Here is a 40,914-nt window from a genome sequence, read left to right on the forward strand (position 1 = left end):
GCCGATGGGGCTGGATTCGTGGTTGTCGGCGGTGTGCGTCTCTTCGAGGTTGGCACGGATGTACAGGCCCACCGGCGCGATCAGCAGCCCGAGCAGAAACGGCAGCCGCCAGCCCCAGCTTTCGAGCGAGGCCTGCGGCAGCGCGGCGTACAGCGCGGCACCGGTGAGCGCACCCAGCAGCGCCGAGATGCCCTGGCTCGCCAGTTGCCAGCTCACGCGAAAGCCACGGCCCTTGATGCCGCCGGCCTCCATCAGCATCGAGGTGGCGGCGCCCACTTCGCCGCCGAGCGAAAAGCCCTGCAGCAGCCGGCCGGCCACGATCATCAGCGAGCCGAACACGCCGGCCGATGCATAGCTGGGCGCCAGCGCAATGCACAGCGTGCCGAGCACCATGAGGCCGATGGTCAAGGTCATCGCGGCCTTGCGCCCCTTGCGGTCGGCGTAGTTGCCGATGATCACGCCGCCCAGTGGCCGCATCACGAAACCGATGCCAAAGGTGGCCACCGCGAGCAGCAGCGAGCCGTAGGGGCTGTCGGAGGGAAAGAACAGCTTGCCGATCAGCAGCGCGAAGAAGCTGTAGACGGTGAAGTCGTACATCTCCAGCGCATTGCCCAGCGAGCAGGCGGCAATCAGGCGGAACTGGCTCTGCTTGCCCTTGCCGTGCGAGGCATCGGAAGAAGGTGCGGCAGTCGCCGAAGAAGGGCCCAGGATCGGGCTTGCGGGCAAGGCGGCTTCGCTCATTTAATGTCTCCACGAACGGGGTTGCGAGGGCGGCGGGTCGGGCCCTTCGCGGCGGAGTATTCAGGCAAAGCGCGCCGGCGCAGAATCACAAATTTTCATGCTGATAACCAAATGGAATCCCCGACAGAAGAGGCCTTGCGCGGCTATCGGGGCAACTACCGAGATGCCCCATTTCTGAGAGAACGGCACCACGATGAAGCTGCAACAGTTGCGCGTCCTGCTGGCGGTGGCACAGCACGGCAGCATCCACGAGGCCTCGCGCAGCCTGCACACCACGCAACCGGCGCTGTCCAAGACCATCTCCGAACTGGAGCGCGAACTCGGCGTGACGCTGATGCTGCGCTCCACGCGCGGCGTGAGCCTCACGGCCTATGGCGTGGCGCTGGTCAAGCGCGCCAGCCTGGTCGAGCAGGAGCTGCGGCATGCGCTCGAAGACATCGAGGCCATCCGTGGGCATGACGAGGCGCAGCTGAACATCGGCTTCACGGCGGTGGCGTCGAGCGGACCGCTGCCCGATGCGATGGCGTCGTTTCGCCAGCGCTTTCCGAACGTGGCGCTGTGCGGCTTCGAGCTGCGGCCGCAGCAGATCCTGGAGGGCCTGCGCGAAGGCCGGCTCGACCTGGGCCTGATCTCCACCTGCAATGGACCGGGCGCCGGCGGCTTCCAGTGGGAGCCGCTGTTTTCAGTGGCAATGCACCTGTCGGTGCGCGCCGGCCATCCGCTGCGGCGCGTGCGCAAGCTGCGGACATTGATCGACGCCGACTGGCTGGTGCTCGACCCGATCGACGACGCCGGCAGCCCGCTGGTGAGCACGATGCACCTGCACGGGCTGGAGATGCCCAAACGCATGGTGCAGAGCGCGTCGAACCTGCTGGGCCTGCAACTGGCCACGCAGACCGACCTGATCAGCATGTGGTCGGATTTCGTGTTCCACGGCGCGGGGCCGCTGCGGCTGCAGCCCGGCCTGCTCGAGCGCCTGCCGATCACCGACGAGGTGCCGGACTTCGGCGTGTTCCTGGTCTACCGTTCGGCCGACCTGATGACGCACATGTGCGCCGAGTTCGTGAAAGAGGCGCGCCACCACGCCAGGGCGAATCCGCCGTGGCGCCAGCCGCGCCGCAAGGCGGGCGCGGGCTGATGCGCGGTCAGCTCGCGGGGGTGTTGTCTTCTTCGGGCGGCGTGTCGGGCCGCGTCATTTCCCAGCTTTGCAGCTTGCCGCCGTTGAACACCGCATCGACATACGAGCCGCCGCCGTCGGTCCAGCGGTACAGCTCGGGCTGCTCGTCCTTCGGCGAACGCAGCTCGCCGAGCGCGCGCGTCATCGCGATGACGTGCATCAGCGTCACGCCCTGCTTGAGCTTGGCATTGAGCATCACGGCGCTGCCGACATAGCCCACCGGCCGTTCGGCCGCCCGCTTGAGCACCTGCATCGCGCGGTTGAAGTGCAGCAGCAAGAACATCACGATCGCGCCGCCGGCCAGTGCGACGCCACCCCAGCCACCGGTGCGCCAGGCCAGGCCAAGAAGGAGGATGGCGCCCACGGGCACCAGCAATTTCTGAAAATTCATGGCGCGCATTGTCGCCGCCCGCCGCACGGGCCCCGCAGGCCGATGCAGTTTCCCCACGGGTCGCGCACCTGGCACATGCGCTCTTCGCCCTCCAATTGCATCGGGCCGCGGTACAGCGTCGCGCCCAACGACTGGAGATGGGCCAGCGCGGCATCGAAGTCCTCGACCCGCCAGTACACGACCGAACCGAAGGCGCCGGAGCCGACTTTTTCGTCCGCCGGCACGATCTCCAGCAGCACGCCGAAGAGCGACAGGCACTCGAACGCCGGCGTGCCGATCGACACCCGCTCGGCCTCGGGAAATGCGCTCGCGTACCAGCCAAGCGCCGCCTCGACATCGGCAACGTGGACCATGACTGCGGCCATCGGGGGAGAAGTCGATTTCATTCGGGGCCTGTGGGCCTGTGAAGAAGGGAGCGCGATTCTGCCGCCCGGCCACGCATGCCGCAGTAGCCGCCGTGGCTACTTCCGGGCGCGCGCGGCGGTACTCAGCGCGAAAAGCGCTGGGCGCAAGCGCCGCAGCCGGCACATTTCGCCGCACGGGCATCAGCCCGGGCCACTGAAAAGCATATGACCACTTCGCGCTCTGCCGCCTTCGTCCGTCTCACCCTTGCCGCCACGCTCACGGCCGCCGCACTCAGCGGTTGCTACGTGGTGCCGCTGGGGCAGCCCGCACCCAACATGCCGTCGTCGCAAAGCTATGCGGTGGCACCGGTGCCGGTGGCGCAGACCTTCAGCGCACGGCTCTATCCGTCCAATGCGGAAGCGGCGCGCTACGGAACGATCGGCGGCACGGTGACCAGCGACATGAACGGCCGCGGCCACTTCAATGCGCAGATCGGTGGAGAACAGTTTCAGGGAGAGGCAACCCGGGTCGCCGGCTCGCGGGGGACCGGCGTGGCGAATGCCACCGGCAGCCGCGGCGGCAACCTGAGTTGCCAGTACACGATGAACTCGGCCACGTTGGGCAGCGGCCAATGCGTGCTCAACAGCGGCCCGGCGTTCACGATGCACATCGGGGGATAGGAGAGGAGATAGGGGGGCTGCCCGGCGCGCCACTGGTGCGCCGGGCTTTTTTAAGCTAACCGTTCACGAGCTGCCGCATCTTGCGTCGCAGCTCGCGTTCGCGTTTCTGCTCCGCGTTCCAGTCGTCGCGGATGGCCAGCGTGACCGACAGCGCCATCAGCAGGATCACGAACGCGAACGGCAAGGCGAACACGATGGTCGCCGTCTGTATCGCCTTGATGCCGCCCGCGAACAGCAGGCTCAGCGCGATCGCCGCCACCAGCACGCCCCAGGTGATCTTGACGCGGGCCGGCGGGTTCGGGTTGCCCTTGGTGCTCATGATGCCCAGCACCAGCGTGGCGGAATCGCCCGAGGTCACGAAGAACACGAACACCAGCAGCGTTGCGACCATCGACAGCAGCATGCCCATGGGCATGGCCTTGAACATCACGAACATGGTGGTCGACACATCGGCCTTGACCGCCTCGACCAGCGGCACGCCCTGGAAGATCTGGAAGTTGAGCGCCGCGCCGCCGAACACCGAGAACCATGCGAAGCCCACCAGCGTGGGCGCGATCACGGTGCCCAGGATGAACTGGCGGATCGTGCGGCCGCGCGACACGCGCGCGATGAACAGGCCCACGAACGGCGACCATGCCAGCCACCAGGCCCAGTAGAAGAGCGTCCAGTCGCCGACCCACGAGCTGTTGCGGAACGGGTTCATGCGCAGGCTCATGCGAACGAACTCGGCAAGGTACGAGCCCAGCGTGTTGGTGAAGGTCTCGACGATGGCAATGGTCGGCCCCACGACCAGCACCACGAGCGCCAGCAGCGCCGCCAGCACCAGGTTGCCCATCGACAGCCACTTCACGCCGCGCTCGACGCCGGTGACCGCCGAGGTGATGAACAGCACCGTCGTCACCACGATGATCGCCGCCTGCGTCCCCTGCCCGATCGCCATGCCGAAGGCCGCATGCAGGCCGCTGTTGATCTGCGTCGCACCCATGCCGAGCGAGGCCGCGACGCCGAAAGCCGTGGCCACCACCGCCAGCACGTTGAAGGCCGGCGACAGCCGCTGCACGAAGCGCCACGGCAAGGCCTCGGTGGCCGAACTCACCAGCGGCAGTGCCTTGCGGCGGAAGCTGAAGAAGGCGATCGACAAACCGACGATGCCGTAGATGGCCCACGGGTGCAGGCCCCAATGGAAGAACGCGTAGCGCATGGCCACGCCGGCGGCATCGGGCGTGCCCGCGATCACGCCCGGCGGCGGGTTCGTGTAGTGCGAGATCGGCTCGGCCACGCCCCAGAACACCAGCCCGATGCCCATGCCGGCCGCGAACAGCATCGCGAACCATGCGGCGAGCGAGAACTCGGGCTCGTCGTCTTCATCGCCCAGCTTCAAATCGCCGAAGCGGCTGAAGGCCAGGAAGAACGCCAGCACCACCAACCCCAGCACCACCCACAGGTAGAACCAGCCGAAGTTGCGCGTGATGCCGGCCAGCGCGGTGCTGAACACGCTGTCGAGCGTGACCGGCGAAACCAGCCCCCACAGGACGACCGCCGCGATCAGGCTGGCGGAAACGATGAGTTGCATGGTGAAGGTCCTCCGAAGGTGTGAACGGCTGCGCCACCGCCCGCAGGGTAACCCGCGGGGCGGCCGGCGGCACGAACCTGCTGTCGATCAGTCGAGGCGGCGCACCACGTCCATCGCTTCTTCGATGCGCTCGACGGGGTGGATGGTCAGGCCTTCGATTTCCTTGGTGCCCTTGCGCGGCGCATTGGCCTTGGGCACCACGGCCACGCTGAAGCCCAGCTTGGCGGCTTCGCGCAGACGCTCCTGCCCGCGCGGCGCGGGGCGCACTTCGCCGGCCAGGCCCACTTCGCCAAAGGCGATGAAGCCCTTGGGCAGCGGCTTGCCGCGCAGGCTGGAGGTAATGGCCAGCATCACGGCCAGGTCGGCCGCGGGTTCGCTGATGCGCACACCCCCCACCGCGTTGACGAACACGTCCTGGTCCATGCACGCCACGCCGGCATGGCGATGCAGCACCGCCAGCAGCATCGCGAGGCGGTCGCGGTCCAGGCCCACCGACAGGCGGCGCGGGCTCGGCCCGCCGTTGTCGACCAGCGCCTGGATTTCCACCAGCATCGGCCGCGTGCCTTCGAGCGTGACCAGCACCACGCTGCCGGGCACCGGCTCGGCATGCTGGCTCAGGAAGATGGCGCTCGGGTTGGTCACGCCCTTCAGGCCGCGCTCGGTCATGGCGAACACGCCGATCTCGTTCACAGCGCCGAAGCGGTTCTTGATGGCGCGCACGAGGCGAAAGCTCGAATGCGTGTCACCCTCGAAGTACAGCACCGTGTCGACCATGTGTTCGAGCACGCGCGGGCCGGCCAGTGCGCCTTCCTTGGTGACGTGGCCCACCAGCACCACGGCCGTGCCGCTGGTCTTGGCGAAGCGCGTGAGGTGTGCCGCGCATTCGCGCACCTGCGCCACCGAACCGGGTGCGGAGGTGAGCTGGTCGGAATACACCGTCTGGATCGAGTCGATCACCGCAATGGCCGGGCGCGTGGCGTCGAGCGTTGCGATGATTTTTTCAAGCTGGATCTCGGCCAGCACCTGCACCTGCGAATGGTCGAGCCCGAGGCGGCGCGAGCGCAGCGCCACCTGCGAGCCGCTTTCCTCACCGGTGACATACAGCGCGTTCTGCCCCGCGTGCTGCAGCGCATCGACCGCCTGCAGCAGCAGCGTCGATTTACCAATGCCCGGGTCGCCGCCGATCAGCGTGACGCCACCCGAGACGATGCCGCCGCCCAGCACGCGGTCGAGTTCGTCGATGCCGGTGGGCGTGCGCGCGATGTCGGTGGCCTCGATCTCGGACAGCGTGGCGAGTTCGGACACGCCCGCCAGCGGAGAAAACTGCGTGCTGAAGCGGTTGTTGGCCGGTGCGTTGCTGCCGGCCACCTGTTCGATCAATGTGTTCCAGGCGCCGCAGCTCGGGCATTTGCCGAGCCATTTGGGGCTGGTGCCGCCGCATTCACTGCAGACGAAAGTTGTTTTGTCCTTGGCCATCCGCAGAGTTTAGGTGTCCGCACAAACCCTGATGGCCGGCGCCTTGGAAAGAAAGGGCGATTCATTTAACATGTTAACTAATTTCGAGAGGCACAGCTTTTGAGCACCACCTTCACGCACCGCAATTTGCCGCGCCTGCTGCTGCAGGCCCGCGAAGCCGTGATGGCCCACACGCGGCCCAGCCTGCGCGAGCACGCGCTGTCCGACCAGCAATGGCGCGTTCTGCGCGTGCTGGGCGAGCACGGCGCGGTCGACACCGGCCGCGTCGCGCGCGAGGCCTTCATCCTCGGCCCCAGCCTCACCGGCGTGCTCGCGCGCATGGAGCGCGACAACCTCATCACCCGCAGCCGCGACCCGGCCGACCAGCGCCGTACCGTGGTCGAGGCCACGCCGCACGGCATGAAGCTGGTGAAGCGGCTGTCGACCAGCATCGAGTCGCACTACGAGTGGATGGAAAAGTCCATGGGCAAGGCCAAGCTCACGCAGCTCTACGGGCTGCTCGACGAACTCATCGCACTGGAACAACCCTCATGAGCCACAACGCTCCTTTCATGCCCACCGGCACGGTGTACGGCACCCTGCTGAACTTCCGCGCCGAGGTCGAGGCGCTCGCGCCGCAGATGACGCAGCCGCCCTACAAGGCACCGCCGAAGGCGCCCGTGCTCTATGTGAAGACCGCCAACACCTGGAGCCCGCACGGCGGCGCCATCACGGTGCCCGCCGGCGTGCCCGAGGTGGAAGTCGGCGCCAGCATCGGCATGGTGATCGGCGCCGAGGGCGACGTCGAAGGCTTCGTGCTGATGAACGACCTGTCGATTCCGCACGCCAGCTTCTTCCGCCCGCCGGTCAAGTTCAAGTGCGTCGATGCTTTCCTGGGCATCGGCCCGGTGCTGCGCGACGCACAGGACGTGGCCGACCCCGCGAACTTTCGCGCCGAGGTGCGCATCAACGGCGCGCTGAAGCAGTCGATCGACTTCTCGCAGCTCGTGCGTCCGGCGCAACAACTGCTCGCCGAGGTCGGCGACTTCATGACGCTCGCGCACGGCGACGTGCTGATGCTGGGCTGCGACGCCGGCCGGCCGCTGGCACGCGCGGGCGACCGCATCGACATTTCCGCGCCGGGCTTCGAGACCCTCACCAACACACTGGTCGACACGCTGGTGAAGGAAGCCGCATGAAGCACGCACGCGTCATCCACGAAGGCCGCGAACACACCGGCACCGCCCACGAATTCAACGGCCGGCAAGACGCCGCCGTGCGCCTGGAAGACGGCCGCATCGTGCCGCAGGAGCAGCTCACCTGGCTGCCCCCGCTCGCGCCTACGGCACGCCCGCGCACCATCCTCGCGCTCGGCCTGAACTACGCCGACCACGCCAAGGAACTCGAATTCAAGGCGCCCGAAGAGCCGCTGGTGTTCGTCAAGGGCCAGAGCGCGTTGATCGGCCACCGCCAGCTCACGCACCGCCCGGCCGATGTGCAGTTCATGCACTACGAGTGCGAACTCGCCATCGTCATCGGCAAGACCGCGAAGAACGTGAAGCGCGACGACGCCTACGACTTCATCGGCGGCTACACCGTGGCCAACGACTACGCCATCCGCGACTACCTGGAGAACTGGTACCGCCCCAACCTGCGCGTGAAGAACCGCGACACCTGCACGCCGCTGGGTCCGTGGTTCGTCGATGCGGCGGACGTACCCGACCCCATGGCGCTCGCGCTGCGCACCACCGTCAACGGCACCGTCACGCAGCAGGGCAACACGCGCGACATGATCTTCGACGCGCCCTTCCTCATCGAGTACTTCAGCCGCTTCATGACCTTGTCGCCGGGCGACCTGATCCTCACGGGCACGCCCGACGGCGTGGTCGATTGCAAGCCGGGCGACGTCATCGTCACCGAGATCGAGCGCATCGGCGCGCTCATGAACACCATCGAGACCATCCAAGGAAAAGCATGAGAGTCGATCACCTGATCAACGGCAAAGCGGTTGCCGGCACCGATTACTTCGAGACCGTCAACCCCGCCACGCAGGAAGTGCTGGCCGAAGTCGCCTCGGGCGGCGAAGCCGAAGTCAACGCGGCCGTGGCCGCCGCCAAGGCCGCCTTTCCCAAGTGGGCCGGCATGCCCGCGCCCGAGCGCGCGAAGCTGATCCGCAAGCTCGGCGACCTGATCGCCGCGCACGTGCCCGAGATCGCGCAGACCGAAACCAACGACTGCGGCCAGGTGATCGCGCAGACCGGCAAGCAGCTCATTCCGCGCGCGGCCGACAACTTCTATTACTTCGCCGAGATGTGCACGCGCGTCGACGGCCACACCTACCCCACGCCCACGCACCTGAACTACACGCTGTTCCACCCGGTGGGCGTGTGCGCGCTCATCAGCCCGTGGAACGTGCCCTTCATGACGGCCACCTGGAAGGTCGCGCCCTGCCTGGCCTTCGGCAACACGGCCGTGCTGAAGATGAGCGAGCTGTCGCCGCTGACGGCCGCGCGCCTGGGCGAACTGGCGCTCGAAGCCGGCATTCCGCCCGGCGTGCTGAACCTGGTGCACGGCTACGGCAAGGAAGCCGGCGAGCCGCTGGTGGGCCACCCCGACGTGCGCGCCATTTCTTTCACCGGCTCCACCGCCACGGGCAACCGCATCGTGAAGAGCGCGGGCCTGAAGAAGTTCAGCATGGAGCTGGGCGGCAAGAGCCCCTTCGTGATCTTCGACGACGCCGACCTCGACCGCGCGCTCGACGCGGCCGTGTTCATGATCTTCAGCAACAACGGCGAGCGCTGCACGGCCGGCTCGCGGATCCTGGTGCAGCAGTCGATCTATGCCGACTTCGCCGCGAAGTTCGCGGAGCGCGCCAAACGCATCACCGTGGGCGACCCGCTGGACGAGAAGACCATCGTCGGCCCGATGATCTCGCAGGCCCATCTGGCCAAGGTGCGCAGCTACATCGAGCTGGGCCCGAAGGAAGGCGCGACGCTGCTGTGCGGCGGGCTCGAAGGTCCGGCCAATCTTCCCGATCGCGTGAAGAAGGGCAACTACGTCATGCCCACCGTGTTCGCCGATGTCGACAACCGCATGAAGATCGCGCAGGACGAAATCTTCGGCCCGGTCGCCTGCCTGATCCCGTTCAAGGACGAGGCCGACGCGATCCGCCTGGCCAACGACATCCAGTACGGCCTCTCCAGCTACGTGTGGACCGAGAACATCGGCAAGGCGCACCGCGTGGCTGCCGCCGTCGAGGCCGGCATGTGCTTCGTCAACAGCCAGAACGTGCGTGACCTGCGCCAGCCCTTCGGCGGCACCAAGGCCTCGGGCACGGGCCGTGAAGGCGGCACCTGGAGCTATGAAGTGTTCTGCGAACCGAAGAACATCGCGGTGTCGATGGGCTCGCATCACATTCCGCACTGGGGCGTGGCGTGAGCATGCAACGTCGCACGCTACTGCAAGGTGCAGCGGCCCTTGCGGCCCTGCCCTCGCTGGCGCGCGCGCAAGCTACATGGCCCAACAAGCCGGTCCGCGTGATCGTGCCCTTCACGCCCGGCGGCACCACCGACTTCGTGGCACGCCTCGTCGGCGTGGAACTGTCGAAGGCGCTGGGCCAGCCCGTCATCATCGACAACAAGCCCGGCGCGGGCACGGTGATCGGCGTCGATGCCGCTGCCAAGGCGGCACCCGACGGCTACACCTTCGTCTGCGTGGCCAACAGCTTCACGGCCAACCAGACGCTGATCCGCAAGCTGCCCTACGACACGCAGAAAGACCTGCGCCCGGTCGCGCTCATGGGCATGTCCGAGCACGTGCTCGCCACGCACCCGAACAGCGGCCTGAAGACGCTGGCCGACCTGCGCAACGCAGCCAAGGCCAAGCCGGGCACGTTGAGCTTTGCCTCCTTCGGCAACGGCACCTCGGCGCACCTGTCGGGCGAAATGCTCAAGCAGCAGATGGGCCTGGACATCGTGCACGTGCCTTACAAGGGACAAGGACCGGCGCTGACCGACCTGCTCGGCGGCCAGGTGACGATGATGTTCGGCAACTGGCCCGAGTTCCGCAGCCACGTGCAGAACGGCAAGCTCGTTGCGCTGGGCATGGCGACCGCGCAGCGCTCGCAGTACGCGCCCGCCATACCCACACTGGCCGAACAGGGCGTGGCCATCGAGTCCAATTCATGGAACGGCCTGCTGGCGCCCAGCGGCACGCCCGATGCCATCGTGCAGCGCATGAACGCCGAGGTGAACCGCGCGCTCGCGGGGCCGGTGGTGAGCGATGCCTTCCACAAGGGCGGCATCGCGTCGCTGTCGGGCACGCCGGAGCGCTTTGCGGCGTTCATCCAGAGCGAGATCGCGAAGTACGGCGACGTGATCCGCAAGGCCAACATCCAGATCGAGGGCTGACCGATGAGCCTCTATGCGATGCAGAAATTCTTGTTCGCGCTCAACCGCGAGGCGGAGGTGCAGCGCCGCTATGCGGAAGGCGGCGACACGCGCACGGCGCTGCTTGCCGGCTACGACCTCAATGAGGAAGAGCGCGAAGCCATCGGCACCGGCGACGTCGGCAAGCTCTACGTGCTCGGCTGCAACGGCCAGTTGCTGATGCACTTCGCACCGCTGCTCGGCATTGCATGGGCCGACTACCTCGAAGCCATGCGCGAAGGCGTGCGCAAGTACGGCCCGGTGCGCGCCGGCATTTATGCAATGACAACCGGAACCGACGAGAAAGTGGCAGGCGTATGAGCTTGGTTTTTGCAGGCGTGTGCAGCCACGCCCCCGGCATCACGGGCCGCGCCCATCTGGCCGACCCTGCCGTGAAGGACGAATTCCACGCGCAGTTCCATCGCTTCGGCGAAGCGATGCGCGCCACGAAGCCCGACGCGGTGATCGTCATCGCGGCCGAGCATTTCGCGAACTTCTTCATGAACAACATGCCGGCCTACGCCATCGGCATGGCCGACAGTTACGAAGGCCCGATCGAAGACCCGAAGTGGCTGGGCATCGAGAAGCACATCATTCCGGGCGATGCCGCGTTGTCGCAGCGCCTGATCCGCGAAGTGATGCAGACGGTGGACGTGGCCTACGCGGAAGAGTGGAAGTTCGACCACGGCATCATGGTGCCGCTGAACTTTCTCACGCCGAAGTTCGACACCAAGATCATTCCCGTCAACATCAACTGCCAGGGCCCGCCGCTCACGCCGCTGCACCGCGCCTGGGCCTTCGGCGAGGCATTGCGCCGCGCCTGCGACAAGGCGCCCGAGCGCATCGCGCTGGTGGGAACGGGCGGCATCTCGCACTGGCCGGCCACGCCCGATTCGGGCAAGGTCAATGCCGAGTGGGACGCCGAGTTCATGCGCCGCTGGTGCGCCAATGACCGCGAGGCGCTGCTTTCGCAGGCCGACTACAACGACGAAGCCACCTACCGCGAAGCGGGCCAGGGCGGCTTCGAGATCCGCACCTTCCTGAGCGTGGCCGCGGCCGCGCGCGGCAAGGGCGAGATCTTCCACATGAAGGCCATTCCGATCTTCGCGGTGACCTGCACGGCCGCCGTGATGTCGGTGGCATGAAGAAGAACAACGGAGCCACGACATGCCCCACCTGGTGATCCTGTACACGCCCAACATCGAAGCCGAGACCGACATGTCGGCCCTGTGCCGCACGCTGGCCGACACCATGCTCCAGCAGCGCGACGAAGCAGACAAGCCGGTGTTTCCCATCGGCGGCACGCGCGTGCTGGCCTACCCCGCCGCGCACTACGCGGTGGCCGACGGCAAGGCCGACTACGCCTTCGTGTACCTCAACATCCGCATGGCGGCAGGCCGCTCGGAGGCGGTGAAGAAGAAGGCCGGCGACGAACTGCTGGCCGACGTGCGCGCGCATTTCGCGCCCCTCTTCGACAAGCGCCACATCGGCATCACGCTGCAGATCGACGAAAGCCCCGGGCAGGTGTACGACGGCAAGCACAGCAACCTGCATCCCCTGTTCAACAAGTCATAAGAAGCGAGTCGCCATGCTGTCCAAAGCCACCATCGCCCAACTGGCCGCCGAACTGCACGAAAGCGAAAAGTCGCGCGTGCAGGTCGAGCATTTCTCCAAGCGCTTTCCCGAGATGACCATCGAAGATGGCTACGCCATCTCGCGCGAGTGGGTGAAGAACAAGATCGCCGAAGGCCGCATCGTCAAGGGCCACAAGATCGGCCTCACGTCGCGCGCCATGCAGCAGTCCAGCCAGATCGACGAACCCGACTACGGCACGCTGCTGGACGACATGTTCTTCGATCAGGGCGGCGACATTCCGTTCAAGCGCTTCATCGCGCCGCGCGTCGAAGTCGAGCTGGCCTTCATCCTCGGCAAGAAGCTGCAGGGCCCGAACGTGACCATCTTCGACGTGCTGGCCGCCACCGACTACGTGGTGCCCGCCATCGAGATCATCGACGCGCGCATCGAGCAGTTCGACCGCCACACCAAGGCGCCGCGCAAGGTGTTCGACACCATCGCCGACAACGCGGCCAATGCGGGCATCGTGCTCGGCGGCCGGCCGGTGAAGCCCGATGCGGTCGACCTGCGCTGGGTGAGCGCGCTGCTCTACAAGAACGGCGTGATCGAGGAGTCGGGCGTGGCCGCCGCCGTGCTCAATCACCCCGCCACCGGCGTGGCATGGCTTGCGAACAAGCTCGCGCCGTGGGAAGAATGCCTGGAAGCCGGCGAAGTGGTGCTGGGCGGCTCGTTCACGCGGCCCACCACCGCCGTGCCCGGCGACACCTTCCATGCCGACTACGGCCCCTTGGGCGCCATCTCCTTTCGCTTCGTCTGAAAGCCATCTTCATGCAAACACCCATCAACACCTTCAAGCAGGCCCTGCAGGCCGGCAAGCCCCAGATCGGCCTCTGGGTCGGCCTGGCCGACGGCTACGCGGCCGAGATCCTGGCCGGCACCGGCTACGACTGGCTGCTGGTCGACGGCGAGCACGCGCCGAACGACGTGCGCTCGGTGCTCGCGCAGTTGCAGGGCATCTCCAGCGCATGGTCGGCGCAGCCCGAAGCCGAGCGTTCGCACCCGATCGTGCGCGTTCCGACCGGTGACACCACGCTCATCAAGCAGTACCTGGACATCGGCGCGCAGACGCTGCTGGTGCCGATGGTCGACACGGCCGAGCAGGCGGCGCGGATGGTGCAGGGCATGCGCTATCCGCCCGAAGGCATTCGCGGCATGGGCAGCGCACTGGCGCGTGCCTCGCGCTGGCAGGCCTACCCCGACTACCTGCACGAAGCCAACGCGCAGACCTGCCTGCTGGTGCAGGCCGAGACGGTGGAGGCGATGAAGAACCTCGACGCCATCGCGGCCACGCCGGGCGTGGACGGCGTGTTCATCGGGCCGGCCGACCTGTCGGCCTCGATGGGCTTCGTGGGCCAGCCCAACCACCCCGAGGTGCAGGCCGTGATCGCCGATGCCATCGCGCGCATCCTGAAGGCCGGCAAGGCGCCGGGCATCCTGTCGACCACCGAAGAGCAGGCGCGCAAGTGGCTCGCGGCCGGCGCGTTGTTCGTGGCGGTGGGCGTGGACACCATCGTGCTCGCGGCGGCGGCCAAACAACTGCTGGCGAAGTACAGGAACTCGGCGAAGACCGACGCTGTCAACGGCTACTGATCTTTTCAACCAAGGGAGTTCATCCATGCAACGCATCACCTGGGCCGCCATCGCCGCCACAGCCACCCTGTTCCTCGCGGCCTGCGCCCCCATGGGCGGGGCCACGCAAGGCGCCACCTCGCAACAGGAAGCGAATCGCCAGACCGTGCTGGCCTTCTACGAGAAGGGCCTGAACCAGAAGGACGCCGACGCGGCCCTGCAGTACGTGGGCAACCGCTACGTGCAGCACAACCCCACGGCGGCCGACGGCCCCGAGGGCTTTCGCAAGTTCGTCGCCTTCCTGCGCGAGAAGTTTCCGAAGTCGCACAGCGACATCAAGCGCAGCTTTGTCGATGGCGACTACGTGATCCTGCATGTGAACGCGGTGCGCGAGCCGGGCACGCGCGGCAGCGCCATCGTCGACATCTTCAAGCTGGAGAACGGCAAGATCGTCGAGCACTGGGATGTGGTGCAACCCGTTCCCGAGACCGCCGCCAACAAGAACGGCATGTTCTGACCGCCCGAAACCCAGCCAGCCAACGCCAGCCGAACCGATGACCACGCCAACAGATCCGACGCCCAAGCGCTTTCGCTCCGCCACCATCCGCGAAGGCACGATCCGCGCGACCACGCGCAGCTTCCTGCATGCGCTGGGGCAGGACGACGAGGACATCGCGCGTCCGCACATCGGCGTGTTCCACACCGGCGGCGAGATGAGCCCGTGCAACCTCAACCTGCGCGAGCAGGCGCAGCATGCCAAGACCGGCATCTATGCCGGTGGCGGCACGCCGCACGAGTGCCCGGTGGTGTCGATCAGCGACGGGCTGACGATGGCGCATTCGGGCATGCGCTTCTCGCTGGTCTCGCGCGAGCTGATCGCCGACAGCGTGGAAGCCTCCACGCGCGGCCACCAGTGGGACGGCATCTTCGCCATCGGCGCCTGCGACAAGAACCTGCCGGGCCTGATGATGGGCATGGTGCGCTGCAATGTGCCCAGCGTGTTCGTGCACGGCGGCTCGGCGCTGCCGGGGCAGATGCCGGGGCCGGACGGCCGCGACCTGAACGTGGTCGACACCTACGAGACCATCGGCAAGGTGCTGGCCGGCACCGCCACGCACGACGAGCTCGACGCCATGAGCCGCGCCTGCCTGCCCACGGCCGGCGCGTGCGCGGGGCAGTTCACGGCCAACACGATGGGCATGGTGTCCGAGGCGCTGGGCCTGGCGCCCATCGGCTCGAGCATGGTGCCTGCCGTGTTCAGCGAACGCGCGCCGCTGATGCGCCGCGCCGCGAAGAACCTCATGAAGGCGGTGATGGGCGACAGCCCGCTGCCGCGCGACATCGTCACGCGCAAGGCGTTGGAAAACGCCTGTGCGGTGGTGTCGGCCACGGGCGGCTCGACCAACGCCGCGCTGCACCTGCCGGCGATCGCGCACGAAGCGGGCATCAAGTTTCATCTGGACGACGTGGCCGAGGTCTTCGCGCGCACGCCGCTCATCGCCGACCTGCGCCCGGGCGGCCAGTACCTGGCGCGCGACGTGTTCTACATCGGCGGTGCGGGCGTCATCCTGCGCACGCTGCTGGAGCAGGGCTTCCTGCACGGCGATGTGCTCACCTTCACCGGCCGCACGATGGCCGAGGAACTGGCTGGCGCGCTCGCGCCCGATGGCCGCGTCGTGCGCGAGGCCGGCAACCCGATCACGCGCGACGGCGGCCTCGCGGTGCTCAAGGGCAACCTCTGCCCCGACGGCGCGCTGCTCAAGACGGCGGGCCTCAAGGGCCTGGTGTTTCGCGGCCCGGCGCGTGTCTTCAACTCGGAAGAAGAAGCGCAGACCGCCGTGCAGAACCGCCGCTACGAAGCCGGCGACGTGATCGTGATCCGCAACGAAGGCCCCAAGGGCAGCCCCGGCATGCGCGAGATGCTGGGCATCACCGCCCTGCTCTACGGCCAGGGCATGGGCGACAAGGTCGCGCTGCTGACCGACGGACGCTTCTCGGGCGCCACGCGCGGCCTGTGCATCGGCTATGCGGGGCCCGAAGCGGCCGACGGCGGGCCGATCGCGGCGCTGCGCGACGGCGACATCATCGCCATCGACGCGCGGGCCGAGGCACGTTCGATCTCGGTCGAACTGGGCGCCGAAGAAATCGCCGCGCGGCTGGCCGGTCGCGCAATCCACGCAGGCATCGCCCGAGGCGGCGTGCTCGAAAAATATGCACTCACCGTGCGCCCGGCCCACCAGGGCGCCGTGACCCATTCGGGCGCGGTCACGTGGCTGCGCGACGAGTCCTGAAGTTCTGCAGCACGACAACAAACCGGAGACAACCGACCATGCCGATTTCACGCCGCCAGCTTCTTCAGACCACGAGCGCATCCGCGCTGCTTGCCAGCATCGGCCAACAGGCCTTTGCACAAGCCCATCCGCCGCAACTGGACACCGCGCGCATCATCACGGGCTTCTCGGCCGGCGGCACGTCCGACGTGACCTGCCGGCGCGTCGCCACCAAGCTCAGCCCCGGCTACGCCACGAGCTCGGTGGTGGTCGAGAACCGCACCGGCGCGGGCGGGCAGATCGCCATCTCGTTCGTGAAGGGCCAGCCTGCCGATGGTTCGACCATGCTGCAGACGCCGACCTCGATGCTCACGATCTACCCGCACATCTACAAGAAGCTGCCGTACGACCCGGTGGCCGACCTGGCGCCGGTCTCTCTGGCCTGCGTGTTCGACTTCGGCTTCGCGGTCGGCCCGGCCGTGCCGGCCAGCGTGAAGACGGTGCCCGAGTTCCTGGCCTGGGCCAAGGCGAATCCGGCGGGCGCCAACTTCGGCTCGCCGGCCGCGGGCTCCACGCCGCACTTCATCGGCGCGCTGCTCGCCAAGAACGCTGACATCACGCTGCAGCACGTGGCTTATCGCGGCACGCAGCCGGCCATGCTCGACCTGCTGGGCGGCAGCGTGTCGGCCGTGTCCGGCCCCATCGGCGACATCACGCAGCACCTGGCCAGCGGCAAGGTGCGCATCCTCGGCACCTCGGGCACCAAGCGCAGCCGCTTCGCGCCCGACGTGCCGACGCTGGTCGAACAGGGCCTGAAAGACATGGCCTTCAGCGAATGGTTCGGCTTCTTCCTGCCCGCCAAGGCCTCGCCCGAAGTGGTGGCACGGCTGAACGCCGCCATGAAGCAGGCCATCGCATCGAAGGAAGTGGTCGACGGGCTCGCCGGCATCGGCCTGGAAGCCATGTCGTCCTCGCCCGCCGAGCTGGCCGAACTGCTCAAGAAAGACACCGCGATGTGGGCGCCGATCGTCAAGAAGATCGGCTTCACCGCAGACGCCTGACAACCCCGAAAGGAACCGCAAATGAACCCCGCCACCGCCGCGCCAGCCGCATCCTCGCTGGTCCATCCCAACCTGCATCCGGACGAGCGCGCCGCGCGCGAAGAGCTTGCGGCCTGCTACCGCGTGTTCGCGATGCTCGGCTGGGTCGAGATGATCTACAACCACATCACGGTGCGGCTGCCCGACAGCGTGACGGGTGGCGAGAAGCAGTTCCTCATCAACCCCTTCGGCCTGCACTACAGCGAGGTCACGGCCAGCAACCTCGTGAAGATCGACCTGCACGGCAATGTGCTCGACGGGTCCACGCACAAGGTGAACCCGGCCGGCTTCGTGGTGCATGCGGCCATCCATGATGGCCTGGCCGGCGCGCACTGCGTGATGCACACGCACACCACGGCCGGCGTGGCCGTGGCCTGCCTGAAAGAAGGCCTGCAGCAGACCAACTTCTACACCGCGCAGCTGCACGACATGGTGGCGTACCACGACTTCGAGGGCATCACGATCCATGCCGACGAAGGTCCGCGCCTGCTCAAGAGCATCGGCAACCGCAACGCGGTGATCCTGCGCAACCACGGCCTGCTGGCCTGGGGCCAGACACTGCCGCAGACCTTCGCGATTCTCTGGACGCTGCAGCGCGCCTGCGAGATCCAGATGGCAACCTTCTCGATGGGCGCGGCCGTGCTGCCGGTGAGCGAGGACATCGCGCGCCGCTGCACGCGCGATGCGCTGCAGTTCAGCCCCGAGCACGGCGCCGGACAGGACGTGTTCAATGCGCTGGTGCGGCAGGTGGACCGTATCGACCCGAGCTACAGAAACTGAGGCGAGCTTTTCCATGAAGATTTGTATTTACGGCGCAGGCGCCATCGGCGGCTGGATCGGCGTGGGCCTGGCGCAAGCAGGCCAGCGGCTCAATGTGGTGGCGCGCGGCGCCACGCTCGACGCGCTGCAACGCGACGGCCTCTCGCTGATGCGCGGCGACATTCGCACGCGCGTGCCGGTCAACGCGGTGGCCGACCCCGAAGCGCTCGGCGTGCAAGACCTGGTGGTGATCGCCGTGAAGGCGCCCGCGCTGGCCGGCGTGGCCGAACGCATCGGACCGCTGATCGGGCCCGACACCCTCGTGCTGGTTGCGATGAACGGCGTGCCGTGGTGGTTTCTCGAAGGCGGCTTCGGTGGCGAGATCACCGGACACCGGCTCGCGGCGGTCGACCCCGAAGGCGCGATTGCCAAGGCCATTCCGGCGCACAACGTCATCGGCTGCGTGGTGCACGCAAGCTGCTCGCTCGACGGGCCCGGCGTGGTGCGGCATCACTTCGGCAACGGGCTGATCGTGGGCGAGCCTTCGGGCGAAGCCACGCCGCGCGTGCAGAAGCTGGTCGACCTGCTCAAGAGCACCGGCATCGACACCACGCTGTCGCCGCAGATCCAGAAGGACGTGTGGTTCAAGCTGTGGGGCAACATGACGGTGAACCCGATCAGCGCGCTCACGGGCTGCACCACCGACCTGATCATGGGCGACGACCATGTGCGCGGCTTCATCTCGGCCGTGATGCTCGAAGCCAAGGAGATCGGCCGGCGCATCGGCATCGAGATCACGCAGAGCCCCGAAGACCGGCATGCGATCACGAAGAAGCTCGGCGCGTTCAAGACTTCGATGCTGCAGGACGTGGAAGCCGGACGTTCGGTGGAACTCGATGCGCTGGTGACGGTGGTGCGCGAACTCGGCGAGCTGACGGGCGTGGCCACGCCGTTCACGGATGCGCTGCTGGGGCTGGCGCGGCTGCGCACGCGGCAGCTCGGGTTGTATTGAGCGTCGGGGCTAGAGCTTGAAGAAGAAAATCTGCCTGTCGGTCACCAGGTAGATCGCGTCGTCCGCGCAGGCAATGCGCGCATTCAGCAGCGCGTCGGGCACGGCGACGACGCGCCAGCTCTTTCCCTGATCGGCCGACGTGTGCACGAAGGTCCTGAATGCGCGGGCCGCCGGAACAATCACCTTCGAATCCCAGCTCGCCGCCGTGATCCGGCGGTTCGACGCGCAAAACTCACTCGTGAAATCAGGGGTTTCCCAGATTTTCTCGACCTCGCCCGCACGCACTCTGTGAATGGACCCGTAGGCCGTGCGGCGGTTCAGGAGATAGATGCTGTTTGCATCCGACCCGATGGCGCCGACCCAGATATCTTTTGAGCTGAGGTCGATCGCGCGTTGTTCGCGTGCGGACAGCGACTCGGTCAGCAAGGCGGCCGTCGTGCCGTTTCGGCTCTTCGACGTGAACCATGCCTTGCCATCGGCAATCGCCGTGACCGAATAGTCCCGGATGCCCGGGATGTGGTCCCTCACCACCGTCCACGTGCGGCCGCCGTCGGTTGTGTGGCTGAGCGTGGTGTTGCGCACGGCCTCGTCATCCACCGGCATGCCGTCGCTGCCGGCTGTCTGTCCATGCAGGACCGTGTATTCCGTGCCGGATGCAAAGGCCAACTCGCACCCGTTCCGCTTCGCGCCGCAGCCCCCGGGCAGTGGGATGGGTTGCCAGGTCTTGCCCGCATCGCTCGATCGCATGAAATCGCTGGTACCGATATTCAGGCTGTCGGAGAGATAGGTGATCCGTTCGACGACCAGGGCGTTGCCCTGGGCGAACCTGATGGTCGGGACCTCGCTGGGCTTGAAGCTCTTGACCGTCTCGCACGCAGGCGGGGCCGCAGTCGCATCGCACTTGAGCAGGGGGTTGTCGTCGCGCAGCCCTCGAATCGACCACCGCAGGTTGACGCCGAAGTAGATGCTCCGGCCATCCACGATCGGCGTCGTGATTGAGTCGGTCGCGGCGGTATGGAAAGTAAAGGCAGGCGTTGGCAGCTTCGGGCCGGGGAGCCATTGCGCGCAATCGTCGGCCGCCTTGGCATCGCACACCACCGCCGTCTTTGCTTCAGCCGGCTTTGTGGTTCGAGGCGCCGGCAACTGACTGGTGCAGGCCAACGTCAGACACGAACTCGCCAGCAGCGAGAAGAGCAATTTCAATGAAGACATGTGGTGGGAGCGATTGGGCTGCGGGCTGGGCGATCTACCAGCGCTTCTCGGGCGTCGCCGCCAGCGTCTCGGTGCAACTGGCCACGGCCTTCGCGCGCTCCTGGCGCAGCAACTGCCAGTTGTCGGCCTTCCATTGCGTCCAGGCGATGGGCTCCGACTGGTAGAGGCAAGCGAACGGCGGGCGCATGAAGCCCGCGCGGCCGAGTTCGGCGCCGAACTTCAGGCGGAACAACTCGTCCGAGCCCGTCAGGTTCTCATAGACCAGATGCCAGGGCCCCGGATGCAGAGGCGTGTCGGCCTCCTTCTGGACTTGCCGCGCCTCTTCGATTTCTTCGGGCGTGGAGCCGTCCGTCAGCGCTGTTGCATACGCGGCTTCGGCGCGCTTGCGATAGATGTCGGAGGCGACCTTGTTCAAGGCATCTTTCAGGTCGCTCATGGCCGGATTGACGGCCAGCGGATCGTCCTTGAGGTCGTCCAGCGCCACGCCGGCCATGTCGTCCTTCGAGAAGCCCTGTGCGCCGATGGACAGTTGGCCCGTCAGCAGCGTCACCGCGACGGTCAGCGCGATTTGCCCCGCGACGGTGTTGGCCGTGTTTTCGCGCCGGATCACACGAAGCCGCTCGAACCCCGGCTTGTAGAAGCCGCGCTCGAAGCGCAGCCGGGTCTGCGGCGCTGCGGGTGCTTCGACAGGCGGAGCGGCCGATGGCTGCGAAGAAACGGGGGTGTCCGCGGCAACCGCCGCGGGTTCGGTTGCCGGGGCCGGCACCTCGGGTTCGGCGGCGTGCGCCGAGCCGGAGATGCCGATTGCTAGCGCAATGCCGCACATGAAAGCGGCCTGTGGTCGTTTTTTCAGAATCATGTGAACAGTTCTTCCTCCGGCCGGGATTGTCCTTGGCCGGAAGAGGCTGTCCTTCAGATACGCGCCTGAAAATTCAGGAGTGTGCGCGCGGCGCGACAGTCCTTTGCGGCATCGTCACCCACCACGCCGCCACCACGATCAGCAAGCCCCCGGCCCATCCCCAGGGCCCGATGCGCTCGCCGAATCCATACGCCGCGATCAGCGCGCCGAACACCGGCTCGCTGCCCATCAGCAGCGACACCCGGCTCGGGCTCGAACGCGAGGCCGCATGGTTCTGCGCGAAGAACGCGAAGACGGTGCACAGCAGCACGAGGTACGCCATGCCCCACCAGAAAGACGCCGTGGCGGGCGGCATGTGCCAGGCGCCGTTCGGCGGCGACGCGACGAGCGATATCGCCACGGCGCCGAGCGCCATCACGCCCGACTGCACGGCCGTCAGCGTGAGCGCGGGCATCGCATGCCGGCCAGCCAGGCGCCGTGTCATGCAGACCATCACGGCGCGCAGGAAGGCGGCGACCACCATGAGGCCGTCGCCCCAGCCCACGGAAATGTCGGCGGGCGATGTGGCCGACAGCATGGCCGCGCCCACCGCCGACAGGCCCGCCGCCCAGAACACGCGCCGCGCCGGCCGCTGGCCCAGCAACCACCATTCGACAAAAGGCGTGAACGCCACGCACAGGCTGATGAGAAAGGCGGCGTTGCTAGCCGTGGTGAGCGACACGCCGAAGGTCTCGCACACGAAGATCGCCAGCAGGTTCGCGCCAAGCAGGCCACCCACGGCGAGCCCCTGCCGCCATTGCGCATTGAACAGCGGCCTGAGCGCCGGCAGCAGCACGACGAAGGTCAGCCCGAAGCGCAGCGCGATGAACTCCAGCACGGGCAGTTGCTGCGTGGCCTGCTTGGCCACGGCATAGCTGCCGCCCCACACGGCGGCCACCAGCAGCAGCATGATTTCGGCCGAGCCGATGCCTGCTGCCCACTTCGCGCCCCGGTCGGCGGGCGCGGCACCGCGCAACTGCTTTGAATCCATACTGTCGGCCCGCCGTCCATGAACAAGAAAGAAGAAATTGTTCCTGGCTTCACCAGGGCCGGGTAGCCACCGGCCGGAACAGGACCCTTGCGCCGTGGGAACGAATTCATTTCTCAAAGTACTGCCGCAGATGGTGACCTTTCTGCGTGTCGCCGAACTCGGCAGCTTCTCGGCCGCGGCCGACCTGCTGGGCATGACACCATCGGCCGCGAGCCGGCAGGTCAAGCGGCTCGAAAAGGAAATCGGCGTGCAGCTGCTGCAGCGGACCACGCGCCAGTTGCGCCTGACCGAGCCCGGCGCCGAAGCCTTCGCGCGATGCCGCGAACTGGTGCTGGCGGCGCAGGGCACGATGGACATTGCGCAGCAGTTCTCGCGCAAGCCGAGCGGGCTGGTGCGCCTGAGCGCGCCCAAGGCCTTTGCGCGGCGCGTGCTGCATCCGCACCTGCTCGACTTTCTGCAGCGCTATCCAGAGGTCGATGTGCAGCTGATCGTGGAAGACCGCGACGTCGATCCGATCCGCGAAGGCGTGGACCTGGTGGTGCGGCTGACGACGGCCCCGCCCGAAGGGCTGGTGGCGCGGCAACTGATGGCGGTCGAGCACATCCTGTGCGCCACGCCGCGCTACCTGGCGCAGCACGAGGCCATCGCGCACCCGCGCGACCTGCTGGCGCACAGTTGCCTGTCGCTCGGCGAGCACGAGCGCGACAACCACTGGCGGTTCAAAAAAGAAGGCGAGGCGGACGCGGCGGTCGTGGTGCGCGGGCGCTATGTCTCCAACCACAGCGAGATCCGGCTCGAAGGCGCGCTGGCAGGCCTGGGCGTGGCCTGCGTGCCGGACTTCATGGCGCGCGAGGCGCTGGACGAAGGCCGCGTGGCGCGGGTGCTGGCCGACTGGGAGTTCCAGGGCAACTATCACGGGCACGCATGGATTCTTTATCCGCCGAACCGCTTCACGGTGCCCAAGTGCAGGGTGCTGATCGATCACCTGCTCGGCGCATTGGCCGACGGGCGCGGCACGCAGCTCAGTGCTTCTTCAGCAAGACCCGCACGGCCTCGGGCAAGGAGTTGACCTGCGGCATGAAGTGATCGAGCAGCGCGCCGAGGATCACCGCGCTGACGACGGCGCCCAGCAGCGGCTTCCACGTCAGCCGCACCGCGGCCATGAGCCAGCCTTCGCGCGCCACGCGCACTGCTGCACGCGCCGACACGTACGAGAACGCGATCTCCACGGCCACGGCCAGCAGGGCGTCCCAACTGAAGTAGAGCAGCACGAGCGAGCCGGCGCCGAACAGCACCGCCACGCAGAGCAGGAAGACCGCGACCACGGGCACGACGATGATCGCGCCCTCGTCGGCGCCGCCCGCGATGTCGAGCGCACCGCTGGCCACGTCGGAGAGCACACCGCCGTCGCCACCTCCGACGCATTCCGCGCCGCCGCTGCCACCACCATCGAGTGAAACGTCGAGCACATCGATGCCGCTGCCCGGATCGACATCGAATCCGGCCCGGTCATGCACGAGCCGGCTGGCCCACCAGCGCAGCACCAGCAGGTAGCCCAGATACCCCACGCCCAGCGTGAGGAAGTAACGCACCGCCAGCGAGTCCACATGGAACAGGTGCATCTGCAGCGCCGACACGCCCCACATCAGCAACAGCGTGAAGCTGCCGATCAGGATGCCGTGCGTGCGCAGGCTGTGGTTGCGGTGCAGGTCGCGTTCGACCTGCGTTTCCCAAAGGCGCACGGAGCGCCAGTTGGAAAGAACCTTCATCGATCGTTGGCAGGGACCTGGGCCGCGAAGGGCACGCGTGGCGCCACGGCGCACATGAGTTCGTAGCCGACGGTGCCAGCGGCCTGTGCAACCTCGTCGATGGACAGCAGCGCGCCTGTCTTGGGAGAGCGGCCCCACAGCGTGACCTCGGTGCCGAACTTCGCATCGGGAATGTTCGTGAGGTCGACGGTGATCATGTCCATGCTCACGCGCCCGACCATGCGGGTGCGCACGCCGTTCACCAGCACGGGCGTGCCGGTGGTGCAGTGGCGCGGATAGCCGTCGGCATAGCCGACCGCGGCCACGCCGATGGTGAGCGGCCCTTCGGCCGTGAAGTTGGAGCCGTAGCCGATGGTGTCGCCGGCCTTGAGCGTCTGCACGCCGATGAGCTGCGTCGACAGCGTCATCGTGGGCTGCAGTTGCCAGTGCGCCGCGTCGTTCACCGGAAAGTCGGGCGCGCTGCCGTACAGCACGATGCCGGGGCGCACCCAGTCGCCGCGCGTCAGGTCAGCATGGCGCAGGGTGGCGGCGCTGTTGGCAATGGAGCGTTCGCCCGGCATGTCGCGCGTGGCGCGCTCGAACACCTCCATCTGGTGGCTGATGCCGCGCGTGCCGTCGGCGTCGCTGAAATGGGTCATCAGCGAGATTTCGTCGACCTGCGTGAGCGCGTTCAGGCGCGTCCAGGCGGAGCCGAAGCGCTCGGGCGTGAAGCCCAGGCGGTTCATGCCGGAGTTCATCTTCAGGAATACGCGCTGCGGCTTGAGGGTCTTGTGGGCCGCGAGCATGTCGATCTGCTCGTCGCAGTGCACGGTGTGCCACAGGTCCAGGCGCGAGCACAGCTCCAGGTCGCGCGCGTCGAACACGCCTTCGAGCAGCAGCACCGGGCCGCGCCAGCCCAGGGCGCGCACGCGCTCGGCCTCGGCCAGATCGATCAGCGCAAAGCCGTCGGCGCCGCGCAGGCCCTCGTAAACCCGCTCGATGCCATGGCCGTAGGCATTGGCCTTGACCACGGCCCAGACACGGGCATCGAGGGCCGATTCGCGGACCCGGCCGAGGTTGTGACGGAGTGCTTCTGTGTGGACAGTGGCGAGAATAGGGCGCGGCATGGAGAACTCTGGCGAGGTTCGGGGAAAATGCAGACCACGTTTTAGCACCTTCGGGAATGGGGACGAATACCGTGGGGATGCCTAATTGGGCGTCGTACCCCCATGCTATAACCGCCCATTCGCTCCCAACGCGACACTTTTTCACTACCGCCAGCAGACCTCTCTGGCCAGCCAGCCCATCGATGAAGCGCGGTTTTTACACGATCATGTCGGCCCAGTTCTTTTCGTCGCTGGCCGACCAAGCGCTTTTCGTTGTTGCCGTCGACCTCATGCGAAGTTCGGGCGCGCCCGAATGGCAACGCGCGGCCCTGGTGCCGATCTTCGCGGTCTTCTACGTGGTGCTCGCGCCGCTGGTGGGCGCGTTCGCGGATGCGCTGCCCAAGGGCAAGGTGATGTTCATCAGCAACGCGATCAAGGTGGTCGGCTGCCTGATGATGCTGTTCGGCTCCCACCCCCTGCTGTCGTATTCGATCGTGGGCCTGGGCGCGGCGGCCTACTCGCCGGCCAAGTACGGCATCCTGACCGAGCTGCTGCCGGCCTCTCAGCTGGTGAAGGCCAATGGCTGGATCGAGGGCCTGACGATCGCCTCGATCCTGCTGGGCATCGTGCTCGGCGGCGCGCTGGTCGGCCACACGGTCTCCAGCAAGCTGCTGTCCTTCGACTTCCCGTTCATCGACACCGGCATCGATTCGCCGGCCGAAGCGGCCATTGCGGTGCTGATCGTCGTCTACGCGCTGGCGGCCTGGTTCAACACGCGCATCCCGCACACCGGCGTTGAAATGCGTCCGCTGCGCGCCAACCCGCAGCACAGCATGGCGCGCAACATCGCCGCGCTGCTGCCCGACTTCTGGCACTGCAATTCCCGCCTGTGGCGCGACCGCCTCGGCCAGATCTCGCTGGCCACCACCACGCTGTTCTGGGGCGCGGGCGGCAACCTCAAGTACATCGTGCTGGCCTGGGCCTCGCTGGCCCTGGGCTACAACACGACCCAGGCCTCGGCGCTGACCGGCGTGGTGACCATCGGCACGGCCGTGGGCGCGATCGTGGCCTCGATGTACATGCGGCTGGACATGGCGACCCGCGTGATCCCGATGGGCATCGCAATGGGGCTGATGGTGATTGCCATGAACTTCATCGGCAACGTCTGGCTGGCGGTGCCCTTCCTGATCATCCTGGGCGGCCTGGGTGGCTTCCTGGTGGTGCCGATGAATGCGCTGCTGCAGCATCGCGGCCACAACCTGATGGGCGCGGGCCGCTCCATCGCGGTGCAGAACTTCAACGAGCAGACCTGCGTTCTTCTGCTGGGCGCCTTCTACAGCGTGTGCACGGGGCTGGGCCTGTCGGCCTACGGCGCCATCAGCGCCTTCGGCCTCGTGGTGGCGGGCTGCATGTGGCTCATCAAGCGCTGGCACGAGAACAACCTGAAGAAGTACCCCGAAGAGGTCGAACACCTCCTGGCCATCGCCCGCAGCGACAAGCATCACTGATCTCGCGCGATCGCGTTGGTGAACCGGCCGGCGCGCCGGGCGCGCCCTCCTTTCCAACGCCACCATGCCCGCGCTCGCCCTCACCTTCAATGCCTTCGTGTGGGGCATTTCCTGGCTTCCGTTTCGCCATCTCGCAAGCCTCGGGCTGCACCCGTTGTGGGCCACCGGGCTGGTCTACCTCACCATCGCCACGGTGATGGGCCTCGTGCGCCGCCATGCCTGGAAGGGCTTTGCGGCGTTCCCGATGCTGGGGGCGCTGAGCCTTGCCGCCGGTTTCACCAACGTGGGATTCAACTGGGCCGTGACGCAGGGCGACGTGGTGCGCGTGGTGCTGCTGTTCTATCTGATGCCGCTGTGGAGCATGCTCCTGTCCTGGCTGCTGCTGCGCGAACGGCCCACGGGTGGCGCGCTGATGCGGGTGGCCCTGGCGTTGGCCGGGGTGACGGTGGTGCTCAAGGCGCCGGGCGTCGACTGGCCCGTGCCGTCGAGCCTGCCTGATTGGCTCGGCGTGGCGGCGGGCTTCACTTTCGCGCTGACGAACATCACGCTGCGCCATCTGCGGCAGGCTCCCGGGGAATCGCGCGCGCTGGCGATGTTCTGCGGCTGCGCCGTGGTGGGCAGCGTCGCGGCGCTCATCGGCACGGCCGCCGGCGGCATTGCCTCGCCGATGCTCGCATCGCCGGGCTGGTTCGGCTGGACCGTGCTGTTGGGCGTGGGCTTCATCGTCGCCAACGTGTGCCTGCAGTACGGCGCGCCGAAGCTGGCGACCAGCACAAGCTCGGTGATCATGCTGTCGGAGGTGCTGTTCGCCAGTGTGTCGTCGGTGGCGCTGGGTGCGGCCACGATGGACCCGCGCATCCTCACGGGCGGCGCGCTGATCATTCTGGGCGCCTTGTGGTCGGCGTTTGCACGAACGCCGCCACCGCGCGATGATCGCGCCTCTGTGTCCACCTGAGGAACATCTCCATGACGAGCGTCTACGACTTCGAGGCCAACCAGATCGACGGCAAGCCGGTGAAGCTCTCGGCCTACAAGGGCAAGGTGCTGCTGATCGTCAATACCGCCAGCAAATGCGGCTTCACGCCGCAGTTCGCGGGGCTGGAGGCGCTGCACGAGAAGTACGCGGACCAGGGGCTGACGGTGCTGGGTTTCCCGTCGAACCAGTTCGGCTCGCAGGACCCGGGCACGAACGAAGAGATCGGCGCTTTCTGCACGAAGAACTACGGCGTGAGTTTTCCGATGATGGAAAAAATCGACGTGAATGGCAGCGACGCGGCACCGCTGTACCAGTGGCTGACGAAAGAGAAGCCGGGGTTGCTGGGTCTGACTGCCATCAAATGGAACTTCACGAAGTTCCTGATCGGGCGCGACGGCACGGTGCTCAAGCGCTATGCGCCGCTGGACACGCCGGCATCGCTTACGCGCGATGTCGAGGCGGCTCTTGCTGCTGGCTGAGCGTTCTTTCGCCCTAGCTCTGGCCTGCGGGGGTTTGCGCGGCATGAATGCGGGGTCATTCAGGGCTCGTGCGAATGACACCAGGAGCTCCCCTCCGCGAATGTCCCCCGCTTCGCTCCTCCTTTATTTCGCTGCGGGGAGCACCTGGTGCCATTCGCACAGGGACACGCTGCTGGTGTACCGCTGATCAACAACTGCTCTGTCCAGCGCTCGCGCCGATACGGGGCTCTTTTTCGCGAAATAAAGGAGGAGCGAAGCGGGGGACATTCGCGAAAAAGAGCACCGTGTCGGCGTGAGTGTCGCCCTGAACAGCAGCGACCCAAAACGTGAACGTCCCGTCAAAACCGGAAGCTGGCAGTCTTGGAACCACCGCCGACAGTCACAGTCTGGCTTTTCATCTCACCGCCAGGCGCGGTCACATCGATGGTGTAGCGGCCCGCCGGCAAATCGATCAGGCAAACCGGCCCGTTGGCGATCAAGGCCAGCGCCGCGGCCGTGTTGGCGTCGCCGCCCTTGATCGCGACACCGACGTTCGCCATGTAGGCGCCATCCGCGCGCGAGAACAACAGCGCGAGCGGATGGTCCTTCATGGCGGCGCGCATGGCCTTCGACTCGTCCGAGCCGATGCCGCCGCACACATAGCGCACCGAGCCCGCGCCCTGCCACGCCGGCATGGCGGACTGGGCCTGCGCATGCGCCGCCAAGGCGCCGGTTGCACAGGCGCACGCCAGAAGCAGGTTGCGCAGACGGACGGGAATGAAGAATGCGTGGGCATGGGACATGGCACGGGCTCCTTGCTGGTTCGGTGCACCCATGATGCGCCGCGAACGCATTTCGCGCGAGTCGGACCACAGCCCCCCGCGCTGTGCGATCAAGCCCTACCCGGCGCCCCCAGCGCCGCATCGAGCAGCTCCACCCAATGGCGCACCGGCGTGTCTCCACTGCCGCTTTGCAGGTGCGTGATGCAGCCGATGTTGGCCGATGCGATGGTGGTGGGCTGCAGTTGCTTCAGATGGCCGAGCTTGCGGTCGCGCAGCGGAGATGCCAGCTCGGGCTGCAGCACAGAGTACGTACCGGCCGAGCCGCAGCACAGGTGCGATTCGTTCATGGCCACGCGCACGTCGAATCCCAGTGCGCGCAGGTGCGTCTCGACGCCGCCGCGCAGCTTCTGGCCGTGCTGCAGCGTGCAGGGTGGGTGGTAGGCCACCACGCCTTCGGGCGCGCGCACGCGGGCCTTCAATGCGGGGACGAGGTCGGGCAGCAGCTCGCTCAGGTCACGCGTGAGTTCGCTGATGCGCGCGGCCTTCGCGGCATAGGCCGGGTCGTGCTGCAGGATGTGGCCGTACTCGCGCACGGTGACGCCGCAGCCCGAGGCGTTCATCACGATGGCCTCGACTTCGTTGCGCTCGACCTGCGGCCACCACGCATCGATGTTGGCGCGCATCTGCACCTTGCCGCCCTCCTGGTCGTTGAGGTGGAACTTCACGGCGCCGCAGCAGCCGGCTTCCTTCGCGATCACCACCTGGATGCCGGCCGCGTCGAGCACGCGCGCGGTGGCGCTGTTGATGTTCGGCATCATCGACGGCTGCACGCAGCCTGCGAGCATCAGCACCTTGCGCGCATGGGTGGCGGTGGGCCACGCGCCGGCCTCCTGCTTCTCGGGCACCTTGGCCTTGAGCGCTTCGGGCAGCAAGCCGCGCACCGACTGGCCGAGCTTCATCGCAGGGCCGAAGAGCGGCGATGGCAGGCCTTCCTTCAACAGCCAACGCTGCGCCGATTCCATCGCGGGGCGCGGCACTTTTTCGTCGACGATCTTGCGGCCGATGTCGACGAGGTTGCCGTACTGCACGCCGCTCGGGCAGGTGCTTTCGCAGTTGCGGCAGGTGAGGCAACGGTCGAGGTGCAGCTGCGTGCTGCGCGTGGGCGTCTTGCCTTCGAGCACCTGCTTGATGAGGTAGATGCGGCCGCGCGGACCGTCCAGTTCGTCACCGAGCAGTTGGTACGTGGGGCAGGTGGCGGTGCAGAAGCCGCAGTGCACGCACTTGCGCAAGATGGCTTCGGCTTCGCGGCCTTCGTCGGTGTCGCGAAATTCGGGGGCGAGTTCGGTTTGCATCGCGGGTGTCGTTTCTTTTTTATTTATTTATTCGGCTGCGAACAACCGGCCGCGATTGAAGAGGCGGTGCGGATCGAACTCGTGCACCAGCGCACGGTGAATGCGTGCCACCGGCGCGCTCAACGCATCGAAGCGCGAGATACCGTTGTGCGCGTCGGCACCGGCAGGCAGCCTGAACAACGTGGCGTGGCCGCCCGCCGCGCGTGCGATCTCGCGGATGCGCGTGGCCTGTTCGGGCGGCGCCTTGTACCAGCGCTGGCCGCCATGCCATTCGATCAAAGGCACAGCGCCATCAATTGCGAGCACCGGCGCAGTCTGCGGCACCGACAGGCGCCAGAGCGCATCCGGTCCTTCGGCGGTCGCGAACCACGGCAACTGCTGGTCGCGCAGCGATTGCCAATCGGCGGCGGCGCGTGCGTTGTCCTTGCGCTCACCGCCAAGGTGCGCGCAGGCCGCGTCCACGGCGGCCACCGCGCCGCGCAGTCGCAGGTAGAGCGCGCCGGCACCGGCGTACTCGAACCAGCAGCTCGCATTCAATGGCAACGGCCTGCCGCCCCATTCGTTGAGCAGCCGCAGCGCATCGGCCTGGCCGCAAGCAAATTCAAGCGTGGCTTCGGCCGGCGCCACGGGCAGCACCTTGAGGCTGACCTCGGCGATCACGCCCAGCGTGCCGAGCGAGCCGGCGAGCACGCGCGAGACGTCATAGCCCGCCACGTTCTTCATCACCTGGCCGCCGAAGCTCAGGACGTCGCCGCGTCCGTTGACGAGCGTGGCGCCCAGCACGTAGTCGCGCACCGCGCCCGCGCTGGCGCGCGCGGGGCCGCTGAGGCCGGCAGCGACCATGCCGCCCACGGTGGTGACGCCACTGGTGCCGAAGTGCGGTGGCTCGAAGGGCAGGCACTGCCCTTGTTCGGCGAGCACTGCTTCGAGTTCGGCGAGCGGCGTGCCGGCGCGCACGGTGACGACCAGCTCGCTGGGCTCATAGCTCGTGATGCCGGTGAGCCCGGTGGTGCTCAGCATTTCGCCTTGCGGCGCTTCGCCGTGAAAGTCCTTGGTGCCACCGCCGCGAATGCACAGCGGCGTGGCGTCGGAGGCCGCGGCGCGGATGCGCTCGACGATCTGGTGGAGGGCTTGATCCATGACCGGGTGCATCCTCAGAAACGCGGCAGGTCGGCATGCGGCAGTCTGCCGCCACGCACCACCTGCTTGCCGTATTCGGCGCAACGCTGCAGCGTCGGAATGACTTTGCCGGGGTTCAGCAAGCCGGCAGGATCGAAGGCGCGCTTGACGCCGAACATCTGCTCATTCTCGGTGGCGGTGAACTGCACGCACATGCTGTTGAGCTTCTCAACGCCCACGCCATGCTCGCCCGACACGGTGCCGCCCATCGCGACGCTGGTCTCAAGAATGTCGGCGCCGAACAGCTCGCAGCGGTGCAGCTCGTCGGGGTCGTTGGCATCGAACAGCACCAGCGGATGCAGGTTGCCGTCGCCCGCATGGAACACATTACAGCAGCGCAGGTTGTACTTCTTCTCCATCTCCTGGATCGCCAGGAGGATGTCGGCCAGCCGCTTGCGGGGAATGGTGGAGTCCAGGCACATGTAGTCGGGGCTGATGCGGCCCGATGCCGGAAAGGCGTTCTTGCGGCCGCTCCAGAATTTCATGCGCTCGTCTTCGCTGGTGCTCACCGCGATGGCGGTGGCGCCGCAGCCGCGCAGCACGGCGGTCATGCGGCCGATTTCTTCCTCGACCTCTTCGGGCGTGCCGTCGGATTCGCACAGAAGAATGGCGGCGGCATCGAGGTCGTAGCCGGCGTGCACGAAGTCTTCGACGGCGGCGGTCATGGGCTTGTCCATCATCTCCAGCCCCGCCGGGATGATACCGGCCGCGATCACCGCGGCCACCGCGTCGCCGGCTTTGCGCACGTCGTCGAAGCTGGCCATGATGCAGCGCGCCAGTTGCGGCTTGGGCACCAGCTTGACGGTGACCTCGGTGGTCACGGCCAGCATGCCTTCGCTGCCGATGACCAGCGCGAGCAGGTCGAGCCCCGGTGCATCGAGCGCCTCGCCGCCGAACTCGATGGGCTCGCCCTCGGCGGTGAAGCCGCGCACACGCAGCACGTTGTGCAGCGTCAGACCGTACTTCAGGCAATGCACGCCGCCCGAGTTCTCGGCCACGTTGCCGCCGATGGTGCAGGCGATCTGGCTCGACGGATCGGGTGCGTAGTAGAGGTTGAAGGGCGATGCCGCCTCGCTGATGGCGAGATTGCGCACGCCGCACTGCACGACGGCCGTGCGGCTCACCGGATCGATCTTCAGGATGCGGTTGAATTTGGCAAGCGACATCGTCACGCCCATCGTGTGCGGCATCGCGCCACCTGACAGGCCGGTGCCGGCGCCGCGCGCCACCACAGGCACACCGAGCTGATGGCAGGTCTTGAGCACGGCTGCCACCTGCGCCTCGGTTTCGGGCAGCGCCACCACCAGCGGGCGCGCGCGGTAGGCGGTGAGGCCGTCGCACTCGTAGGGCGTGGTGTCTTCCTCGTGCCAGATCAGCGCGTGGGCCGGCAGATGCGCCTGCAGCGCGCGAACGACCTGGGACTGGCGCTCTGCTTTCTGCAGCGATTCGTGGGACGTGGGGGTGAGCGGCGCGTTCATGCGGCAGGCCTCTTCCTTCTCTCTTGTTTTCTTCTGGCGAAATGTCTCGTGGATGCCCGCACTCTACGGAAATGCGGCGCCTTCGGGTTGAAGGTTTTTTGCGGGGCGCTTGAGAGAACTTTGCCGCCCTCCCCGATCGCAGCTCAACGAAGGCTCTGTTCCAGCCAGTCGGCAAAGGCGGCACATTCCCAACGTTCGAGCGTGCCGGGTTGCCAGCAGATGTAGTGCCGATGCGGTGATGGCACGGCCTGCTCCGACAGCGCCACCAGCCGCCCCGACTCGAACCATGCAGCGCCCATCTTCTGCCGCACCAGCGCCACGCCGAAACCGCTGGCGGCCGCGTCGTACACGAGCCCCAGGTCGTTGAATTGCGAGCCGATGTTCGGCTCGGGCTGGTCGAGCCCGCAGCTTGAGAACCAGGTGCCCCAAGGCTCGAGCGGGCTGCGGATCAGCCGCGCGCTGGCGATCTCGGTGGCCGTGCGAAACCCGGTGAACGGGCCGAACTCGTTGAGATAACTCGGGCTGCAGGCGGGCACGACCTGTTCTTCGAGCAGGAGGCGGTGCTCGCAGTCAGCATACGCGCCGGGGCCGTAGCGCACTTCGAGATCGGCCTGTTCGGCGGTGACGTCGAGCAAGGGAATCGATACCTGCAGAACGAGTTCGATGTCGGGGTAGATGTTGCGGAACAGCTCCAGCCGGGGCATGAGGAACTGGCGGCTGAAGGTGGGCGTGACGGCGATGCGCAGGCGCGTGGCGCGCTGCACGGCACTGCTGCCGAGCGGCGTGGCCTGCAGTGCCGCAAGGCCTGTGCGAACGTTCGCAAGGTAGGCCGCGCCGTCGGCCGTGAGACTGAAATCGCTGCGGCCGAAGAGCTTGAAGCCGACATGCGATTCGAGCTGACGGATGCGGTGGCTCACCGCGCTGGGCGTCACGCACAGCTCGTCGGCCGCGCGGCCTGCATGGCGCAACCGGGCCACGGCCTCGAAGGTCAACAGGCACTGGATCGGCGGGATGTGCTGCAGGGCCATGGTGTTCTTGCTCTATCGCGTGTCTTGCTGCGTTGCTTGTGTTCTGGTTCGGGGTGCGGGTTCATTCCGGGCGAGTGCGAATGACACCAGGTGCTCCCCTCCGCGAATGTCCCCCGCTTCGCTCCTCCTTTATTTCGCTGCGGGGAGCACCTGGTGCCATTCGCACGTGGGCACGCTGCTGGTGAATCGCTGATCAACCACCACTCTGTCCAACGCTCACGTCGATACGGTGCTCTTTTTCGCGAAATAAAGGAGGAGCGAAGCGGGGGACATTCGCGAAAAAGAGCACCGTGTCGGCGGGAGCGTCGCCCTGAACAGCAGCGCATCAAAAACCAAACCCCGCCCTAGTCCTCGAAAAAGCTGACAGCCAACCCAGGCGTATCGACCCGCATAGAGATCACCGTGCCCGAAGCCGGACGCTGCGCAATCTCGGCTGCGGGCCGCCCCTTGCGAGCGCTGGTGACGAACAGCGTCTTCAGGTCGTCACCGCCGAAGCAAGGCATCGTCGGACACTGCACCGGCGTGGCGATGGACGCCACCCGTTCACCCGAAGGCGAGAAGCGCAGCAGTTGCGCCCCCTCGAACATCGCCACCCAGTAGTGCCCCTGTGCGTCGATGGTGGCGCCGTCCGGGCGGCCGTCGTAGTGCAAGGGCGAATCGGGTGTCCAGCCTTCGGGCTTGGCATTGAACTGCTGGAACACGCGCGCATGCGAGAGCGAATTGCCCTCGGCGTCCCAGTCCCAGGCGTGCACCACGTGCGCGGCGGTGTCGGCCCAATAGAGCGTGCGGGCATCGGGCGAGAACGCAAGGCCGTTGGCGGTGGTGGACTCGTTGAGCATCTGCGTGATGTTGGGCGAGATGCCGGTGTCGCTGCGCGCATCGAAGCAGTAGAGCGCTGCGTTGGCGCGGTCTTTCGCCTCGTTGAGCGAGCCGCCCCAGAAGCGGCCCAGTGCATCGCACTTGCCGTCGTTGAAGCGCATGGTGCGCACGTCGTGCTCCACGCGCGCCATCGCGACCAACTCGCCACCCCACTCGCGCGCGCGATAGATGCCGTCGCGCAACGCGATCACGAGGCCGCCGCTGCGCGCGGGCGCCATGCAGCCGGGCTCGGTCGGCAATGGCCATCGCTCGACGGTGGCGGTCGGCGTGCCGATCTCGCCGCGCGTGCGCAACACGGCGCGGCCGGGAATGTCGAGCCAGTAGAGCGCGCGTTCCTGCGGATGCCAGAACGGCGATTCACCCAGTTCGCAAAGGCTGTCTTCGATGGAGGTCCACATGGTGTCGCCGATTGTGCCCCCGGCCGTCGAGGCAACGGGCAAAAAAAAGCCCGCTGGCGCCGAAGCGCTCGCGGGCTGAACATCCAAAGGAGACTCTCGCTTGAAAAACTCGTTACGAAGATTTGTTCTTGTAAGAAAGGATGGTGGTCATCCGTTCCGCTGCAGGGCCGCCTGAGGCAGCCCCACAGTGGCAGGGGATCAACGGTTGTAGGCGGTTTCGCCGTGGGAAGAAATGTCGAGGCCTTCGCGCTCTTCTTCTTCCGACACACGCAGGCCGATGGTCAGGTCGGCGATCTTGTAGGCGATGAAGGCCACCACGCCGGACCACACGATCGTGAGCGCCACGCTCTTGATCTGGATCCAGACCTGTGCACCCATCGCGAAGGTGTCGGGCGTTGCGCCTCCGGTGCCGCCCAGGCCCTTGGCTGCGAACACGCCGGTCAGGATGGCACCCAGGATGCCGCCCACACCGTGCACGCCGAACACGTCGAACGCGTCGTCGGCGCCGAGCATGCGCTTGAGGCCACCGACACCCCACAGGCAGACCAGGCCAGCCAGCAGGCCGAGCACGATCGAACCCATCGGGCCGACGAAACCGGCGGCAGGCGTCACAGCCACGAGGCCGGCAACAGCACCGGACGCGGCGCCCAGCATCGAGGCCTTGCCCTTGTGCAGGCTTTCACCCAGGATCCACGACAGCGCGGCGGCAGCGGTGGCGAGCACCGTGTTGATGAAGGCCAGGCCTGCAACGGCGTTGGCAGCACCCGCCGAGCCGGCGTTGAAGCCGAACCAGCCGACCCACAGCAGCGAAGCGCCGACCATTGTGAGCGTGAGCGAGTGCGGCGTGAACGCTTCCTTGCCGTAGCCGACGCGCTTGCCGACCATGTAGGCACCGACCAGGCCGGCCACACCGGCGTTGATGTGCACCACGGTGCCGCCGGCGAAGTCGAGCGCGCCGTCCTTGCCCAGCAGGCCGCCGCCCCACACGATGTGGGCGATCGGCACGTAGCTGAAGGTGAACCACAGCACCGAGAACAGCAGCACGGCGGAGAACTTGGCGCGCTCCGCGAAGGCGCCGACGATCAGCGCCACGGTGATGGCCGCGAAGGTGCCCTGGAAGGCGACGAACACGTATTCAGGAATGGTGGTCAGCGCACCGAAGGTTTCCTGCGTGATGCCCTTCATGAAGATCTTGTCGAAGGTGCCGAAGAAGTTTCCGTCACCCGAGAAGGCCAGGCTGTAGCCGTAGATGGCCCACAGGATGCTGATGAGCGAGAAGATCACGAAGACCTGCATCAGCACCGACAGCATGTTCTTCGAGCGGCCCAGGCCGCCGTAGAACAGCGCCAGGCCGGGAATGGTCATCAGGATCACGAGCAGGGTCGAGGTCAGCATCCAGGCGGTGTCGCCGGAGTCGATCTTCGGTGCCGGTGCGGCAGCAGGTGCCGCGGCTGCCGCGGCAGCGGGCGCCGCATCGGCGGCGGGTGCTGCTGCTGGCGCGGCCGGCGCTGCGGGTGCAGCGGCAGCAGCCGGTGCCGACGCAGCCGGCGCTTCGGCCGTGGCCGCTGCGGGCGTTTGCGCAAAGCCGGTGGTGCCGGCGGCCAACACGCTCAAGCCGAGCGCAAGAGAGACAAGCAGTTTTTTCATAATCGTTGTTCTTTCGTGCCAGGACTCGGTCAGAGGGCTTCGCGGCCCGTTTCGCCGGTGCGGATGCGAACGACCTGTTCGAGGTTGTAGACAAAAATCTTGCCGTCGCCGATCTTGCCGGTGCGTGCCGCACCCTCGACGGCTTCGATCACGCGATCGACGAGGTCGTCGGAGACGGCCGCTTCGATCTTCACCTTGGGCAGGAAGTCGACCACGTACTCCGCGCCGCGATACAGCTCGGTGTGGCCCTTCTGGCGACCGAAGCCCTTGACCTCGGTGACGGTGATCCCCTGCACGCCGATGGCCGACAGTGCTTCGCGCACCTCGTCGAGCTTGAACGGTTTGATGATGGCTGTGACCAGCTTCATGATTTGCTCCTTTGGATGGAAATGAAATGGTGCGGCAGCTTGGGCCGCGCCTCGTTGTGGTTGTTTACAGCGTCTTCGTCAGCGTGAGGATGAAGCGTGCCTTGTTCGGCGAGTAGTTCGTCTGGCCGAAGGTACCGAAGCCGAAGTCGTAGCCCGGGTTGGCCACGGCCACGTACGAGCTCTTCTTGTTGGCGCCCTGCACCGAGCCGGTCAGCGACAGGCCATTGCCGAAGTCATAGCTCGCACCGATGTTGTAGTCGACATAGCTCTTGTAGCCCAGGCTGCGGATGTCGCTGGACATGTTCGTGAAGCCGACGGCCGCCTTCAGCGTGACCTTGGGCACGATTTCCTTGCTGTACGACAGGTTCAGGTAGCCGGTGTTGGTGCCCTTCAGGCCCGAGCCGGCCTTGTTGCCTGCGTAGCCGAAGTAGTCCTTCGACACGGTGTGCGAGTACTTGGCGGTGAACGAGCCGATGGTGTCGTTGGCGTAGGTGGCGCCGACGTACAGCTCGGTGGTGTTGCCCGAGGAGTTGCCCGGGTAGATGTAGGTGAGCGCACCGACGTCCATGTCCACCGGGCCGGCCTTGAACTTGTAGCCGCCGTAGATGTCGCTCTCGATGCTGTTGCCCTTGAGCCAGTTGACGCTGGAGTTCCAGTTGCCCACATAGAAGCCGCTGTCGCCGAAGGCGTAGTCGAAGCCGCCCTGGATGGCGGGCTTGAAGCCCTTGGTCTTGGCGTAGTCGTTGCGACCCAGCATGTCCTGGTCCTGGCCACGGAACTTGTAGTTGGTGGTCAGCGACACGTTGCCCGTGAGATTGGGGGCGGGAGCGGCCGCTGGTGCTGCCGCGTCCGTCGTTGCAGCGGTCTGCGCCAGGGCGGCGCCCGACGCGGTCAATGCAGTGGCCAGAACGATCAGCGCCTGGACGGCGGAACGGTGCGTCATCGGGAAACTCCTCGCAAGTGTGTTGTTGAACCTGATGACCCCCAAAGCAGGGAGCGTGCCAAAGTGCACGAATACGGCCCTTCAAGGCGATGGCGGTGGCCCGTGTTGAGAGCCAATTCGCTACAACGGATGTTTCGAGTGGTTGCAGAAGCCCCGTGCGCTGCACCACACCGGGCATGAGAAAGATGGGCGCACCATCTTGGGGAGAGGGAGAAGAATGAGTCTGTCTTTGGTGCAAAGCCGCGCTTTGCTAGGGCTGGAAGCGGCCAGTGTCACGGTCGAGGTGCATCTGGCGAACGGCTTGCCCAGCTTCACGCTGGTCGGTCTGGTGGAAACCGAAGTCAAGGAAGCCCGCGAGCGGGTGCGCTCGGCGATCCAGAACGCGGGGCTGGAATTTCCGAACAATAAAAAATCGTCGTCAATCTCGCGCCCGCCGATCTGCCCAAGGACTCGGGTCGCTTCGACTTGCCGATTGCGCTCGGCATCCTCGCGGCCAGCGGGCAGATCGACGGCGCCCGGCTCGCCGGCCACGAGTTCGCCGGGGAACTGTCCCTTTCAGGCGAGCTGCGCCCCGTGCGCGGCACCCTGGCCATGGCACTGGCGCTGCACACGCGTGGCGTGGCCACACGGCTCGTGCTGCCCATGGACAGTGCGCAAGAGGCCGCACTGGTCCCGGGCGGCGAGGTGTATGGCGCCCGGCATCTGCTGGACGTGGTGCGCCAGTTCATCGTCGACAGCGACGCCGCCTCGCAGCTCCCCGACGCGCCGCACGACGGCTGGGCGCGGGTGCACCCCGCGCCCGGCGCGGTCGCGCCGCTGTATGCCGACCTGGCCGACGTCAAGGGACATGCAGGCGCCAAGCGCGCACTGGAGATCGCCGCGGCGGGCGGCCACAGCCTGTTGATGGTGGGCGAGCCGGGCTCGGGCAAGTCCATGCTCGCGCAACGCTTTGCCGGCCTGCTGCCGCCGATGAGCATCGACGAGGCGCTGGAGAGCGCGGCCGTGGCCAGCCTGGGCGGGCGCTTCGCCACGGAAAGGTGGATGTCCCGCCCGACGGCCGCGCCGCATCACACGGCCAGCGCGGTTGCTTTGGTGGGTGGAGGCTGTAAGCGCGGTCGAAAAACGCGAACGCGTTTAAATAAATGCGAATCTGCGATTTCGTCGGTATTTAAATGAGAACAGCCTCGTTAGAGGCAGCAAAACCGGGCCCGGATTCTGAATGAACGTACAGATCCGAGTGTTCTTCAATGGCCTTCCGATCACCTCTTGTCAGAGACATGCCAGGTGCTGGGCACAACCCTTCACCAGTAAATGGCAACTCGCTGCGCTAGTGAAGGACTGAGGAAAAATCGCGGCAGAGCAACGCCGCTAGCTCGTGATCTGGGAATCTGTCCACAGCCGCCTTCCACACGCGGCTTGCCTCTTCCGACTCTCCGGCGTTCCAATGTACGCCGCCCATGTTGAACCACGCCAATGCGCGGTCGGGATTTAACGCGATGCACCGCAGGTAGGCATCGATCGACTCACGAATGCGTCCCAATTTCTCATAGGCTACTGCGACCTGGTACCAGCTCAGATCATCCGGTTGAATCGTCTCAGCTTGTGGCAATAGAAGCGGCAAGCTCTCCTCGGGGCGATCGAGAAAATTCAGCGCCGTGCCGAGGCAGTAGCCATAGTGCCCACCCGCGAGTTCATAGGCGATCCGAAAGCACCGCTGCGCCTCCTCCCAGTTTTCATCTTCCTGCGCCCAGTGCCCCAGACGATCCCACAGGAAGGCGGCGGCCTCGCCCTGCAGATGCCGGATACCGGTCTCGAATTCAGTCTTGAACGCAAGATAGGTCATGTCTGCAGCCCGACCTTCCGAGCGGAGGTACAGCTTGCTCAACAACCGCTCTCCCACTCCGTGGGGACAGTTCGGATGCACCGTTAGATATCGGTCCCAGAAAGGAATACTCAGCCTTGCGTTCTCCGGTGCGGAGCGCCCAAAGCTGGCGACTTGCCGAGCACACCACGGCCAAATCCAAACCTCGTTTCCCGCATCGCCGAGCAGCGTATTGATCTCACGAAACGCCGCCCTTGCGTCGCCCAGGTTGAACAGGACATTTATTCGCCAAGCCACCACCGAGGACTGATTACCAAGCGTACCCTCGGCAAAGACCACCTGATCGAAGTGCGCGAGCGCCTCTTCATACTCTCCATTTTCAAGGCAATGATGCCCCAGGGCGCAATGCGCTTCTGGAAGCTGGGGGCTGTATCGCAGCGCCTCGCGAAAGGATTCAGCAGCCTTGTCTCGATGGCTGAGCTTGTTGTAGCTGGAACCGAGGTTCTTGTAGCACTGCGCAAGCAGCGTTGTATCTTGGTCGGGAGTCAAGTACTCAAGCGCCGTCTCATATGCCTTGGCGGCTTCCTCGTCCCGTCCAAGTGCAGAAAATCCGTTTCCTATGGTGTAGTGAAGACTCCCCTTCTGAAAGCGGCCTGAATCGATCAGGGACGCAAAAAGTGAAATTCCATCCTCGACGCGAGCAGCATTGCAACTCAATCCCGCCATACCGAGATTGATTTCGGCCATGTAGCAATAAATCATCGCATCATGATTCCGATGAAGGACGGTCGCGAACTTCTCAAACGCGGCGCTGATCACATCATTCGCATCGCAGTCATACAGCTTTCTGAGCATTGCATCGGCCTGCACAACACTTTCCGGAACATGCAGTGTTAGCGCCAGTGCAATCGTGATCAGCGGTGCCAATCGAACATTGACCAGGGGCTGGAGCTGGTTCCGCTAGGAGCCAACTGTGAATAACTATAGGTTGGATGCCTCGGTGGGTC

Annotated in this window: 41 protein-coding genes and 1 pseudogene (1 of these 42 running past the window's edge); 22 read left to right on the forward strand and 20 right to left on the reverse strand. The window is 66.4% G+C overall.

Annotated elements, in window-relative coordinates; translation table 11 throughout:
* Nucleotides 1-741, reverse strand: partial view of an MFS transporter gene (locus ACSFB7_RS10910; protein WP_435469850.1) — the 5' portion only. The gene continues 591 nt to the left of window position 1, outside the view; only the first 741 of its 1,332 coding nucleotides appear in the window; the start codon lies at nucleotides 739-741; its stop codon lies beyond the left edge, outside the window.
* Between the two features lie 193 nt (nucleotides 742-934).
* Between ACSFB7_RS10910 and ACSFB7_RS10915 the strand changes: the two genes are divergently transcribed.
* Entirely contained in the window at nucleotides 935-1,879 is a 945-nt protein-coding gene (locus ACSFB7_RS10915; protein ID WP_435469852.1) for a LysR family transcriptional regulator, read from the forward strand.
* A 7-nt stretch (nucleotides 1,880-1,886) separates the two neighbouring features.
* On the opposite strand, the gene ACSFB7_RS10920 is transcribed toward ACSFB7_RS10915, so the two are convergent.
* Together ACSFB7_RS10920 and ACSFB7_RS10925 are read right to left on the reverse strand one after the other, a co-directional pair.
* Nucleotides 1,887-2,318 (reverse strand): glycerate kinase, encoded by a 432-nt coding sequence (locus ACSFB7_RS10920; RefSeq protein ID WP_435469854.1) that lies wholly within the window; start codon nucleotides 2,316-2,318, stop codon nucleotides 1,887-1,889.
* A complete protein-coding gene (locus tag ACSFB7_RS10925; protein WP_435469856.1) occupies nucleotides 2,306-2,674 on the reverse strand; it encodes a VOC family protein in 369 nt (122 codons plus the stop codon). Before ACSFB7_RS10925 ends, ACSFB7_RS10920 begins: the two co-directional genes overlap by 13 nt.
* Before the next feature lie 204 nt (nucleotides 2,675-2,878).
* On the opposite strand from ACSFB7_RS10925, the gene ACSFB7_RS10930 reads away from it, so the two are divergent.
* A complete protein-coding gene (locus ACSFB7_RS10930; protein WP_435469858.1) occupies nucleotides 2,879-3,334 on the forward strand; it encodes a hypothetical protein in 456 nt (151 codons plus the stop codon).
* Nucleotides 3,335-3,389: 55 nt separating this feature from the next.
* Here the strand turns inward: ACSFB7_RS10930 and ACSFB7_RS10935 are convergent, their stop codons facing one another.
* Nucleotides 3,390-4,907, reverse strand: coding sequence for a BCCT family transporter (locus ACSFB7_RS10935; RefSeq protein WP_435469860.1), 1,518 nt, complete (start codon nucleotides 4,905-4,907; stop codon nucleotides 3,390-3,392).
* A gap of 87 nt (nucleotides 4,908-4,994) precedes the next feature.
* Nucleotides 4,995-6,383: a DNA repair protein RadA gene (gene radA / locus ACSFB7_RS10940; protein ID WP_435469862.1), complete on the reverse strand. Its 1,389-nt coding sequence runs from the start codon at nucleotides 6,381-6,383 to the stop codon at nucleotides 4,995-4,997.
* Nucleotides 6,384-6,482: 99 nt separating this feature from the next.
* On the opposite strand from radA, the gene hpaR reads away from it, so the two are divergent.
* The 15 genes from hpaR to ACSFB7_RS11015 are packed head-to-tail and all read left to right on the forward strand — an operon-like array spanning nucleotide 6,483 to nucleotide 19,134.
* The gene (gene hpaR, locus ACSFB7_RS10945; RefSeq protein ID WP_435469864.1) at nucleotides 6,483-6,917 is read left to right on the forward strand and encodes a homoprotocatechuate degradation operon regulator HpaR; all 435 of its coding nucleotides are present in this window, start codon (nucleotides 6,483-6,485) and stop codon (nucleotides 6,915-6,917) included.
* Nucleotides 6,914-7,561: a fumarylacetoacetate hydrolase family protein gene (locus ACSFB7_RS10950; RefSeq protein ID WP_435469866.1), complete on the forward strand. Its 648-nt coding sequence runs from the start codon at nucleotides 6,914-6,916 to the stop codon at nucleotides 7,559-7,561. Before hpaR ends, ACSFB7_RS10950 begins: the two co-directional genes overlap by 4 nt.
* Complete coding sequence (locus ACSFB7_RS10955; RefSeq protein ID WP_435469868.1) at nucleotides 7,558-8,340, forward strand: fumarylacetoacetate hydrolase family protein; 783 nt, start codon at nucleotides 7,558-7,560, stop codon at nucleotides 8,338-8,340. The genes ACSFB7_RS10950 and ACSFB7_RS10955 overlap by 4 nt, the downstream gene beginning before the upstream one ends.
* The gene (gene hpaE / locus ACSFB7_RS10960; protein WP_435469870.1) at nucleotides 8,337-9,800 is read left to right on the forward strand and encodes a 5-carboxymethyl-2-hydroxymuconate semialdehyde dehydrogenase; all 1,464 of its coding nucleotides are present in this window, start codon (nucleotides 8,337-8,339) and stop codon (nucleotides 9,798-9,800) included. The genes ACSFB7_RS10955 and hpaE overlap by 4 nt, the downstream gene beginning before the upstream one ends.
* A 2-nt stretch (nucleotides 9,801-9,802) precedes the next feature.
* On the forward strand, nucleotides 9,803-10,771 hold the full coding sequence (locus tag ACSFB7_RS10965; RefSeq protein WP_435469979.1) for a tripartite tricarboxylate transporter substrate binding protein: 969 nt from the start codon (nucleotides 9,803-9,805) through the stop codon (nucleotides 10,769-10,771).
* A 3-nt stretch (nucleotides 10,772-10,774) separates the two neighbouring features.
* A complete protein-coding gene (locus ACSFB7_RS10970) occupies nucleotides 10,775-11,110 on the forward strand; it encodes an aromatic ring-opening dioxygenase subunit LigA (protein WP_435469872.1) in 336 nt (111 codons plus the stop codon).
* Nucleotides 11,107-11,934: a DODA-type extradiol aromatic ring-opening family dioxygenase gene (locus tag ACSFB7_RS10975; RefSeq protein WP_435469874.1), complete on the forward strand. Its 828-nt coding sequence runs from the start codon at nucleotides 11,107-11,109 to the stop codon at nucleotides 11,932-11,934. The genes ACSFB7_RS10970 and ACSFB7_RS10975 overlap by 4 nt, the downstream gene beginning before the upstream one ends.
* Nucleotides 11,935-11,956: 22 nt before the next feature.
* On the forward strand, nucleotides 11,957-12,364 hold the full coding sequence (locus ACSFB7_RS10980; RefSeq protein ID WP_435469876.1) for a 5-carboxymethyl-2-hydroxymuconate Delta-isomerase: 408 nt from the start codon (nucleotides 11,957-11,959) through the stop codon (nucleotides 12,362-12,364).
* 13 nt (nucleotides 12,365-12,377) lie between these two features.
* A complete protein-coding gene (gene hpaH / locus ACSFB7_RS10985; RefSeq protein ID WP_435469878.1) occupies nucleotides 12,378-13,181 on the forward strand; it encodes a 2-oxo-hept-4-ene-1,7-dioate hydratase in 804 nt (267 codons plus the stop codon).
* Nucleotides 13,182-13,192: 11 nt separating this feature from the next.
* Nucleotides 13,193-14,014: a 4-hydroxy-2-oxoheptanedioate aldolase gene (gene hpaI / locus ACSFB7_RS10990; protein ID WP_435469880.1), complete on the forward strand. Its 822-nt coding sequence runs from the start codon at nucleotides 13,193-13,195 to the stop codon at nucleotides 14,012-14,014.
* A 25-nt stretch (nucleotides 14,015-14,039) separates the two neighbouring features.
* Nucleotides 14,040-14,510 carry a nuclear transport factor 2 family protein gene (locus tag ACSFB7_RS10995; RefSeq protein WP_435469882.1) on the forward strand — a complete coding sequence of 157 codons (471 nt, stop codon included), beginning with the start codon at nucleotides 14,040-14,042 and terminating at the stop codon, nucleotides 14,508-14,510.
* A 37-nt stretch (nucleotides 14,511-14,547) separates the two neighbouring features.
* Nucleotides 14,548-16,284, forward strand: a complete 1,737-nt coding sequence (gene ilvD / locus ACSFB7_RS11000; RefSeq protein ID WP_435469884.1) for a dihydroxy-acid dehydratase — start codon at nucleotides 14,548-14,550, stop codon at nucleotides 16,282-16,284.
* 38 nt (nucleotides 16,285-16,322) lie between these two features.
* A complete protein-coding gene (locus ACSFB7_RS11005; RefSeq protein WP_435469886.1) occupies nucleotides 16,323-17,324 on the forward strand; it encodes a Bug family tripartite tricarboxylate transporter substrate binding protein in 1,002 nt (333 codons plus the stop codon).
* A 21-nt stretch (nucleotides 17,325-17,345) separates the two neighbouring features.
* Entirely contained in the window at nucleotides 17,346-18,143 is a 798-nt protein-coding gene (locus ACSFB7_RS11010; protein WP_435469888.1) for a class II aldolase/adducin family protein, read from the forward strand.
* 13 nt (nucleotides 18,144-18,156) lie between these two features.
* The gene (locus ACSFB7_RS11015) at nucleotides 18,157-19,134 is read left to right on the forward strand and encodes a 2-dehydropantoate 2-reductase (RefSeq protein ID WP_435469890.1); all 978 of its coding nucleotides are present in this window, start codon (nucleotides 18,157-18,159) and stop codon (nucleotides 19,132-19,134) included.
* 9 nt (nucleotides 19,135-19,143) lie between these two features.
* On the opposite strand, the gene ACSFB7_RS11020 is transcribed toward ACSFB7_RS11015, so the two are convergent.
* The 3 genes from ACSFB7_RS11020 to ACSFB7_RS11030 all read right to left on the reverse strand — a co-directional run bounded on the left by ACSFB7_RS11020 (nucleotide 19,144) and on the right by ACSFB7_RS11030 (nucleotide 22,235).
* Nucleotides 19,144-20,346 (reverse strand): beta propeller repeat protein, encoded by a 1,203-nt coding sequence (locus ACSFB7_RS11020; RefSeq protein ID WP_435469892.1) that lies wholly within the window; start codon nucleotides 20,344-20,346, stop codon nucleotides 19,144-19,146.
* Nucleotides 20,347-20,380: 34 nt separating this feature from the next.
* On the reverse strand, nucleotides 20,381-21,205 hold the full coding sequence (locus ACSFB7_RS11025; RefSeq protein ID WP_435469894.1) for a hypothetical protein: 825 nt from the start codon (nucleotides 21,203-21,205) through the stop codon (nucleotides 20,381-20,383).
* 73 nt (nucleotides 21,206-21,278) lie between these two features.
* Nucleotides 21,279-22,235: a DMT family transporter gene (locus ACSFB7_RS11030; protein WP_435469896.1), complete on the reverse strand. Its 957-nt coding sequence runs from the start codon at nucleotides 22,233-22,235 to the stop codon at nucleotides 21,279-21,281.
* Nucleotides 22,236-22,329: 94 nt separating this feature from the next.
* Between ACSFB7_RS11030 and ACSFB7_RS11035 the strand changes: the two genes are divergently transcribed.
* Entirely contained in the window at nucleotides 22,330-23,304 is a 975-nt protein-coding gene (locus tag ACSFB7_RS11035; protein ID WP_435469897.1) for a LysR family transcriptional regulator, read from the forward strand.
* Here ACSFB7_RS11035 and ACSFB7_RS11040 read toward each other — a convergent pair.
* Together ACSFB7_RS11040 and alr are read right to left on the reverse strand one after the other, a co-directional pair.
* Nucleotides 23,258-24,004, reverse strand: coding sequence for a hypothetical protein (locus ACSFB7_RS11040; protein WP_435469899.1), 747 nt, complete (start codon nucleotides 24,002-24,004; stop codon nucleotides 23,258-23,260). The two genes, ACSFB7_RS11035 and ACSFB7_RS11040, sit on opposite strands and share 47 nt — an antisense overlap.
* On the reverse strand, nucleotides 24,001-25,110 hold the full coding sequence (gene alr, locus ACSFB7_RS11045; RefSeq protein WP_435469901.1) for an alanine racemase: 1,110 nt from the start codon (nucleotides 25,108-25,110) through the stop codon (nucleotides 24,001-24,003). The genes ACSFB7_RS11040 and alr overlap by 4 nt, the downstream gene beginning before the upstream one ends.
* A gap of 182 nt (nucleotides 25,111-25,292) precedes the next feature.
* Between alr and lplT the strand changes: the two genes are divergently transcribed.
* The 3 genes from lplT (at nucleotide 25,293) to ACSFB7_RS11060 (ending at nucleotide 28,052) form a co-directional block, all read left to right on the forward strand.
* Nucleotides 25,293-26,597: a lysophospholipid transporter LplT gene (gene lplT / locus ACSFB7_RS11050; RefSeq protein ID WP_435469903.1), complete on the forward strand. Its 1,305-nt coding sequence runs from the start codon at nucleotides 25,293-25,295 to the stop codon at nucleotides 26,595-26,597.
* 64 nt (nucleotides 26,598-26,661) lie between these two features.
* Entirely contained in the window at nucleotides 26,662-27,552 is an 891-nt protein-coding gene (locus ACSFB7_RS11055; RefSeq protein ID WP_435469905.1) for a DMT family transporter, read from the forward strand.
* An 11-nt stretch (nucleotides 27,553-27,563) separates the two neighbouring features.
* Entirely contained in the window at nucleotides 27,564-28,052 is a 489-nt protein-coding gene (locus tag ACSFB7_RS11060; RefSeq protein WP_435469907.1) for a glutathione peroxidase, read from the forward strand.
* Nucleotides 28,053-28,390: 338 nt separating this feature from the next.
* On the opposite strand, the gene ACSFB7_RS11065 is transcribed toward ACSFB7_RS11060, so the two are convergent.
* From ACSFB7_RS11065 to ACSFB7_RS11105, 9 genes are all read right to left on the reverse strand, one after another.
* Entirely contained in the window at nucleotides 28,391-28,834 is a 444-nt protein-coding gene (locus ACSFB7_RS11065; protein WP_435469909.1) for a peptidase associated/transthyretin-like domain-containing protein, read from the reverse strand.
* Between the two features lie 89 nt (nucleotides 28,835-28,923).
* Nucleotides 28,924-30,165 carry a glycolate oxidase subunit GlcF gene (glcF, locus tag ACSFB7_RS11070; RefSeq protein ID WP_435469911.1) on the reverse strand — a complete coding sequence of 414 codons (1,242 nt, stop codon included), beginning with the start codon at nucleotides 30,163-30,165 and terminating at the stop codon, nucleotides 28,924-28,926.
* A 27-nt stretch (nucleotides 30,166-30,192) separates the two neighbouring features.
* Nucleotides 30,193-31,305 (reverse strand): glycolate oxidase subunit GlcE, encoded by a 1,113-nt coding sequence (gene glcE, locus ACSFB7_RS11075; protein WP_435469913.1) that lies wholly within the window; start codon nucleotides 31,303-31,305, stop codon nucleotides 30,193-30,195.
* A gap of 14 nt (nucleotides 31,306-31,319) precedes the next feature.
* Nucleotides 31,320-32,822 (reverse strand): FAD-linked oxidase C-terminal domain-containing protein, encoded by a 1,503-nt coding sequence (locus ACSFB7_RS11080; RefSeq protein ID WP_435469915.1) that lies wholly within the window; start codon nucleotides 32,820-32,822, stop codon nucleotides 31,320-31,322.
* Between the two features lie 143 nt (nucleotides 32,823-32,965).
* Nucleotides 32,966-33,850 carry a LysR substrate-binding domain-containing protein gene (locus ACSFB7_RS11085; RefSeq protein ID WP_435469917.1) on the reverse strand — a complete coding sequence of 295 codons (885 nt, stop codon included), beginning with the start codon at nucleotides 33,848-33,850 and terminating at the stop codon, nucleotides 32,966-32,968.
* 344 nt (nucleotides 33,851-34,194) lie between these two features.
* On the reverse strand, nucleotides 34,195-35,127 hold the full coding sequence (locus ACSFB7_RS11090) for an SMP-30/gluconolactonase/LRE family protein (RefSeq protein ID WP_435469919.1): 933 nt from the start codon (nucleotides 35,125-35,127) through the stop codon (nucleotides 34,195-34,197).
* A gap of 198 nt (nucleotides 35,128-35,325) precedes the next feature.
* Nucleotides 35,326-36,774 carry an ammonium transporter gene (locus tag ACSFB7_RS11095; RefSeq protein ID WP_435469921.1) on the reverse strand — a complete coding sequence of 483 codons (1,449 nt, stop codon included), beginning with the start codon at nucleotides 36,772-36,774 and terminating at the stop codon, nucleotides 35,326-35,328.
* 29 nt (nucleotides 36,775-36,803) lie between these two features.
* Nucleotides 36,804-37,142, reverse strand: a complete 339-nt coding sequence (glnK, locus tag ACSFB7_RS11100; RefSeq protein ID WP_007833403.1) for a P-II family nitrogen regulator — start codon at nucleotides 37,140-37,142, stop codon at nucleotides 36,804-36,806.
* Nucleotides 37,143-37,206: 64 nt separating this feature from the next.
* The gene (locus ACSFB7_RS11105) at nucleotides 37,207-38,085 is read right to left on the reverse strand and encodes a TorF family putative porin (RefSeq protein WP_435469923.1); all 879 of its coding nucleotides are present in this window, start codon (nucleotides 38,083-38,085) and stop codon (nucleotides 37,207-37,209) included.
* 217 nt (nucleotides 38,086-38,302) lie between these two features.
* Between ACSFB7_RS11105 and ACSFB7_RS11110 the strand changes: the two are divergent.
* Nucleotides 38,303-39,189 (forward strand): annotated as a pseudogene (locus ACSFB7_RS11110) (YifB family Mg chelatase-like AAA ATPase); the annotation flags it as partial.
* Between the two features lie 223 nt (nucleotides 39,190-39,412).
* On the opposite strand, the gene ACSFB7_RS11115 reads toward ACSFB7_RS11110, so the two are convergent.
* On the reverse strand, nucleotides 39,413-40,834 hold the full coding sequence (locus ACSFB7_RS11115; protein ID WP_435469925.1) for a tetratricopeptide repeat protein: 1,422 nt from the start codon (nucleotides 40,832-40,834) through the stop codon (nucleotides 39,413-39,415).
* Nucleotides 40,835-40,914: the final 80 nt, after the last annotated feature.

Origin of the sequence: Variovorax raffinosi (assembly GCF_051216615.1) — a bacterium.
In the GTDB taxonomy this organism is placed as follows: domain Bacteria; phylum Pseudomonadota; class Gammaproteobacteria; order Burkholderiales; family Burkholderiaceae_C; genus Variovorax.

Excerpts from the sequence above, each read along its gene's own strand:
- ACSFB7_RS10915 (WP_435469852.1), top strand. The coding sequence starts at position 935 with ATGAAGCTGCAACAGTTGCGCGTCCTGCTGGCGGTGGCACAGCACGGC.
- ACSFB7_RS10920 (WP_435469854.1), bottom strand. The coding sequence starts at position 2,318 with ATGCGCGCCATGAATTTTCAGAAATTGCTGGTGCCCGTGGGCGCCATC.
- ACSFB7_RS10925 (WP_435469856.1), bottom strand. The coding sequence starts at position 2,674 with ATGGCCGCAGTCATGGTCCACGTTGCCGATGTCGAGGCGGCGCTTGGC.
- ACSFB7_RS10930 (WP_435469858.1), top strand. The coding sequence starts at position 2,879 with ATGACCACTTCGCGCTCTGCCGCCTTCGTCCGTCTCACCCTTGCCGCC.
- ACSFB7_RS10935 (WP_435469860.1), bottom strand. The coding sequence starts at position 4,907 with ATGCAACTCATCGTTTCCGCCAGCCTGATCGCGGCGGTCGTCCTGTGG.
- radA (WP_435469862.1), bottom strand. The coding sequence starts at position 6,383 with ATGGCCAAGGACAAAACAACTTTCGTCTGCAGTGAATGCGGCGGCACC.
- ACSFB7_RS10950 (WP_435469866.1), top strand. The coding sequence starts at position 6,914 with ATGAGCCACAACGCTCCTTTCATGCCCACCGGCACGGTGTACGGCACC.
- ACSFB7_RS10955 (WP_435469868.1), top strand. The coding sequence starts at position 7,558 with ATGAAGCACGCACGCGTCATCCACGAAGGCCGCGAACACACCGGCACC.
- hpaE (WP_435469870.1), top strand. The coding sequence starts at position 8,337 with ATGAGAGTCGATCACCTGATCAACGGCAAAGCGGTTGCCGGCACCGAT.
- ACSFB7_RS10965 (WP_435469979.1), top strand. The coding sequence starts at position 9,803 with ATGCAACGTCGCACGCTACTGCAAGGTGCAGCGGCCCTTGCGGCCCTG.
- ACSFB7_RS10970 (WP_435469872.1), top strand. The coding sequence starts at position 10,775 with ATGAGCCTCTATGCGATGCAGAAATTCTTGTTCGCGCTCAACCGCGAG.
- ACSFB7_RS10975 (WP_435469874.1), top strand. The coding sequence starts at position 11,107 with ATGAGCTTGGTTTTTGCAGGCGTGTGCAGCCACGCCCCCGGCATCACG.
- ACSFB7_RS10980 (WP_435469876.1), top strand. The coding sequence starts at position 11,957 with ATGCCCCACCTGGTGATCCTGTACACGCCCAACATCGAAGCCGAGACC.
- hpaH (WP_435469878.1), top strand. The coding sequence starts at position 12,378 with ATGCTGTCCAAAGCCACCATCGCCCAACTGGCCGCCGAACTGCACGAA.
- hpaI (WP_435469880.1), top strand. The coding sequence starts at position 13,193 with ATGCAAACACCCATCAACACCTTCAAGCAGGCCCTGCAGGCCGGCAAG.
- ACSFB7_RS10995 (WP_435469882.1), top strand. The coding sequence starts at position 14,040 with ATGCAACGCATCACCTGGGCCGCCATCGCCGCCACAGCCACCCTGTTC.
- ilvD (WP_435469884.1), top strand. The coding sequence starts at position 14,548 with ATGACCACGCCAACAGATCCGACGCCCAAGCGCTTTCGCTCCGCCACC.
- ACSFB7_RS11005 (WP_435469886.1), top strand. The coding sequence starts at position 16,323 with ATGCCGATTTCACGCCGCCAGCTTCTTCAGACCACGAGCGCATCCGCG.
- ACSFB7_RS11010 (WP_435469888.1), top strand. The coding sequence starts at position 17,346 with ATGAACCCCGCCACCGCCGCGCCAGCCGCATCCTCGCTGGTCCATCCC.
- ACSFB7_RS11015 (WP_435469890.1), top strand. The coding sequence starts at position 18,157 with ATGAAGATTTGTATTTACGGCGCAGGCGCCATCGGCGGCTGGATCGGC.
- ACSFB7_RS11020 (WP_435469892.1), bottom strand. The coding sequence starts at position 20,346 with ATGTCTTCATTGAAATTGCTCTTCTCGCTGCTGGCGAGTTCGTGTCTG.
- ACSFB7_RS11025 (WP_435469894.1), bottom strand. The coding sequence starts at position 21,205 with ATGATTCTGAAAAAACGACCACAGGCCGCTTTCATGTGCGGCATTGCG.
- ACSFB7_RS11030 (WP_435469896.1), bottom strand. The coding sequence starts at position 22,235 with ATGGATTCAAAGCAGTTGCGCGGTGCCGCGCCCGCCGACCGGGGCGCG.
- ACSFB7_RS11040 (WP_435469899.1), bottom strand. The coding sequence starts at position 24,004 with ATGAAGGTTCTTTCCAACTGGCGCTCCGTGCGCCTTTGGGAAACGCAG.
- alr (WP_435469901.1), bottom strand. The coding sequence starts at position 25,110 with ATGCCGCGCCCTATTCTCGCCACTGTCCACACAGAAGCACTCCGTCAC.
- lplT (WP_435469903.1), top strand. The coding sequence starts at position 25,293 with ATGAAGCGCGGTTTTTACACGATCATGTCGGCCCAGTTCTTTTCGTCG.
- ACSFB7_RS11055 (WP_435469905.1), top strand. The coding sequence starts at position 26,662 with ATGCCCGCGCTCGCCCTCACCTTCAATGCCTTCGTGTGGGGCATTTCC.
- ACSFB7_RS11060 (WP_435469907.1), top strand. The coding sequence starts at position 27,564 with ATGACGAGCGTCTACGACTTCGAGGCCAACCAGATCGACGGCAAGCCG.
- ACSFB7_RS11065 (WP_435469909.1), bottom strand. The coding sequence starts at position 28,834 with ATGTCCCATGCCCACGCATTCTTCATTCCCGTCCGTCTGCGCAACCTG.
- glcF (WP_435469911.1), bottom strand. The coding sequence starts at position 30,165 with ATGCAAACCGAACTCGCCCCCGAATTTCGCGACACCGACGAAGGCCGC.
- glcE (WP_435469913.1), bottom strand. The coding sequence starts at position 31,305 with ATGGATCAAGCCCTCCACCAGATCGTCGAGCGCATCCGCGCCGCGGCC.
- ACSFB7_RS11080 (WP_435469915.1), bottom strand. The coding sequence starts at position 32,822 with ATGAACGCGCCGCTCACCCCCACGTCCCACGAATCGCTGCAGAAAGCA.
- ACSFB7_RS11085 (WP_435469917.1), bottom strand. The coding sequence starts at position 33,850 with ATGGCCCTGCAGCACATCCCGCCGATCCAGTGCCTGTTGACCTTCGAG.
- ACSFB7_RS11090 (WP_435469919.1), bottom strand. The coding sequence starts at position 35,127 with ATGTGGACCTCCATCGAAGACAGCCTTTGCGAACTGGGTGAATCGCCG.
- ACSFB7_RS11095 (WP_435469921.1), bottom strand. The coding sequence starts at position 36,774 with ATGAAAAAACTGCTTGTCTCTCTTGCGCTCGGCTTGAGCGTGTTGGCC.
- glnK (WP_007833403.1), bottom strand. The coding sequence starts at position 37,142 with ATGAAGCTGGTCACAGCCATCATCAAACCGTTCAAGCTCGACGAGGTG.
- ACSFB7_RS11105 (WP_435469923.1), bottom strand. The coding sequence starts at position 38,085 with ATGACGCACCGTTCCGCCGTCCAGGCGCTGATCGTTCTGGCCACTGCA.